Raw genomic sequence first — 50770 nt, forward strand, 5'->3', positions numbered from 1 at the left:
AACTGGCTGCGGCGAACGCCGACCGCGAGCGGCTGCGCGGTGAACGCGACCAGTTCGCCAAGGACGCGAAGGCCAGCCAGGTCGCGGCGGCAACGGCAGCACGGCAGTTCGCCGAGGCCGACGCCGCGAACATCCGGCTCAACAACCGCAACAAGGCTCTCCAGGAGCAGGCCGACGTGCGCGCGGGAATCGCTCGCCAGCGCGGTGGTTCTCTCGCGAAGCTCGGCCAGCGCTTGGACGTCGTTTCGAGCGAGTACGCCCACATCGACGGCTACGCGGCCCGCATGGAGAACCGCCTCGACCGGGCCCTCCGCGCCTGCGCCCGCTACCGCAAGGCACTCGCCGCCGAAACCCGCCGCGCCGACGGACTCCAGACCCGCCTCGACGACGCCTGCGGCCTCAACACCCCTGGCATCGAGAGCGGCCGGCACTGGCAGCAGACCCGACAGGACAAGCCCCGCGAGGTGAAGCCGTCATGAGCCCGCTCCGCACCCTCCGCCAGATCATCCGCCCCACCGGCCAGCACCGCGCCGAACCCACCCCGGCCGCCCCCGTGCTGCTCCGCCCCATCGAGGCCGCCGCGAACGAGATCGCGCCGTGCCCCGCCGAGCAACGCAACACCCTCCACGCCATGCACACCGACGGGTCCCGCACGTGCTGGACCTGCCGCACTACCTCACCCGGGGAGTCCCAGTGAGCGCACCGACCCTGTTCACCCCCGAGGCGCCGGCCGCCACCCTCGCGGCCGGACCCCGGCCCCTCACCATCGCCCTCGACGTCGCCATCGGCACCACCGGCGTCGCAGGCGACGGCTGGACCGACCACGTCCGCGCCAAGGCCAAGACCCTCCACGGCCGCTTCGCCGAACAACTCGACGGCTGCGCCACCTTCTACCGCCACGCCGACTTCGCCGTCATCGAGGGCGCCGCGTTCGCGAAGGCCCGGTTCGCAGGCATGGACCAGCTTTCCGCGATGCGGTGGATGATCCGGCACGACCTGTGGAAGCGCGACATCCCGTACGCCGTCGTCCCACCGGACCAGCGGATCAAGTACGTCACCGGCACGACGCAGCCGAAGGACCCGGCCACCGGGAAGCGCGCGAGCGGCGACGTCTTGAAGGGCATCGTCCGTGACGCCGCGGCCGAACTGTTCGGCGTCCGCACGGAGGGCCGGGCCCGGTACGACGAGGCTGACGCCCTGGTCCTGTACGCCATGGCCCGGGACTGGCTCGGTGACCCGCTCGCCGCGGTGCCCGCGCTCAACCGCCAGGCCCTCACGGCGTGCGCGTGGCCGGAGCGCGAGGCGGTGACCCGCCGATGATCCTCCCCGCCCGCGTACCCAACGGCTACACCCTCCTTGACGTCTGCTGCAAAGCCGGCGGCGCCTCATACGGCTACTACCTCGCCGGGTTCGACGTCGTCGGCGTCGACCGCGAGCCGCAGCCCCACTACCCCTTCCCGTTCATTCGCTCCGACCTCCGTGATCTCGACGCCGAATGGATCGGCCAGAACTTCAACGCGACCGCGTGGAGCCCGCCGTGCTGGAAGTGGAGCGACCTCTCCCACCGCACCGGCCGGGACTACGAGGACTTCATCCCCGAGGCCCGCGCCCTGGCTGTCGCGTCCGGCCTGCCGTACGTGATGGAGAACGTCGAGGGCGCGCCACTCGACAACCCGCTCGTGCTGTGCGGCACCCAGTTCCCGGGCCTGCGCGTCACGCGACACCGGCTCTTCGAGTCGAACGTCCCCCTGTACGCGCCGGGCCCGCACGGTCGGCACCCGCTGCACTTCACGCACGACAAGCGGAAGGCGCACTACGGGCGGCTCGATCAGTGGACGGCGTTCGTCACCGTCACCGGCGGCGGCAACTCGTCGAAGGCAGCGGCCGAGGACGCCATGGGCGTGCCCCCGGGGTGGATGACCAAGGACGAGCTGAACCAGGCGATCCCGCCGGCGTACACCCGCTTCCTTGGCGAGCAGGTCGCCGCGCACCTCAGCGTGTTGGAGGTGGCCGCATGATCCGCCGCACCACGTTTCGTATCGCCGCACCTGCCACCCCCGCCGCCGACAACTGGAGCAAGCAGGCAGCCTGCGCCGAGATCGACCCCGAGGTGATGTTCCCGCACAGCGACAAGAAGGACATCGCCACCGCCAAGGCCATCTGCGCCGGATGCCCGTGGTCCGCGAGTGCCTCGAAGCCGCACTGGCCGAGGAAGGGGCCTGGGTCAAGGAGCGTCGTCACGGGATCCGCGGCGGCCTCACTGGCAGCCAACGCCGCCGCCTCTACGACCGCCGCCGGGCCGCGGCCGAGGAACCCACGCCGGTCAACACCTCCCGGCAGGCCGCATGAGGACCGTCGAGAGCGTCCTCACCGTCGACTGCGGCCAGGGCTACGAGGACAAGGACACCGGCCGCATCCGATACAGCCGGCCGCCCCGCGCCAAGTACGAGTGCGGCCGCTGCATGACCGTCGAAGGCCCCGTGTTCGGCGCCGTCCCCGTCCGCGAGTTCGTCCGCGACATCCGCACAGACCACCGGGCGCACTGCCGCCCGGCCACCACCACCGCAACCCAGCAAGGAGCACACGCCGCATGACCGACCACGTCGACACCAACACCGGCGAGATCACCGAGAAGGCGCCCGTCGCCGCGTTCATCGCCAGCCACCTCAACGGCCGCACCGAGGAGGAGCTGTCCGGCGAGTTCCACACCCTCCTCGACGCCGTCCGCGCCCACGGCAAGAAGGGCTCCATGACGATCACCATCGTCGTCGAGCCGCCCGCCAACGGTGTCGAGTCCGCGCCCCTCCCCATCGGCGTCGAGTCCGCCGTCAAGGCCCCGAAGCCGACCCCGGTCAAGTCCCTGTACTTCCTCGACGACGAGGGCCTGCCCGTCCGCGAGGACCCCCGCCAGATGGCCATCGAGTTCCGCCCCGCCCCGACCAACCCGACCTTCAAGGACGCCTGACCATGCCGTACACCGAACTCTCCTCCACCACCAACGAAGCGCAGACGATCGCCGAGATCGCCCTCCGCTCCGCCGAGCCCGCCACGCTGGAGCCCGGCAAGTTCTACGCCTTCCTCACCCCGGGCGGCGTGCAGAAGGTCGACCTCACCGGCCCCGAGCACACCGGCACCCCGGCCCGGAAGGCGGGCACCACCACCGTCCGCGACGCCGCCGCCTTCCACGCCTACTTCGGCAAGCACGCCGACCCCGACACCGAGGTCTACGCCGACGCCGAACGCCTCACCATCACCGCCGTCCTCGACGCCCACACCGCCGACACCGCCCGCTGGTCCGGCCACCGCCTCCACCTCGCCCTCCGCGAGACCGAGACGTGGAAGCAGTGGACGGCCCGCGACGGCAAGCTGATGGACCAGGAGACCTTCGCCGAGTTCCTGGAGGACCACCTCCCCGAACTCCTGGAGCCCTCGGCCGCCGAGATGCTGGAGATCGCGCAGTCCTTCCAGGCCACCACGAAGGTCGACTTCCAGTCCGCGCAGCGGCTCACCAGCGGGCAGCGCCAGTTCCAGTACGTCGAGACCGGCACCACGAAGGCCGGGCAGAAGGGCCAGCTCGCCGTCCCGGAGACGTTCACGATCGGCCTGGTCCCCTTCGAGGGCAGCGAGGGCTACAAGCTCGGCGCCCGCCTCCGCTACCGGATCAAGCCTGAGGGCCTTCAGCTCGGCTTCAAGCTGGAGCGGCCCGACGAGATCCGCCGCACTGCCTTCGCTGACGTGGTCGCCGCGATCAGCGAGCAGATCGAGCAGCCCATCATGAACGGGACGCCGGCCTGATGACCGCCCGGCCGCGGGGCGGCGCCACTTCCCCCACGAAGCGCTGCCCCGCGTGCCGGGCCCCCATCCACCGCCAGCTCGTCGGACAGCGGGCCGCACTGAACGTCACTGCGGACCTCACCCCGCTCACCCCCGAGCAGCAGGCCAAGGCCCGCGAACCCAACCGGCTCATCTGGTGCGCCCACACCGGACACACCGGCGCCATCGACCTCCGCTGGATCGACCCCTGGCACCCGCCCGACTGCCCCCACCCGCACGTCACAGAACACCGCTGCACGGCCCCACCCGTCCGGCCAGCACCAACAGCGCCCGACACCCTGTTCTGAGGAGATCGCCCGTGAGCAACGTCCGCCACATGCAGCGCGACGAGGCGGACCCGCTCGGCCCAGAGAAGTACGACGCCGAGCGGTACGTCCTCGGCGACTGCATGCACAACCCCAAGAAGATCCCGGCAGTCCGCGAACTCATCCGAGGCGCCGACTTCGCACTCCCCGCCCACGAACTGATCTGGGACACCATCGGCCAGCTCTACGACCAGGGCGCACCGATCACCCCGCTCAGCCTCCGCGTGGAGCTGGACAAACGCCAGGAACTCACCCGCGCGGGCGGACTCACCTACCTCGTACAGATCAGCGACTGGCGCCTCGACGCCGAGTACCACGCCACCCTCGTCCGCCGCGACGCCGACCTCCGCGCCGAGGCCGACCTAGGCCGCCGCATCGTCCAGGAAGCCACCGCCCCGGACGCCGAGCCCGGCCGCGCGGTCACCTTCATCGACGACTACCTCACCCGGCAGAAGGAGCGCGCCGCCGGCCGCTCGGGCGACCCCGCCGACGCGCTCCTCGCCGAGCTCCTCGACACCAGCGCCCTCGACCACATGCCCGCCTTGGAGCCGATCGTCGGCGACCTCCTCCACCTCGACACGCTGGCCCGCATCATCGGCCCGTCCGGGCACATGAAGTCCTTCGTCACCATCGACATCGCCGGGCACGTCGGCACCGGCAAGCCGTGGCACGGCCAGTACGTGCGGCAGGGCACCGTCGTCTACCTCGTCGCCGAGGGCTCCCGCGGTATCCGGCAGCGCGTCCGCGCCTGGGAGAAGCACTACGGGCTGAAGATGGACAACGTCCTCTTCCTGCCCCGCCCGGTCCAGGCCCGCGGCCCCGAGTGGGACGTCCTCATCGAGGCGATGCGCCGCCTGCGCCCCCAGTTGATCGTCATCGACACGCAGGCCCGCGTGTCCGTCGGCGTCGAGGAGAACTCCAACACCGAACTCGGCATCGTCATCGAGCGGATGGACGACCTGCGCCGCGCCACCGAGGCGTGCGTCCTCCTCATCCACCACACCGGGCACGTGGGCGAGCACGGCCGTGGCGCGTCCGCCGCGAAGGGCGCCCTCCAGTCCGAGATGCACGTCTCGAAGAAGGGCGATGACGCCCGCAACATCGTCGTGACGATGAAGGTCGGCAAGCAGAAGGACAACGAGGAGGGCAAGGATCTCCAGTTCGGCCTGAGGATCGTCAACCTCGACGGGGAGTTCAAGCCCGACGGCCGGCCGGTCACCTCCGTTGTCCTGGAGTCCCTCGACGCGCGGCCTCCGGTCGTCGAGAAGGGCTCGCCGGAGTGGCTGGTCGGTGTCCTCGACAAGGCGAAGGTCCCGCTGAAGTGGGGCAGCCCGCGCGTGCACAAGTGGTGCGCGGAGTACGGCATCCAGATGCGGAAGGACAAGATCGAGGAGGCTGTCCGTCTGCGGAAGCGCCGGGACTCCTTCGACGAGGTGCAAAACGGGACGGGGGATGACATCCCCGGCGCCCATACCGTCACAGGGGGTGACGACTCGGACAACACACCCTCAGGGGTGTCCGATTCGCCCCCAAATACCTCCCCCAAACCTCCCCCGCGATCTTGAACACCGAACTCCCCCACGATCTTGGGGGGAGGTCGGGGGAGTTCCAGCAAAACCCCACGTCAAACCTCCCCCCAACTTTGGGGGGAGGTCGGGGGATGCCCCATCAAAACCTCCCTCCCCCCGCTCCCCCTCTAGGGAGGGGGGAGGTGTGGGGGAGGCAGGGGAAAACACCACCCCCGCAGGACCCCCGTGCACCATCTGCCACCGCCCCATCAACCCCACATGGGCCGAACGCGGATACGACACCCACCTCGGCTGCGACCCCGCCACCGGCAGCCACCCACCCGAGCAGAGCGACGCACCCCACGACGCCGCCTGACACCCACGCGCATCCGGTTAGCCCGAACCTCGCGCGCACAGCCCACACCACCAAAACGCCCTGCCAACCCACGGAGGCCCCAGATGCCCAACCACCCATCAGTGATCGCCCGCCCCACCGACAGCGGATTCGCCGGACGGTACGTCCACAACGACGGCCACCCCGACACCCGCATCCCGCTGCTCCACCAGCTGTACGCCGCGTTCGGCCGCGACCTCGACGCCATGAGCCGCTACCTGATCGACGAGCACCCGGCCGGTTGGTCGCAGCTCGGGCCCGACCCGGCCGTCGACACCGGGTGGGTCAACGGGCGCAGCAGCGTCGGCTACAAGGGCGCCGTCTGCTACTGCCACGGCGACCGCAACGAGACGGCGCAGCTGTGCACGCAGACCGACACCGACGCCGGCATGGCCGACTGGGTGTACGTCCTCACGGCCGACGGCATCGAAGTGCGTTCCGACGACGGCGAGGAGGACCCCGCCGTCTGGCGTGTGGCGATGTCGGTTCCGTGGCCGGCCGCCGAGCAGCCCACGGCCCTCACCGAGCAACAGCTCGCCGACATCGACACCCGACAAGCCGCCGCCACCGCAGGCCCGTGGTGCACCGACGGTGCGGAGATCTACCAGGGCAGCCCGGAGGACGTGCCTCATCTCGCTTCGTGGGTGGGCGAGACCTGCCGCGCGGACGAGGGGGACGGCGGGCGCGCCGATGCCGAGTTCATCGCCCACGCCCGGACGGACGTGCCCGCGCTGCTCGCGGAGGTGCGCCGCCTGAAGGGGCAGCGGAAGTACCTCCTCACGCAGCTCGCGAAGCGGGACGTCGAGACCGGCCGGGGCAACGAGGCGCTGCGGCAGTACCTCTCGGAGCGCACCCAGTGACCAGCAAACCCGCCTGACACCACGAAGGAGCACCATGCCCGACCGCCCGTACACCGACGACGACCTCCGCACCGAAGCCGCCCGCCAGCACGGCGTCCTCGCCGACGACCCCGACTTCATGGGCGTCGGCGAGCAGATGGAGGACGCCTTCATCGACTCGACCGACGACAACGACCCCGACGGCATCGAGGACTCCGGCTCCACGTGGGGTGAAGCCCTCGACCGGGAGCAGTTCGGCGAAGCACAGAGGAAGATCCACGACCTGATCCAGGGTGCCGCCGACGTGTCCGAGTGGGCCATCAACCTCGGCGCCGACGGCCTCGTCCCCTCCGACGCGCACCAGCTCACCCTCGACGGCAACCACACGCCGATCGCCCGCATCCACTTCGCGTTCGAGCCGGACATGCCCGACGAGATGAAGAACGCCCTCGTCACCGGCCTCGCGCAGGCCATCGCCGAGGCCCTCTGACGCAGCACCGGCCGCCCCCGCAGTCGAAGTGCGGGGGCGGCCGGCCCGACCAGTCCACCACAACCAGCCCGGAGACGACCATGACCGGCCGACAGATCGCCCTCGACACCCGCCCCCGCCGCATCCAACGCCGCCGCACCAAGGGATGGCGCGCCCCCGACGGCGCCGTCTACGTCGGCCGCGGCAGCCGATGGGGCAACCCCTGCACCCAGATCCGCACGCCCGCCCTGGACGGCTCCGAGTGGGAGCGTGAGGGCCGCCTCGGCAAGACGTCCGGCCAGTGGCACGGCTTCCGCCACCCCGACGGCACGACCACCTCACACCTCGTCCAGGACGCCACCCGCGAACAGGCCGTCGAGATGTACCGGCAGTGGGTCGCCGACCGGCCGTCGCTCGTCGAGGCCGCGCGCACCGAGCTGGCCGGCCGCGACCTCATGTGCTGGTGCCCGCCCGACGAGCCGTGCCACGCCGATCTGCTCCTCGCCATCGCCAACCCCGAGACCGTGGAGGCCGACCGTGGCTGACACCCCGCGCACCGACACCGACCTCCTCGCCGAGCTCGGCCAACTCCGCGCCCTCATCGCCGACAAGATCGCCACCACGCCCGTACGGCTCGGCGTCCCCGGCGGCACCGACCAGCTCGCCGACGAGTTGGCCCTCGCCGTCGCCGTGTACGTCGGCCGCCACGTCCTCCCCGCCGACGCCCTCGCACTCGCCAACCCGCCCCACCCCGCCGAGATCCAGTGGGTCGTCGAGACCCGCTGGAACGACGGCCCATGGAGGCCGTACGGCGCCCCGTGGCCGGACCGCGAGGAAGCGCGCAGCGACTTCGACGAGACCGTCCATGCCGCTGGGGGGCGAATGCGGCAGCGCAGCCGGGAGTACCGGCTCGTCCGCCAGTCGACCACGTACGCCGTCGAGGCCGAGCACACCCCGGAGCAGCAGGACAGGAGCGCGCAGTGAGCACCGACGGATTCACCGGGATCAGCCTCGCTGGCCGCTGGGAGTGCGGGGTCTGCGGCGCCACCGGCGACGGCTGGTACGACGAGGAGAACGGGCTCGTCCTGCACGACGAGGACGAGCAGCCGTTCGCCCCCGCCGACCACGTCTGCGGGGAGCAGCAGTGATCGTCCACGACCTGGCCACCGCCCTCCCCGCAGCCATCGGCCGCGCCATCCTCACCGTCGCCGCCACCACCGGCGCCACCGCGCTCCTCCTCGTCGGCATCGCCGCCATCACCACCAGCCTCATCACCGGCACATGGCCCCGCCGCCGCACCGACCAGCCCACCACCGAATACGAGGAAGCCGCATGAACACCTACCGCGTACTGGTCACCGGCTCCCGCGACTGGACCGATGTCGACACCGTCCGCCGCGAACTCGGCGACGCCGTCCGAGCGACTCGCCACGGTCAAGAGATCGTCATCGTGCACGGACACTGCCCGACCGGAGCCGACGCCATCGCCGACGAGTGGGCGGGCAAGTACGGCGCCACGATCGAACGCCACCCAGCTCAAGGCCACCCGACGCAGGACTTCGGCCCCTGGCCCGGGGCCGGGCCCCGCCGCAACGCCTACATGGTCCAGCTCGGAGCGGACGCCTGCCTCGCGTTCATCGGCCCGTGCACCAGCCCCCGGTGCCGCAAGCCCGGCCCGCACCCCTCGCACGGCGCGACCGGCTGCGCGCTGCTCGCCGAGCAGGCCGGCATCCCCGTCCGCCGGATCACCGTCTGACGTGGCCTCCACCCTCGGCGTCGCGCTGCTCGTCTGGCCGGTCGCCTCCGCGCTCCTGCTCACCATCCGGTGGGCAGGGCGCACCCTCCACCACCACACCCACCCCCGGGAGCAGCACATGCCCCTCTTCCTCCTCGGCCTCGCCCTCGGCGGCATCTCCGGAGGCGTCACCTTCGGCCTCACCGCAGACGGCCAAGTGGCCGCCATCGTCGGCGGGATCGCCGCCGTCCTCACCTGGCTCGGCATCGCAACCCTGATCTTCGTCGACGACTGACGCGCCTGCACCGCCGCCGCCCCTGCCTCCCCGGGGCGGCGGCCCGACCGGAAGGCCCACGATGACACCGCACCTCCGCCCCGCCCTCCTCCTCACCGCGGCCGCCGCCCTCACCAGCGCCGCCGCCGCGTACCTCGCCACCACCAGCGCGCCGCTGTGGGCCGCCCTCGTCGCCCCCTTCGCCGTCGCCCTCGCCCACTGCGCGGCCTGTGAGTGGACCCGACACCGGGCGGTCCTCGCCGAGCACGAGGCCGCGCGCCGCGCCGCCGAGGTCCACCTCCAGCGCGGCCCGCTCGCCGACCTGTACACCGCGTGCTGCTCCGCCGGGTTCGTCTCCCGGGGCCGCGCGCACGACACCACCTGCCCGACCCGCACGAGGAGCCACACCTCATGACCGACCGCATCAAGATCGACGACCTGACCAGCGACCAACTCGACGACCTGTACGCGCGAGCCGAGCAGGCCGAGACCGAACGCGACGCCGTGTACCGCGAGCGCGCACACCTCGTCGCGCTCCTCGGCGCCCTCACCCCCGGCGCCGTCATCACCCCGGCCCTCGACCTCGACGAGGCGGGATGGTGGATCGTCTACCTCAACATCGGCGGCCGTCAGGCGTCGTGGCACATCAGCCCGCGCGACGCTGGCCTGCTCAAGGACGTCGAGCACGTCGAGTACGGCGACCCGCGCGCACGGTGGGACGGTCACACCACCGAGCAGAAGTACGCCGGGATCGCCGCGCACACGGCCGAGCTGGCGGCGCGCGGCGTCGAGCAGGGCCCGGCAGCGACCCAAGCGACCGAGTCCGCCACACCCGCCGACCCGGACAACCCCCTCGTCGTCGACCGCTACCGCACCGACCGCGGCGAGTACGCCTGGTGCTTCCGATGCTGGGGCACCGACACCTGCGACGGCTGGCTGTCCCTCGACCACTCCTCCCGACAGTCCGCCGAGCGCGCCCGCGACCGGCACACCGCAGAGGAACACACGCAGACCAACACCCCGATCAAGGAGCAGCCGTGATCCGTCTCATCTCGAACGCCACCCTGTGGAACCTGCACATCGCCCAAGGCCGCGTCCCCGCCGTGCAGGATTGGGCGCGCGCCAACGGGATCAACCCCGACGACGTGCCCATCGACGCCGACCTGACGATCGAGGACACCACCGACGGCCGCGTCATCCACTACGTGGCCAACCTCCGCGACGACAAGGGCCGCGTCCGGGCTGACCCCTTCCACGACGGCGAGACCCTGCGGGAGCAGCGGACCGTGCCGCTCGCCGTCGAGCCGCCGGCCGAATGGCCTGTATACGCCGCGCCGCTACAAGGCGGGGTACCCGATGCCTGACCTGCACGACTGGTGGGCGTGCGTGTGCGGCCGGCGTCACGCCCCCTGGTGGCGCACCGTCCCGCCGCCGTCCTGCCCCAACGGCTGGCCGCGCCCGCCCCGCAGACCGGAGCCGTACGACATCTCGCGGCTGGCCGGCGACCTCTTCGACCTCTACGCCCGACCGCTACCGGGGCCCGCCGGGAAGGAGCACCGTGCCTGATCTCCATGGCTGGATCACACAGCAGGTCGACCGTACCGAGCGGCTCGCCCGTCAGGCGCGGGACGACATCCCCGCGCTGCTCGCGAGCGGAGACATCGGCAACCGGATGGCCGAGCAGCACATCCGTGCGCACGACCCGGCCGCCGTGCTGCGCCGCTGCGAAGCCGACCGCCGCGTCCTCGCCCGGCATCGCGTCGACCCGGCACAGGCCGGAAGCCCCTGGTCCGCGACGGTGTGCGAGGGCTGCGGAACCTTCGGCGACTGCGACGACCCTGTGACCGACAACCTGAACGACTGCCCCGAGCTGCTCGACCTCGGCCACGCGCACGGCCTGACACCGGAGATCCTCGCCGGGCTCGACCGGCCGGTGCCGCCCGAGCTGCCGGACCGCAAGCGCGCGGCAGGAACGTCGCTCGCGGACGCGGCGCTCCGGTACTTCTTGACGGGTGCGCTGCCCGCATCCACGCCGATGTCGGAGGTGCCGGCCGCGCTGCGCGGGCCCAACTGGCGGCCGTAGACATCAGCTTGCGGGCGCCCGGCGTGGGGCGCAGCTTGTGCTACTCCGGACACGACGAAGCCGGGCATCACGGACCGTGACTGACGAGGGGCAAGCACGACAGAGTTTGTTACGCCTAGGCGTAACGAACTCTGCGCTACCAAGCCCAGGCGATTGCGGAGCGTTACAACTGGCGGGCACGAAGAAGCCCCCGGCCCTGACGGGTCGGGGGCTCGTTCGCGTGCGGCTACTCGGCAGCGCTCAGCTGCTCCCACAGCCACGGCGTGTGCGTCGTGTGCCGGTGATGCCTGCCGCACGCCTTGCAGTGCGACGGACGGATCCGCATCGGGACGACCGCATGCAGCGGCTTCCGCCAGTCGCCCTCGGCTTGCAGGTGGTCGCCTCGGTGCTGGCCGCAAAGGTCACAGATCCAGTAGCCGTCGGAGCCGTCCTGGCGCACCGGCCCTTCGCGAAACCAATGGTCGGCGATCAGCGGGCGGGCTGTCATGGCCGCTACGCCTCCGCATCCTTGGCTGGCTTGTCCGGGTCATCGGCGATGATCTGCCGGATCCGGCTGAAGTTCACGCCCGTCGCGTCGGCGATCTGCCGGTACGACATACCGTTCGCCTGCATCTCCAGCACAGCGTCGCGGCGCTCGCGGCGCACCTTCTCCCCGACGGACTTCAGCAGGTCCGTCAATCTCTTCGCCCTGGCCTCGGGGGGCTCGCCCTCCGTCAGCGCATCGATGGCGTCCAGCACGCGCTGTACCTCCTCTGCCCGGTCGTCCATGTCCGTTCCTTCCCGGGGCTCGGGAGGCGGATCGTCCCAACCGTCTTGTGTAGGACCCTACACGGCGTGTAGCTTCCTACACAACGGTTCGGAGGGCCCCCTCCACCGTGATCAACAAGTACGGCCCCGGCCGGAGTTCGCACCTCCATATGGCCGGGGCCAGACCCACCCCGACGCGAGAAGGAGCAGGTCCGTGGACCACGGTATCGGCCTCAAGACCAACAGCGAAGCCTCCGGCAGGAGCGCCCTCGTCGCCCGCGCCCTCGGCTTCCGCCCCGGCTGGACGCCCGACGAGCACCTCGGCGAGACCCTCCACTTCATCACCGCGTACACCCAGCACGAGCTCAACCGCATCTACGTCCGCGCCGGCGGGACCGTCACCACCCAGCTCGTCACCCGCACCACCAGCAACGGGCAGACCACGTGGCCCGCCACCGAGATCACCCTCACCATCCCCGTGCCCGGCATCGGCAACGTGCAGGTCGTCACCGACTGGCACGCCGACAACGGCGGCCTCGACCTCCCGATCATGCAGGCCGTCCCGAACGCCGAGCTGATCGCATGAGCGCCGAACACGAGCGCACCAAGCCGCCGCTCCCCGTCCGTCCGCCGCGCCCCCACCCCCAAGGCGTCGCCGCCGCCCTGCACCGCCTGGCCGACCGCCTCGACACCCAGCCCAACCGGCCGGCCGCCATCTACGTCATCCGCGGCTACGGCCGGGCGTACGGCCTCACGAGCGACTGGCTCGACCTCCTGCCCACCCCGGACGGCGCCCCGCACTCCGAGTACGCCACCCGCCTGCGGGAGATCGCCGGAGGGGAGCAGCCCCGATGACCTGCTGCGGACAGCCCATGAGCTGGCAGGGCGACAAGTGGGTGTGCAGCAAGTGCCACGCCTACTTCATCCCCGGCTTCGACCTTGCCGTCCTCACCTGGACGGGCGGTGCCTGATGGACGCCTTCGACCCCTGGCAGCACCCCCTCGTCACCGGCATCGACGAGGACGCGCAGTACACCGCCGTCCTCAGCGACGACGGCGGCACCACCTGGCGCGAGGACCCCCACCCCCACCCCGTCTGCGGCGGACACGTCCAGATCGAGGCGGGACAGGCCCTCCGCGCCCTGGCCAGCGGAGCGTCCGGCTACCACGTCCGCTCCGAGGACGACGCGGCGACCGTGACCATTCAGCGCGGCGACGCCGTCGTCAAGTGGACGAGGAGGGACGCCTGATGCGCCTCTTCCCTCGCCGCGAGCAGACGACGCGCGACTACCCCGCCGCCGGAGTCAGCGTCACCGGCGACGCCGGCCGCTTCCGCCGGGCCAAGACCAGCGGCGCCCGCCGCGCCGACCGCAAAGCCGAGAAGTGGGAGCAGCAGCACCGCCGCCGCTTCGGCTAGCTCACGCCCCACCACCGACCGGCCGGGCCCCGCGCCCTGCCCCCGCTGCCGGGGCCCGGCCCTCTCCGCTCCCGGAGGAGCACCGTGAACGCAGACCAGCTCACCCAGTGGGCGGTCGCCAACCCCTGGCCGGCCGCCACGACCGCGAGCACCGCCGCGGTCATCGTCGGCGTGGCCACCTGGCGCGCGACGAAGGCGCTCCGGGCCATCCGCCCGCCCGCCGCCGTCCTCGCCGCAGCCACCGGCGCGCTCGTGTGCACCGGCTACAGCGGCGACACCTCGTGGCGGTTCGCCGAGCACTGGCTCGACATGGCCGACCCATCCGAACGCCTCCTGCTCTTCGCCGCCGCCGAGGTCGCCCTCATGGCCTGCGGCATCATGGCCCGCGCCAACAAGCGCGCGACCACCACCGACGACGAGGCCGGTACGCCCGGCGTGCCCGGCGCCCTCATGTGGGTCATCACCGCCGTCCTCGTCATCCCCTGCTACGCCGAGGCCGGGCTCGTCGGCGGCACCGTCCGCGCCGTCATCGGCCCCGTCATGGCCGGGCTGCTCTGGCACCTCGCCATGGGTCTGGAGATCCGCGTCGCCCGCCCGACGGCCCTGTCGTCCGGGCTGCTCCCCATGATCGGCCGAGAGCTGCGCGAGCGGCTCCTGTCCTACCTGGGGCTCGCGACGCGGGACCGTACCGCGGAGCAGATCACCCGGGACCGGGCCACCGCCCGCGCCGTACGCCTCGGCGCCCGCCGCTGGCTCAGCCCGTGGGGCAAGGCCCGGCTCGCCGCCGCACTCGCCCGCTCCGGCGCGGCGACCAACGGCGAGCAGCGCCACACCCTCATGCAGCAGCTCGCCGGGCGGCGCAGCGCCGACGCGCTGCGGACCGTACCCGTCGTCTCCCCGTGGGTACAGCAGCCCGTACCCGAGGCGTACCCGCGTACCCCGCTCGGCGTGACCGGCGAGCAGCTCCGCCGCATGGAGCCGATCGAGGCGATCCTCTCCGTGCACCGCGCGCACCCCACCGCGGCGCCCGCCAGACTCGCGTCCCTGTGCACCGAGTACGGCGTACCCGTCTCCGAAGCGCTGGCCGGACTCGCCCTGCGCTCGGAGAAGTGGGGCCTGCCCGAGACGCTCACGCCGATTGCGCCCGAGCACCCCGAACTCGCATCCGTACCTGAGCCCGTACTCGACGACGTACCCGAGCCGCCGCCTGCGGAGACGCTCGAACTCGACCTCGCCGACATGCCCGAACTGCACCCCGAGGTACGCCAACGCGAACCCGTACTCGCGGCCGAGCAGCCCCGTACCCAGGTACACGCCCGCGTGCCCGACGAGCCGCCCGCCGAGGACGCCGTACGGGACCGCGACGAAGAGCCTGTACCCGCCCCGAGTACACCGCCGGGTACGGACCCGCTCCTCGGCCGTGCCCGCGTACTCGACGCCGAGTACGGGCGTACCCACAACGGCCAGACCGTTTCGATCCGCGTACTCAAGGCCGAACTCCGCATCGGCCAGGCGCGCGCCGCGCGGGTGCGCGCCGCACTCGCAGAGAGGCCCACCCCATGACCGACACCCGCCACGGGCCCGACGCCGAGGAGCGCCGCCTTCAGGCGTGGCTCCGCCAGCGCGTGGACGGCCCGGCCGTCGTCGAGGAGAAGCCGCTCCCGCCCAAGCCGACGTACCTGCCCGACGGCTACCGGCCCGCCCCGGCACCCGACGACTGGTGGAACCGGGTCTACGGCCCGGGCGGCGCCTCGCCCATCGAGGACGCGCCCGCCCCGGCCGCGAAGCAGGAGCAGCCGGACGACGAGCCTGGCCCGGCCCCCCGCAAGCGCACCAAGGGCAGGGGCACGGCCAAGGCTGAGGACAAGGAGAAGGCCAGGTCGCAGGGCAAGGGCAAGAAGACCAAGGGCAAGAAGAAGGCCAAGCAGCATCCCGCGACCGTCGACCCCCGCAAGGCACTCGTCGACGCCATCGACGGCGTGCCGCCCCGCCTGCGCCGCCTCGCCGCCAACCTCGCCGCGGCCGGACTCGGCTGGAGCCTCGGCTGGGTGGGCTTCGCCCAGGACGTATGGGCCTGGATCGCACTGCACGGCCCCGCCGACGCGCAGTCGATCTTCTGGTTCGTCATCGGCCTCGCCTGCCTGCTCCTCTACCGCCGCTCGCGTGCCTGGTGGTGGCCCGTCGCCTGGATGGCCTCCGTCCCCGCAGCCTCCGCCATCGCGGGCGTGCTCCTGTACGCCCCCAACGCCTGAAGGGCACCCCGTGTTTGGAGACCTCGGACCCGCCGGCATCGCCCTGGCGCTGACGGCCCTGCTCATCTTCGGTATCCCGGGCGACGGCAAGCTGAAGCCGCTCGGCTGGTGGACGACGTTGCTCGTCGCCATGCTCGCGGCCAGCTCCTACAAGGCGGCTGGGGGCCTGTTCAACGTCGTGCCCGACGCGGCCGGGACCGCCATCGACTTCATGCGCGGCCTGATCAAGGGCGTCACTATGCCCGCGCTCACGCTCACCGTGGCGATCTTCATCCTCTACAAGAAGCTCAGCACCAAGCAGCTCGGCATCGTCGCACTGCTCTTCTTCTACCTCGCCCAAGGGGCGGGCGGGAACTGGACCTACCTGGCCGACGCCATCGAGAGCGCCCGGAACGGACTCCAGTGATGCACATCAACCTGCGCAAGAAGGCGGCCGAGCCGGAGCCCGCCGAGGAGACCGGGCCCGAGGACGTCGAAGAGCAGGAAGCGGAGGAGACCGACCCCGAGACCGTCGGTCAAGGACTGGTCCGAGCGGTCCGGGACTGGGCACGCTGGTGCATCGCCCGCGTCGGCCTCCGCTGGACCTACGGCATCCACGTCGCCGCACTGTGGGCCAGCGCCTTCTACGGCGGCTGGATCGCGGCCGGCCTCATCACCGGCCTCGTGTCCGGCGTCGCCTCCTTCGTCCCCAGGCCCACCCTGGACCGCGTCCTCAGCCGGATCGAGGCCCGCCAGCGGCCCCCGAAGAAGGCCAAGGCCGAGGCCCCCGCGGAGCCTCCCGTCGACCCCCTGATCGGTCTCCTGTGGCACCTCGTCGGAGACGCCTCCGGGGTGCACTTCAAGACCCTCATGGAGCACCTCGAAAAGGGGGCCGCAGAGGCGGGGCAGAAGCCCCCGTCGAAGGCCGATGTGGTGGCCAAGTTGGGGGCCCGCGGCATCACCGTTCGCCCCTCTGTACGGAACCACGAGGAGCGCGTGAACAAGGGGATCCACAGAGACGACCTCAAGGCCGCTCGCGCCCCCTCTCCCGACCCCTCGCCCAGCACCACCCCTGACGTGTAGCTACCGCCGTAGCTACGCCTCTGACCAGCCACGTAGCAACCGCCGCTACAGCCGTAGCGGCCCGTAGTAGCGACCCCTGGAGCACCTGTGCCGTACCTCTACCGCTGCGTCCAGTGCCGTACCGAGGCGCCCGCCAGACGCGACACCCGAGCGGAAGCGGAGGACGACCAACAGGCGCACCGCGACGCCGCGCACGGCGGGCACCGGCCCATCGACGGCGACGGCATCGAGCGCGTCCACGCGGACGCCCGCGGCGACGGCTGGCTCCCCGACGGCAGCTGCCTCGCGGCGCTCGTCCTGCTCGCGCTGATCCTCTACGGCTGCATCAAGCAGTAGCCCACAGGCCCCGGGGCGGCCGCCCGCCTGGCAGCTGACCGACCGCCCCGGTCCACCCATCCCGAACACGAGACAGGAGCGCCATCATGGCATTTTGGAACCGCGGCCAGACCACGTCCGAGACGGAGACCCGCCCCCGCACCCCTTCGGAGCAGGCCCTGTCCGCCACGGTGGACAAGCTGCCGAAGAACGTGAGCGACTGGACCCCCGAGCAGCGCGCCGAGTACGCCGAGAAGTCGAACACCGTCATGCGCGAGCAGCACGGGACGCCCCGCGCCCTTGGGCGCCGCCAGTAGCATTCGGTACCCGGCCCCGTCGCACACCCCCCGGTGCGGCGGGGCCTCCGCATGTCACAACACGGACACGCCCCCACACGCCCGGCACCGCGCGCCGCATCATGCTCTCCAACATCAACGCGAGGGGCGGGGCATGCCGAACTACAACGAAGTCCACACGGCCGTACGGACGGAGAAGCGCAACCTCTGGCTCGCGTGGGCCGCAGGCAACGTGATCATGTTCCTCATCGCGCGCGCCACACGGAACATAGCCGTCGTCTCCGTGGTCACTCAGGTGCTGGTCGTCGTCGTGTTCCTCGCGCTCACCGTGACCCTGTTCCGGATGACGAGCGCCCTGAACCGGAAGGCCGACAGGGCGCGGCGCGAGGTGCTCGGCGAGTAGCGCCGCCCTTACCCGGGCTGCCTCGTGCAGCCCGCCACGGGACAGCGCCAGGGGATGTAGTACGACGGTTCATCGTCGTACGCGTGAGGGTCGGGCTTCACGAGACGGGGCCGACCCTTGAAGGGAACATCGTGCTCAGGGCAGCGCTCAGGTACGACGCTGTCGAGTTCGGACTTCCGATAGATCTTCGCCATACCAGCACGGTAAGGCGGATTGCGGAGAACGTTCCCCCTGCTCCAACTCGAAGGCCCCGCCCGGGAGTGTTCCGGGCGGGGCCGTCGTCATGCGGTGGGCTGCTCACTGTCGGCCGGCTGTTCTCGCCGCTTCCTGTTGACGCGTTCGTGCATCAACTCGATGAGCACGTCAGAGCGTGAGCGCCCCGCTTCCACTGTGGCGTCGAAGTCCTTGAGTAGCTGCGGTGGTGGGCGGAACGAGATGGGCGGTGTCTGGCCGGTGGCGGGCCGCGCCATGAGTCCTCCTCAGGAGTCGTATTACAGAAACCAGCATCCACCTGCGTAACCCTATTGACAAGCCTCCAGCTCCGGGTGCATTCTCGTAATACAGAAACCGCACGGGGCCAGGGGGACCAGATGAACAGCACCACTCACCAGCACACCAACTGCCTCGGCTGCGGCCGCACCCTCCGCGCCCCCAAGTCCATCGCCGCCGGCTACGGCCCCCGCTGCGCCGCCAAGATCCGCGCCGCCGCGAAGACCCTCGACACCAGCGACTACAAGCCCCACCAGATCGCCAGCGCCCGCGAGCTGATCGCCGACGCCGCGATCATCCCCCTCCGCAGCGTCGTTTTCCTCGCCGTCTCCACCGACGGCACCGAGACCTACCGCAGCGCCCCCACCGCCTGCACCTGCCCGGCCGGGCTGAAGGGCTCCCGCTGCTACCACCAGCTCGCCGCCCGTCTCCTCCTCGCCGCCTGACGCTCATCATGCTGCGCGATGGACAGCGTCCGTATCATCACGAACTATGAACACCGACGACCCGGCCCCGGCCGACCCCGACGAGGGCCCGGCGCCGGACACCAACCCGCACCAGCGTCAGCGCAACAGCCGCGGCAGCTTCGAGCGCAGCATGGACACCGTGCGCCGCGACGCCCGCGCCGCCGAACTCCGCGCCGAGGGCATGACCTACCCGCAGATCGGCGAGCAGCTCGGCATGAACAAGGGCGACGCATGGCGCGCCGTGCAGCGCGCGAAGGCGGACGTCGCCCGCCCGGCCGTCACCAAGCTGATCCAGGCGGAGAGCGGTGAGCTCGACGACCTGTACGTGATGGCCCTGGAGGTCATCGAGGCGAACCACGTCGTCGTCTCGCACGGCAAGGTCGTGACGATGCTCGATCCGGGGAGCGGCGCGGAGAAGCCGCTCACGGACAACGGGCCCAAGCTGCAAGCGATCCAGACCGCGCTCCGGATCCGCGAGTCGTACCGCAAGTTGCACGGGTTGGACGCCGAGCAGAAGGTCAACGTGTCCGGCGCGGTGCGGTACGAGGTCGTCGGCGTCGACCCGGCGGACCTCACGTGACGACCGCGCTCGACCGTGACGCGGTCGTCCGCTACGAACCCCGCGGCGCAGCACGGCAGCTCTTCAAGAACCGAGAGTCCGAGGTAGTCATCGCGGGCCCGGCCGGCACCGGCAAGAGCCTCGCCGCCCTCTTCCGCGTCCACCTCGCCGCGCTCAACAACCCGGGCATCCGCTGCCTGATCGTCCGCAAGACCGCCGTGTCCCTGGGCTCGACGACGCTGGTCACGTACGAGAAGAAGGTCGCCGCCGACACGCTCGCGCGCGGCGTCGTCCGCTGGTTCGGCGGGTCGCCGCGCGAGGCCCCGTGCTACCGGTACTCGAACGGGTCCGTGATCGTGGTCGGCGGCATGGACAAGCCGGAGAAGATCATGAGCGCGGAGTACGACCTCGTGTTCGCGGACGAGGCGACCGAACTCACCGAGACCGACTGGGAGTCGATCGCCACCCGCCTCCGCAACGGCGCGCTCTCGTGGCAGCAGCAGATCGCCGCGTGCAACCCGGCACAGCCCACCCACTGGATCAAGCGGCGCTGCGACCAGGGCCGCGCGCGGATGCTTGTCTCCCGGCACTCGGACAACCCGGCGTACGTGAACGCGGACGGCAGTCTCACCGAGCAGGGCGTCGACTACTTCAACAAGTTGGACAACCTCACCGGCGTCCGGCGCCTCCGGCTGCGGGACGGCGTATGGGCGGCGGCCGAGGGGCTGATCTACGAGGAGTTCGACGACAGCGTGCACCTCGTCGACCAGTTCAAGATCCCGCCGCAGTGGTCGCGGTGGATCAGCGTGGACTTCGGGTTCACGAACCCGATGGTGATGCAGTGGTGGGCCGAGGACGGCGACGGCCGCCTCTACCTGTACCGCGAGCTGTACCACTCCCGGCGCCTCGTCGAGGAGATGGCGAAGCAGGCCCGCGAGCTGATGGTGTACCCGTCCGGGCAGTGGCGCGAGCCGCAGCCCCGCGCGGTCATCTGCGACCACGACGCCGAGGACCGGGCCACCCTGGAGAAGTACCTCCAGATGGGCACGCAACCTGCGGAGAAGGCCGTGAGCACTGGCATCCAGGCGGTGAAGTCCCGCCTGAAGGTGGCGGGCGACGGCCGCCCGCGCCTGCACATCATGCGCGGCGCGCTCGTCGAGCGGGACCCGGTGATGGACGAGGCAAAAAAGCCGGCCAGCACGGAGGAGGAGATCAGCGGCTACGTGTGGGCGGTGAAGCCGGGCGGTACGTCGCCGGAGGCGCCGCTGAAGGAGAACGACCACGGGGCCGATGCGCTCCGGTACATGGTCGCCGAGCGGGATCTCGGTGGGCGGCCCCGGATGAGGTGGGTGGGATGAGGAAGCTGAACCCCTCGAAGCTGAAAGATTTGCGGTCAGGAGCCATGTTGACAGGAGGATTTACACTCATCACAGCGGGAACATGGAATATCTTTGGCGTCGGGGTCGGGCTGATCTCCGCTGGGATCTCGATGTTCGTCATGCAGTGGTGGGTTGACGGCGGCGACTGACGCGAGGGAGGTGACCGGTGGGCAGAACGCTCCTCGGCTCCCTCGCCCGGTCCGCCGCCACCATCGCCAACAAGACGCCCGTTCCCTTCACCTCCACCACCAGCCGCGCTGGACTCGGCTCCGGCCTCCTCCGCCCCGCAGGCCAGGAAGCGCAGATGCGCGCCATGGGTGGCAGCAGCACCCTGTACGCGATCGTCGACCGCATCTGCACCACATACGCCGGCGTCGAGTGGAAGCTCTACCGGAGCGCCAAGAGTGGCCGTGACGAGGACCGCGTCGAGGTCACCTCACACGCCGCGCTCGACCTGTGGAACAAGCCCAACGCCCACATGACGGGGCCCGCGTTCCGCGAAGCCGGGCAGCAGCACGAGGAGCTGACCGGCGAGCAGTGGTGGGTGATCGCCCACCACGAGCGTTCGTCGCTGCCGCTGGAGCTGTGGCCGGTCCGCCCCGACCGCATGGAGCCGGTCCCCGACCCGACCGAGTTCCTCCTCGGCTACGTGTACCGCGGCCCGTCCGGGGAGCGTGTACCGCTCGGTGTGGACGACGTCATCAGCCTGCGCCGCCCGAACCCGCTCGACCCGTACCGGGGCTTGGGCGTGGTGCAGACGATCCTCATGGACATCGACGCCACCCGCGCGAGCGCGGAGTGGAACGCCAACTTCTTCCGGAACAGCGCCGAGCCGGGCGGCGTCGTCGAGGTCGACCGGCGCCTCACCGACGACGAGTTCCGCGAGTTCACCACCCGGTGGGGCGAGCAGCACCGTGGGGTGTCCAACGCCCACCGGGTCGGCGTCCTAGAGAACGGGCTGAAGTGGGTCGACCGCAAGTACTCGATGCGGGAGATGCAGTTCGCTGAATTGCGCTCCGTCAACCGCGAGATCATCCGCGAGGCGTTTGGGTTCCCGAAGCCGATGCTCGGCGCGACCGACGACGTGAACAGGGCCAACGCGGAAGCGGCGGCCTACGTGTTCGCGCGCTGGCTGATCCAGCCGCGCCTAGAGCGCGTGCGGGAGATGCTCAACACGCGGCTGCTCCCCATGTACGGGGCGACCGCCCGCGGCCTGGAGTTCGACTTCGTCAGCCCCGTCCCTGAGGACGCCGAGGCTGAGGCGAACATCCTGCAAAAGCGGGCCCTTGCCACGGCCACCCTTCAGGGCGCCGGGTACGCGGCCGTCGATGTTCTCAAGGTGACGGACCTGCCGGACATGGGTGCGCGGACGCCGGAGGAGCAGCTCCTCGTGGACATCGTCCGCGGCGCGCCCTCGACCGCCCCCGTCATCTTGCCGCTCCTCGGATTCGATCTGCCGCAGGGGTTCGGCACGGAGCAGGGCGCGCAGCCCTCGAACCGCTGGACGCCGCCCACGTGGGCCACCGACGAGATCGAGGCGGCGCAGCGGTGGGTGGCCAAGTGCGAGGACGACGACAACACCTGCAAGCCGTGCCGCGACAACAACGGCAAGACCTACCGCAACCGGGCCGAGGCGTACGCGGACTACCCGGGCGGGCGCGGCTACGTGAAGTGCGTGGGCGCTGAGCACGGCAACGACTGCCGGTGCCGCGTGGTGAAGCGCGGTCGGAAGGGTGAGGGCGAATGACGGGAATCCCTGGGCTCGTGCTGCCCGCGGCGGCGGCCAAGTTCGTCGCGCGGCAGCGGGAGCAGGCCGAGAAGCTTCGTGCGCAGCACGGCATCGCCGCGCAGTCCTGGTACCGCATCACCAATAGCAGTGACCCGGACGAGGCCGAGCTGCTCTTGTACGACGAGATCGGCGGCTGGTTCGGCGCCACCGCCGACCAGTTCGTCGCGGACCTGCGCGGGGTCTCCTCCCCGACCCTGCGCGTCCGCATCAACAGCCCCGGCGGCTCCGTGTACGAGGGCATCGCCATCGCCAACGCGCTGCGCTCGCACCCGGCGATGGTCGTGGTCCAGGTCGACAGCATCGCCGCCTCGATCGCCTCCGTCATCGCCATGGCCGGGGACCGGGTCGAGATGGCCCCCAACAGCATGCTGATGATCCACGACGCGTGGGGGGCGTGCATCGGCAACTCGGCCGAGATGGAGGAGATGGGTGAACTCCTCGACCTGCTCAGCGACAACATCGCCGACGCCTACGCCGCCCGCGCTGGCGGCACCCGCGCGCAGTGGCGCGACGCCATGCGGCAGGAGACGTGGTACCTCCCCGAGGACGCGGTCGCGGCCGGCCTCGCGGATGAGGCCCTGTCCACGCCCAAGACTGGTGAGCCCGTCGAGCCGGACGAGGATGAGGACGAGCCAGACATGGCGCGCGGCTGGGACCTCGCCGCGTACGGGTACGCCGGACCCGCCGCGCCGGAGCGGCCGAAGCCTGGCCCGCCGCCCGCCCGCGAGGACGAGCCGCAACCCGTGACGCTGACGGCCGCGCTTGGCGACACCCTCGGCGAGGAGATCGTCGCCATGGTCCGCCGCGCAGTCGCCAAGGACCAGGCGCCGGCCGAGGAACCCGCTGCGGAAACGGAGCAGCCTGCCGAGCCTGAGGCGCAGGACGAGCCGGAGCCCGCAGCCGAGGCCGAACCCGACGCGTGGGCCGCAATGACCGCCCACCTGACCGACGACGCAGACGACTGGTCGGCGCTCGTCTCCACCCTGATCGAGCCCGAGGCGTCGTCCAGCGCGGCGACGGACTGAAGGAGGCACCAGTGGCACCCACGATGACCATCCCGCGCAACGCCGAGGAACTGGCGGAGATGCTGGCCGACGGCGCGAAGCTGAAGGAGGTCATGGCGTCCCGCGACTCCCTGACCGAGTTCATCACCGCGTACGGCGAGGCGCTCCAGGGCGAGGGCACCGACCTCAACCGCCTTGTCGCCGAGGAGACCCAGCGGGTCTTCGCGAAGATGATGCGCGAGAACGGCATGGACAACGTCGGCAAGGACGCTATCCAGCGCCTCGACCTGGACCCGCAGGCCAAGAAGCGCGGCATGCTCACCTCGCACCGCAAGGGCACCGCGCACAACCCGACCGCTCCGGGTGCCGCTCTCGACGCCGTATTCGAGAACAGCACCGAGTACGTGCGCACCATCTGGCACGGCGCACCGCAGGCCGAGGTGGCGGAGAAGCTGTCCGTCGTCCGGAACGCCGCGAGCAGCGTGTCCCCGGCGGACGGTGGGTTTCTCGTCCCGGAGACGCTCCGCGCGCAGCTGCTCCAGATCGCGCTGGAGCAGTCGGTCGTCCGCCCGCTCGCGACGGTCGTGCCGATGGACTCGGCCCGGGTCCCGATGCCGATCATCGACTCGACGACGAACAAGGGCTCCGTGTTCGGCGGCATGATCGCCTACTGGTCCGAAGAGTCCGCGATGCTCCAGGACGCGTCGCCGAAGTTCGGCAGGGTGACCCTCGACGCGAAGAAGCTCACGGGTCTCAGCGCCGTCCCCAACGAGCTGATGCAGGACAGCATCGTTTCGTTCGCGTCGCTGATCGAGACGCTGTGGCCGCAGGCCCTCGCGTTCTCCGAGGACCAGGCGTTCATGACCGGCACCGGCGCGGGCATGCCGCTCGGCTTCTTCGGTGCGAAGAACAAGGCCGCGGTGACCGTCGCCCGGAACGCTTCCAACCAGATCAAGTACGTCGACATCATCGCGATGTACGCGCAGATGCTGCCGTCGTCCCTGTCCAACGCGGTGTGGATCGTCGCCCCGGACGCACTGCCGCAGCTGCTCCAGATGAGCCTCACGGTCGGCGACGGCGGCAACAGCGTGTTCGTCGTCAACGCCTCGGGCCCGTTCCCCATGACGATCTTCGGCCGTCCGCTGATCATCAGCGAGAAGGCTGCGGCCCTCGGCGCCCGCGGCGACATCGCGTTCGTCGACCTCTCCTACTACCTCATCGGCGACCGGCAGACCATGACCGCCGACTCCTCGACGGACTACCGCTTCGGCTCCGACCAGACCACGTTCCGGATCATCCAGCGCGTGGACGGCCGCCCGTGGCTCCAGTCCGCCATCACCCCCGCCAACGGCAGCACGAAGAAGCTCAGCCCGTTCGTCGAACTCGCGGCGTAGCGGACCGGCCGGCGGCGGCATTCGCTCCCCGCCGCCGGTCTTCACCCGACCGGCAGTGTCGCCCCGGCGGCCACCCCAGACAGGAGACACCCCATGTCGCAGAAGGCTCTCGGCCGACTGTTCAACACCACCCCCGCAGCCGACGGCGTCTGGATCAACGTCGGTGACCAGGCGGGCGGCGTCACCTTCGTCGGCTACCTCGGCGCCGCGGCCGGGGACACCTACACGCTCCAGCAGGCCAAGGACAGCTCGGGCACGGGCGCGGTGAACCTCGCCGCGATCACCGAGTACTACACGAACACGGGCAACGGCTCGGACGCGTGGACCCGCCGCACGCAGGCGGCGGCCGCGACCGTCGTCGCCGCAGCGACCGCCGTGCAGCAGGCCGTCGTCATCGAGATCGAGGGCACGCAGCTCGCCGACGACATGTGCTTCGTGAAGCTCACGTCGACCGGCAACGGCACGGTCAACGCGCTCCAGCGCGACCTCATGGTGCAGCGCGCACCGGAGAACCTCCCCGCCACGGGAGCGTGAGCCCGTGCTGTGGATCTGCAAGGACTGCACCGCGGCGTACGCCGTGGACGCGCCCCACTGCCCGCAATGCGGCAGCACCGAGCACACCGAGGAAGGAGCCGAGAACATGCCGAAGATCACCGTGGACAACGGTCCGTCCGACGCGGCAACGGACATCGTCATCGAGGGCGAGCACGGGCCGGAGCTCGTGCCTGGCCCGGACGCGGCCCCGGGACGGATCGTCCCAAGCGCTCCGGCCGAGAGCGGCCAAGCGGCGCAGCCCGAGGACGCCCCCGCTGAGTCCGAGACGGCTGAGCGGCCGGCGCCGGACGCGGACGCGCAGAGCGCGGAGCAGCGGCTCCCGCGCCGCTCGCGCAAGTCCCCCACGGAGTAGGTCATGGCCGAAGGATTCTCCACCGCCGCAGCGAACACGCACCTGGACAACCAGGTCAGCGCGTACCCCTGGTTCAAGCTGCACGTCGGCGCCCCGGGCCCGAACGGCACAGCCAACGCCGCCGTCGAGACGACCCGGAAGAACCCCGCCTTCGCGGCGGCGTCCGGCGCCTCGAAGGCCACGTCGACAGACGCCGCGTGGACTGGCGTCGCGGGGACCGAGGACTACACCCACTGGTCCCAGTGGTCCGCGGCGTCGGGGGGATCCTTCGGCGGCTCCGGTGCCATCACCGCGAACGCGGTCACGACCGGTGACGCCTTCACCATCCCGGCCGGGAGCCTCGTGCTCACCGTGCCGACCGCATCCTGACCAGCCACCCGCTACGCCCTGAGGAGGTGATCGACCATGACGACGTTCAGCGACAACTTTGACCGGCCCGACGGTACCGACCTCGGCCCCGACTGGATCGAGGTGTCGGGCGACTGGTCGATCATCTCCGGGCAGCTCTCCCCGGGCGCAGGGGGCGGCACGATCATCAACCGTGCAGCGGTCGCTATGGCCAGCAGCAACCACTACGCGCAGGCCACCATCGCCATGGCCACCTCCGCCTCACAGGGCGTGTGGTGCCGGGGCAACTCGATCGGCGGCCTCACCTCGGGTTACCTGTGGCGCAACGACGGCACGGAGTGGACGCTGTTCTCGGTCGACGGCGGTAGCTTCACCAGCATCGGCTCGTACGTGGCGGCGGCTGCGCCCGGCGACGTCGCCCGCGTGCAGGCTGTCGGCTCCACCATCACCGGTTTCGTCAACGGGACCGCCCGCGTCAGCGTGGTCAACACCGCCGTGGAGACCGGGCTGACCGTCGGCATCCGCTCCGAGTCCGTTGGCGCCGTCCGCTACGACAACTTCAGTGCCGCAGACATCACCCCGGTCGTGACGGGCAGCGCGAGCGGCACGTTCGGCGGGCTGACCGGCACCGCGTCCGGAGTCCGCAAGGTCACGGGCGCGGGAGCCGGTGCGCTCGGTGGGCTGGCCGGGACGGCGTCCGGCGTCCGGCGTGTGCTCGGTGCGGCCGTCGGCGCCCTCGGCGGACTGAGCGGCTCGGCGACCGGCCGGCGCACGGTCGTCGGTACGGCCACGCTTACGGGCGGCGCCCTGCACGGCAGCGCCACCGGCACGCGCGCAGTCACCGGCAGCGCGAGCGGGACGTTCGGCGGCCTCGACACCGTGACGACCACCCCCGACGCTGAGCCCGTCCCCGCGCAGGGCTCTTGGTACGGGCTCCTCGACATCCTCCAGGAGGGCGCGCAGCTGTACCGCGAGGACCGCGAGCGCACCCCGGTGGCGTGCCTGGACTGCGGGGAGCCGCTCCGCACCGGGCCGCGCGGCCTGTACTGCCCGTTCGACGGGTCGATCTGGGGGCCGGGCCCGCAGCGGCTCGGCCAGGTCGGCGCCACCTCGGGGCGGTGGTGACCGTGATCTGGTACGCGACCCGCGAGCAGGTGAAGGACGCGCTGGACCAGAAGGAGACGGCCCGCGCCAATTCGAAGATCGACCGTGCGATCGGTGCCGCCTCGACTTCGATTGAGGGACTGTGCCACCGCACGTTCTACCCGGAGCAGGCGTCCCGGTCGTGGGACTGGCCGTCTGGGCAGTCCGCTCCGTCTTGGCGGCTGTGGCTCGACAGCAACGAGCTGATCTCCCTGTCCGGCGTCACCACCGGTGGGCGGGACATCAGCCTCGACGACGTGCTGCTCCGGCGCAGTGACGGCCGCGACGAGCCCCCGTTCACATACATCGAGCTGAGTCTCGCCTCGTCGGCAGCGTTCGGCGGTGGCCCGACCACCCAGCGGGACATCACCGTCACCGGCCTGTTCGGCTACCGCAACGACGAGACGATCCTCGGCGCGCACACGGGCATCACCGGCGGGGCTACGACGCTCACCGTAGACGCGGCCACGTCGGCGGAGCTCGGCATCGGCTCGCTGCTCCGCCTCGACGACGAGCGCGCCACGGTCACCGCCCGCTCGATGGCGAGCACCGGGCAGACGCTCACCGCGCCCGTGGACGCGCAGATGAAGACAACCACGCTGCCGGTGTCGGACGGGTCCGCCTTCGCTGAGGGCGAGCTGATCCTCGTGGACGGCGAGCGCTGCCGGGTCGACGAGATCGCTGGCGACAACCTCATCGTCCGGCGGGCAACCGACGGCTCGGCGGTCGCCGCGCACGACGCGGCCACGCCGGTCTACGCCCCGCGGTCACTGCGCCTGCGACGGGGTGTCCTCGGTACGACGGCGGCCGCGCACACCGCGGGCGGCACCGTCGTGCGCTGGGACCCGCCCGCCCTCGTCAACGAGCTGTGCATCGCGCAGGCGATGACCAACCTGCTTCAGGGCGCTGCCGGGTACGCGCGCACGGTCGGCTCCGGCGAGGGCACCCGCGAGGCGGCCGGCCGGGGGCTGTCCGCGATCCGTGAGGACACGTACACCGCTCATGGCCGCAAGGCCCGAGCGAGGGCGGTGTGACATGGCAGTGACCATCGACGTCTCCAGCCGTGGCCCGATTTTCGACGGCCGGGCCCGCGCTGCGGCGAACGCGTACGTGGACCGGCTGGAGCGGGACCTCGCGGAGACCGGTGTCGAACTCGTCCGCGAGGAGCTGCACAAGGTCCTGAAGCACCCGACGGGCTACTACGAGTCTCGGATCACGGTGGAGCGCGGGCACATCGTCACCGACCAGGGCGTCGTCTACGGGCCGTGGCTGGCCGGGCTGGGAAGCAGGAACTTCCCGGTCACCCGGTTCAAGGGCTACGAGCACTGGCGGCGCGCGGTCGAACGGCTCCGTGCCCGGAAGCGCAGCGTCGCCGAGCGGCTGCTCCGCCGGTACGTGGGGAGGATGTGATGGACGTCCTCGGTCTCCTCGACGGCGTCGAGTCCCACGCTGCCGCGTCCGGCTGGTTCGAGCGGGTCAACGGGCACGAGCCCAAGTCGGCGCCGACGACGGGCGGGCTGACGGCTGCCGCGTGGGTGGACTCCGTCACCCCCGTCAACTCGTCGGGTCTGGATTCGACCACTGCCCGGGTGCTGGTCATGGTCCGTCTGTACTCGCCGCTGTCCGAGCCCGAGGACGCGATCGACCGCAACCTCATGGCCGCGATGTCGGACCTGTACGCGGCGTACTGCGGCCACTTCACCCTCGGCGGCCTGGTCCGCCAGATCGACATTCGCGGCGCGCACGGCGTCGCCCTGTCCGCGCGGGCGGGCTACCTGGAGCAGGACAGCGCCGTCTTCCGCGTCTTCACGATCTCCGTGCCCTTGATCTGCAACGACCTGTGGGAGGAGGCCCCGTAATGGGAAAGCAGTCCGGTCTCGGCGACGCGTTGTACATCGCGGGCTATGACCTATCCGGCGACATCCAGTCCCTCGGCAACATCGGCGGCGGCCCCGCCGCGCTGGAGGTCACCGGCATCGACAAGAGCGCGCCCGAGCGCATCGGCGGCCTGCGCGACGGCCGCCTCCAGATGACCAGCTTCTTCAACCCGGGCACGCTGCCGGATCGCTCGCACGCCCGGTTCAAGACGCTGCCCACCAGTGATGTCATCGCCGCGTACTTCCGTGGCACGGCGCTCGGCGGCGCCTCGGCGAACATCGTCGCCAAGCAGATCGGCTACGACGGCAACCGCGGGGACAGCGGAGAGTTCACATTCGCTGTCGAGGCGCAGGCCAACGCGTACGGCCTGGAGTGGGGCCGGTCCATGACGGCCGGGAAGCGGACCGACACCACCGGCACGAACGGAGCGAGCGTCGACTTCGGGCCCGGCTCACCGCCTCTCTTCAACGGCGCTGCGAACTTCGGGCTCCAGGCGTACCTCCACGTCTTCGCCATCACCGGCACCAGCGTCACGGTGAAGCTCCAGGAGAGCTCGGACAACGGCGGCGCCGACACCTGGACCGACGTCGTAGGCGGCTCGTTCACCGCAGCCACGGGCGTGGGAGCACAGCGCATCGAGACCGCCCGGAACCAGACCGTCGAGCGGTACCTCCGGGTCGTCACGACGGGGACCTTCACCTCGGCCACCTTCGCAGTGTCGGTGGCCCGCAACGACGTGGCGGTGAACTTCTAGATGCAGATGAACCGAGTCGACCGGCTGCTTCTCGCCCCCGAGGCGTACCAGACGTACAGCATCACGCAGCCCAAGGACACCAGCGTTCGCGCCGCCTGCGAGCAGGTCGGTTGCGCGGCATGGCGGCAGGGCTGGGAGTCGGCGATCGACGAGACAACGCAGCTCGGCCAGAGGCAGGCCGCGTACATCCGGCAGTCGTCGGGCCGCACGTTCCACGAGATGAAGCGCGCCGACGGGCTGACCGTCTTCCGCTTCGACAGCGGTCAGCGGTGCTTCACCGAGCACAAGACCCGACCGGAGATCTACGCGGTCCGCGACGGCGACTGGCGCGCGAACCCGACCGGCAGGACCCGCACACATACCCGGGCGATCGACTGGGTTGAGGACTTCGGCGAGCACCAACTCCGCCTCGTCGACCAGCAGAAGGAGGGCTGATCATGGCCAAGGAGAACGGGCTCGGCTGGACCACGTGCAGCGTCGATGACGCGGCGGGCACACCCCGGGCGATCAAGAACGACGTGACCAACTTGCAGTTCGCGACGCCGCGTGCGGTGCAGGACGTCACTGGTATCGACAAGTCGGCCATGGAGCGGATCCTGCTGCTTGCCGACTTCAGCGTCACCCTGAACGGTGTCTTCAACGACGCCGCGAACCAGGCCCACGACGTCTTCAAGACGATCCCCTCGACGAGCGTCGCCCGCACCCTGAGCCTCACCGTCTCCGGCCAGACCCTCAACAACGAGGTGCTGCTCACGGACTACCCGCTGTCCCGCTCGGACTCGGGCGAACTCACCTGGGCTGTGCCGGGCGTACTCGCCGACGGTGTAGTACCTACCTGGACTTAGTAAAACCTCTGGGCAGTGCCCAATAGGATTGGGTCATGCGAATGGCCCAATGCCACCCCGACAGGCCGCACCACGCAAAGGGGCTGTGCAGCCTCTGCTACCAGCGGCAATACGACAAGTCGCGCTCTAGCGAACGCAGGAGGAAGGACCCGAGTGAGTACGCAACGAACTACCGCGTCCCGCCGGTCAAACCGGCTCGGGTTCCTGACTGCCACCCTGACCGCAAGCACCGCGCCATGGGGATGTGTAACGCCTGCTATCAGCAGGCTCGCCGACAGGCAGGAAGCGGCAACGCCACCTGCCACCCCGACCGCCCGGCCCTGGCGCGAGGGCTGTGCCACCAGTGCTACTCCCGCGAGCGGTATTGGGATGACCCCGAGAAGTTCCGCGACGAAGCACGCAGGCATGGCGCTCAGAAGCGCCGACAGGTCCGGGACGAACTGGTGGCGGCGTACGGAGGCCGCTGCGCCTGCACGAACTGCCCGGAAACCAACCCGGCATTCCTCACCCTTGACCACGTCAACGGGGACGGGAAGGCCCATCGCCTGGAAATGGGGAGCCACACCTACGCCGACCTGCGACGGCGAGGCTGGCCCAAGGACGGCTACCGCCTCCTTTGCTGGAACTGCAACGCGATGACACGCGGCGGGCGTAGCTGCCCTCACGAGAACAGGAACTGACCATGGGCTACCGACCGAAGAAGAAGGTCTTCGACCTGAAGTTCACCGACCCGGAGATGGAGGGCCTGGAGGTCAAGCTCCGCGGCCTGAACACGGGTGAACTCCTCAAGGCCGACACCGCGCGCGCGGAGGGCACGGACGAGCTGATCAACGAATTGCTGGAGATGTACGTCCGGCAGCTCGTCTCCTGGAACATCGAGGACGAGCAGGGCCAGATCCTGCCGATGACGATGGAGTCCGTGCTCAGCCTCGACTTCGAGTTCAACATGAAGGTCATCGACGCCTGGAAGGACGCCGTCGCCGGGGTCCCCACCCCTTTGGACAGCGACTCGCCCAGTGGCGTGCCGTCCCTGGAGGCGTCGATTCCGATGGACGTCCCCTCCGAGAGCCTGGCGAGCTGACCCACGCTCGCACAGTCCTGGCGCTGTGCGAGCGGTTCCACTGCCTTCCCTCACAGCTGTACGCCGAGGACCCCGAACTCTTGCGGCTGCTCCGCATCGTCGACCTCGGCACCCCTGACGCGCCGGACCCGGAGGTGAGCCATGTCTGATGACGTAACGATCACAGTCACCGTCAACAACCAGACGGCCGCCGGGTTCCGGGACATCAACGGGACGCTGCGCGACGCGCGCGGTCGGTTCGCCGCGGATGCCGGCGCGATGTCGACGGCGTCCAATCGGTTGCAGGGCGCGGCCGTGGACCTGAAGGCGTCGCTGCTCTCGCTGGCTCCGGCGCTGATCCCGGTGGCGGCGCAGGCGGCGCCGATCGTGACGGGTCTGGGTGCGGCGGGCGCGGCGGCGGTCGCGTTCACGGCTGCGGTGGTGCCGCAGATCAGCACGATCAGCGAGGCGGTCAAGGCCCACACCGAGTATGAGGCCGAGGTCAAGAAGAGCGGCGCCACCTCGGAGGCCGCGGTCAAGAAGCAGGCCGAGTACGCCCGCCAGATGGCGGAGATGCCGAGGTCGACGCAGCGTGCGACCGCCTCGTACATGGTGCTCAGCGACGCGTTCAAGGCGTGGTCGGACCGCATGGCCTCCTTCACGATGCGGCCGGTCGAGCAGGGCCTCCAGATCACCACAGCGCTACTGCCGAAGATGTCGTCACTGACGATCTCCGCTTCGCGGGAGCTGACCCGGCTGACGACGCTCGCGGGCGGCGCCGTCGCCTCGCCCGGCTTCGACCGGCTGGCGCAGACCTTCTCCGACTTCACGGACCGCACCCTCGACCGTGCCACCGACGGCGTCGTCCACTTCATGCGCGTCCTGTCCGGCGGCAACGCGTCCGGCCCGTTCACGCAGATCATGCAGTACGCGCGGGAGAACGGGCCCGCCGTCCGCGAGACCATGCAGAACCTGAGCGAGGCCCTGCTCCACGTCCTCGACGCGGCGTCGCAGGTCGGCCCCGGCATGCTCACGATCGTCAACGCCTTCGCACAGCTCGTGTCCGCCGTCCCGGCCGGTTTGCTGGCGAACTTGATGCAGGTGTACGCGGCCTTCAAGCTGATCAGGCTGGCCGGTGTCGGCATTGCTGCCGTCAGTACCTCCGTCGCGGGAATCACCACCAGCCTCACGGCGCTACGCGCTGCCTCTGTCGCGGCGGGCGGTGGGCTCGTAGGGCTTCGAGCAGCGTTCCTGACTCTGGGTACTGCGGCAAAGGCAACCGTCGTCGTGGCGGGCGTTGCCGCTGCCATCGCGGTCGTGGCGAAGTTGGCAACGATGGGCCAGCAGGCGGCGCCGAGCGTCGACAAGCTGACGTCGTCGCTGGGAAATCTGGGCCGTACGGGCAAGGTCACTGGGGAGGCGGCGAAGGCGTTCGGGTCAGACCTCGGTGGTCTGGCTGACAGTCTGCGGATGCTGGCCCGTCCCGACCTCGATCAGCAGATCCGAGGCACGATCCTCGGGATCGCGAACATCGACACGTCGCAGATGTCGGCCGCGAAGAAGGATCTTGACGCGGTCGACAAGTCCCTCGCGAGTCTGGTGAAGGGCGGCAACGCCGACGTCGCGCAGAAGGCGTTCGACCGTCTCGCGTCGGGAATGAAGAAGGGCGGCCTGTCGACGGGCGAGCTGCGGGACCAGCTCGACGATTACAAGAGCGCCCTCGCCGACCAAGCCTTTGAGCAGGAGTTGGCGGCGCAGAGCATGGGCCTCTTCGGTGCTCAGGCGCAGGCGACGGGCGAGAAGCTTGCCGCACAGAAGGCCAGCGCGGATGGGCTGCGGCAGAGCATCGAGGCCCTGAACGACGTGAACCGCAGCGCGTTGGGCGGGATGATCGGGTTCGAGGCGAGCATCGACGCCGCGGCGAAGGCGGCGAAGGAGAACGCTGGCTCGTTGAACATGGTCGGCGGGCAGCTCGACCTCAACTCCCCGAAGGCACAGGCGGCGGCCACCGCCTTGAACGATCTCGCTGCGAAGACGAAGGACGCGGCGACGTCGGCCAGGGAGTCCGGCGCGTCGTGGGAGCGCGTCAACGGGATCTACGCAAGGGGCCGCGAGCAGTTCATCGCGAGCGCCCGCGCGATGGGCCTGTCCAAGAGCCAGGCGGCACAGCTCGCCGCGCAGATCATGAAGATCCCCGCGTCGAAGAGCACCTCAATCAAGATGCGGACAGAGGACGCGGTCGCCGGGCTGAACTCGGTGATCGGCGCGATCAAGCGGGCACCGAACGCGAAGTCGGTGACGGTCCGGGCGTTGACGAAGGACGCCGTGCAGATGCTGCGCGACCTGGGCTACAAGGTCACGCACATGAAGGACGGTCGGTTCAAGGTCACGGCCACGACCGGCGCGGCGCTGGGCAACATTCGCGCGCTCCAAGCGGCGCGCGACCGGCTCCAGAGCAAGAGCATCACCTTCACCACCACGAAGTTGACGATCTTCCGAACGGTGCAGGCGAGCGGCGGCAGCAACCAGGCCGCGAAGAACTACGCCGAGACGTTCCGCGCATTCGGCGGCCCGCTGCCCAGATACGCCGACGGCGGCAACGTGCAGGCGTTCCCGGCCGGCGGCTACGTGCAGGGGCCCGGGTCGGGTACGAGCGACAGCATCGTCGGCCTGTTCGGCTCCGGCGCGGCCGCCCGGGTGTCGAACACGGAGTACGTCGTCCAGTCGTCCGCGGTCAGGAAGTACGGGCTGCCGCTCCTCGAAGCCCTGAACGCGGGAAGGCTGAAGCTCGCCGGGTTCGCGAAGGGCGGTCCCACGCGGGCGCAGCGGATCGCGGCGGCGAAGAAGCGCGCGGCCGACCAGGCAAAGGCGGAGCGGGAGGCGCGCAACGCCGCGCGCGGTGACGTGACCATCTCGCACTTCGGGCGGATGGCGGGCTACAAGAACACCGAGATCCGTGCCGCGCTCGGCAGTCCGACATCGATTGGCCCACTGGTGTCTGCCCTGAACCAGTGGCGTTCCACGATCACGAAGTCGACGCATGGCGGGCAGGAGCGCTCACTTCTGCGGATGCTCGACTCCTACGGCAAGCGGCTCATCTCGCAGGAGCGGGCGCTGACGAAGGTCAACGATCAGCTGGACAAGGCCAAGTCCAAGCTGTCCGACCTGAAGAACGCCGCGTCGCAGCTCGCCGACTCGGTGAAGAGCAGCGTGCTCAGCTCGGCGAACATCACGAAGGGCCCGGGCGACGGCGGCCGCACGACGGTGCAGACGGTCATGGCGGGGCTCACCGCGTCCCGCGACAAGGCGTCGGCGTTCTCCACCGCGCTGGCCGGGCTGAAGAAGAAGGGTCTCTCGTCCGCGCTGATCCAGCAGATCGCCGAGGCCGGAATCGACGGCGGCGGACTGGAGACCGCGGGCGCGCTCATGGGCGCCTCGAAGTCCGAGATCACCAGCATGAACAAGCTCCAGTCGCAGATCGCGAGCAGCGCGAAGTCCGCTGGCGCGACGACCGCCGACTCCGTGTACGGGGCGCAGATCAAGGCGTCGCAGGCCATCGTGACGACGCTGACGAAGCAGCAGACCAAGTTGGAGAAGTCGATGGACAAGCTGGCCGCGTCCATCGAGCGGTCGATGAAGCGGATGATCGGCAGCAAGTGGACGGGCGGCATCACCGGCGCGGCGTCCGGCGGCGCCCGCGGCGGCCTCACCTGGGTCGGCGAGCACGGGCCCGAGCTGGCCCGGCTGCCGTACGGCTCTCGCGTCTACCCGGCGCACACCTCCCGCCGCATGGCGGGCGAGGCGGCCGGGCCCGGCTCGCCGATCATGGCCGTGATCCAGCTCGACGGGCAGACCCTCGCCCGGGTCCTCATCGACCCGCTGCGCGGCGAGGTCCGAAGGGTGGCCGGCGGCAACGTGCAGCGCGCACTGGGATGGGGTGCCTGAGATGGTCTTCCCCCAGACCCCGCTCCCGTTCACCGTCGAACTCTGGTACGACGGCGCGTGGCAGAACATCACCTCGCACGTGCGGCACGGCGACCGCATCCAGATCACGCGCGGGCGGCGCGCCGAGTCCGGCCGGCCAGAGCCTGGCTCGTGCCGCCTCACGCTGTCCAACCGCGATGCCCGGTACTCGCCGGACAATCCGATGTCGCCGCTGTACGGGAAGATCGGCCGCAACACCGCGATCAGGGTGCAGGTCGACGGAGACAGCCGGTTCATCGGCGAGATCAGCACGTGGCCCCCGCAGTGGACCGAGGGCGGCAAGGACGCCTGGGTCACTGTCGAAGCGTCGGGGGTCCTGCGCCGGATCGACGCACGGCGTTCCCCGCTCCAGTCGACGCTCCGCCGCAGGGTGTCCTCTGCCTCGTCGCTGGTGGCGTACTGGCCGATGGAGGACGCAGCGGGCGCGACGTCCGCGTACTCGCCGGTGCAGGGCGTGGCGCCGCTGCGCGTCTCGGGATTCACGTTCGCCGCCGATGACGTGCTGGCCGGGTCCGACCCGCTGCCGTCGATCGCGTCGACCGCGTCCATGGTCGGAGTGGTTCCGGCCCGCACCTCGACGGGGCAGTGGACATGCACATTCCTCGCGAACATGGCCGCTGCGCCCGCCTCGCTGACCCGCCTGTTGGTGATCAACACGACCGGGACGGCGGCGCCACAGGTCGTCCTCGCGGTCAACTCCGGATCGATCCGCCTCAGCGCCCTCGACGCCGACAGCACCGAAACGGTCATGCTGTCCCTGTCGACGCCCGAACTGTACGGCGGCTGGGTCCGCATCGAGATCACCGCGTTCCAGACCGGGGCGAACACGACGTTCCACCTCGGCTGGGTCAACATCGCCAGCGACCGGGCGTACGCCGACAACTACGTGGCAGCGGGCACTTCAGGTGCAGTGACGCAGGTGTCGTCACCGTTCGGCGCAGGTCTGGCTGGTATGCGGCTCGGGCACCTCAGCGTGTTCTCCACGGCCACGACCTTCGTCTACTACGGCGCCGAGCGGGCGTTCGACGGCGAGGCCGCGCACACGCGGTTCCAGCGCCTGTGCCAGGAGGAGGGCATCGGCGTCGCGACCGTCGGCACTGCGTCGGCGGCGATGGGACCGCAGCGCCCCGGCCGTCTCCTCGACCTCCTGTACGAGGTGGCCGACGCGGACGGCGGGATCATCTACGAGTCCCGGGACTCGGCGACGCTCGTCTACCGGACACGGCAGTCGCTGTACAACCAGACCCCACTCGTCGCCCTCGACTACACGCAGCACCTCGTGCCGGGACTCCAGCCCACGTCGGACGACCAGACCACCGTCAACGACATGACGGTGCAGCGGGTGAACGGCAGCTCGGCCCGGTACGTGCAGTCGACCGGCACCCTGTCCGTGCTGGACGCCCCGGCAGGCGTCGGCCGCTACGACCAGTCGACGACCGTCAACGTGTTCTCCGACGACGTCCTGCCCGACATGGCGGCCTGGGCCGTCCACCTCGGCACAGTCGACGAGCCCCGGTACCCGGCGATCCCGCTGAACCTCGCCCGGAACTATGCGCTCGGCTCGTCGCTGGCGCCGATGCTCATGGGCGACAGGATCACCGTCTCCAACACGCCGGCCTGGCTGCCGCCGGGCGGGATCGACGTCCTCGTGCAGGGCATCTCGGAGACGATCGCCTCAACCGAGTGGACACAGACACTCATCGGGTCGCCCGCCTCACCATGGACGGTGGCCGTCGCCGACACGGCCACCTCGTGCGCCGACACCGACGGCGCGCTCCTCGCCGCAGCGATGACCTCCGGCCAGACGACGGCGCTGGTGCACACCACCAGCGGCCTGCCCTGGACGAGTACTCCGGCGGACATGCCGTTCGACGTCCGTGTCAGCGGCGAGGTGCTGCGGGTGACCGCCGTCGGCGCGTCCGCGGCAGACACCTTCACCCGAAGCGTGGCCAGCGGCTGGGGTACCGCCAACACGGGGCAGGCATGGACGCTGTTCACGGGCGCCACGTCGGAGCGGTCCGTGGACGGGTCCCGGGGTGTCGTCACCGTCCCGAACGCGTCGATCTCTACCCCCCGGTTCCAGACGGTGGCGGGCCTGACGCTCGGCGACTGCGAGGTCCGGGTGCGGATCTCGGCGGCGCAGGTGTCGACCGGCGCGGCGATGGTCCCGAGCATCCTGCTCCGGTTCGTAGATGTCGCGAACTTCTACCGGTGCCGCCTGCACTTCTCGCCGGGCGGCGTGACGTCGGTGTCGATCACCCGCGATGTGACTCAGTTGGGCGACGCGTTCCTCCCCTACACCTACACCGCAGGCGACAGCTTCGAGATGCGGGCTCGCCTCGACGGACAGCGGATCCGGATGAAGGTGTGGCCCACCAACTCCACCGAGTCGTCCGCCTGGTCGTACGAGACGACCGTCACCACCAACCCCATCAGCTCCGGCCTCGTCGGCGTCACGGCCTCGGGGTTCGCCGGGAACACCAACGTCAACACGGCGATCTCCTTCGACAACTTCGAGGTCATCACCCCGCAGACCTTCACCGTCACCCGGTCAATGAACCGCGTCGTCAAGGCGCTCCCCGCCGGGGCCGACGTGCGCCTCGCCACCCCCGCCATCGTCGCCCTGTAGGAGGTTCACCCATGGCCCAATGGCCACCCATCCCGGCCGGGAGCCGGATCACGTCCGGGCTCCTCACGTCGATGCTGCCGCAGGTCATGTGGAAGGGCGCCAACACCGACCGGTCGACCGTCACCAGCTTCGTGGACGACCCCGATCTGTTCGCCTCCCTGGAGGCGAACGCGACCTACCACGCGACTTTCTACCTGCACTTCGCCGCCGTCGACCTCGCCCGCTTCAAAACCATGTGGACTGTGCCCGCCGGGGCGACCGGCCTGCGGTCCGCGATGGGCCCCGACCAGGGCGTCGTCCTGTCCGGCACCTCCGCGGGCGGCACCGGCAGATGGGGTGTCCATGCGTTCACGACGTCCGTCACCTACGGCACCCGCGACTCGCCCACCAACCAATGCGCGGCGGTCGAGGACGGCGTCATCACGACCACCTCCGCGGGGACGCTCGCCCTTCAGTGGGCGCAGGTCACCAGCAACGCCACCGCTACCCGCCTCGGCCAGGGCTCCTCTCTGCACCTGCGCCGACTCGCCTAGGAGGCACCCCATGGCAGACATGCCGTACCCGTACTACCGGCTCAGCGCGTCCGGCCGCGACGAGACCGGGTTCACGCTGACCCTCCGCGTCGAGGAGGGCGCGGGCGGGCCTCTGCCCGGGATGACAACACAGTCGGTCCTCGACGGGATCCGTCAGCTCCTCGCGGGCGAGGACGTGAGGACGTCGCTGTCCCGCTCCGAGATCACGACCACCAGCAACCTGTAGAAGGGGGGCCGTCATGGCACCAGCACCAGGAGCAGCGACGTTCGCGAGGATCCTCCGCGAGGAGGGCCTGACCGTCGTCGAGGTCGGCGAGTGGGAGAACCACAACCGAAACAGCAAGGGGCCGTGGGGTCCGATGCACGGGGTGATGATCCACCACACCGTGACCAAGGGCAGCGCGTCTACGGTCGCGATCTGCCGCGACGGGCATTCCAGCCTGCCGGGCCCGCTGTGCCACGGCGTCATCACGAAGGACGGCCGCGTCCACCTCGTCGGGTACGGGCGGGCCAACCATGCGGGCCTCGGCGACGACGACGTTCTGCGGGCCGTCATCGGCGAGACCGCGCTGCCCGCCGACAACGAGGCGAACACCGACGGCAACGCGCACTTCTTCGGCTTCGAGTGCGAGAACATGGGCGACGGCGAGGACCCGTGGCCGGCCGTGCAGTTGGAGGCGATCGAGAAGGCTGCGGCTGCGATCTGCCGCCACTACGGGTGGAGCGAGCGCTCGGTCATCGGGCACCTGGAGTGGCAGCCCGGCAAGGTGGATCCGAAGGGCTTCACGATGGCGTCGATGCGCAAGCGCATCGGGGAGCGGCTGGGCAGCAAGAAGCCGACACCGACCCTGCCGAAGCCGACGCGGCCGAAGGTCAGCCTGAAGGCGCTGAAGAAGGCGGCTGAGCACGACCCGCAGGCCAAGGGCACCCCGGTCACGTACTCCGGGACCCGGACCGTGGAGGCCGCGCTCGTCGATGCAGGGCTGCTCGCGAAGCCGTACTCCGACGGGCACTTCGGGTCGGTCACCGTGACCGCGTACGCGAAGTGGCAGCGCTCGAAGGCTGGCGGCCGCTACACCGGCAAGGCCGCCGACGGCATCCCCGGCCACGACTCACTCGTCCGCCTCGGCAACAAGTACGGCTTCACCGTCACCTCCTGAAAGGACCGATCCGCCATGCGCATCTTCGGAAGAGAACCCGCCCTCATCATCGCGGCCATCTCCGCCGGCCTGTCCCTCGTCGTGAGCTTCGGCTTCGGCCTGAACGCCGAGCAGGCAGGCGCAATCGTCGCCGTCGTCAGCGCCGTTTTCGCCGCCGCGACCGCAGCCATCACCCGCCCCGTCGCCCCGTCCGCGTTCACCGGGCTCGTGGCCGCGGCCGTCGCCCTGCTCGCCGCGTACGGGCTGGAGGTGTCCGCCGAGACCGTCGGCGCCCTGAACGCGGTCGTGCTCGCCGTCCTCGGCCTCATCACCCGCGGGCAGGTCACACCGGCCAAGGCGCCGTCCGCTCCCGCCGCCTGATCGGAGAACCACATGCCCGAGGATCTGTCCGTCGGTGAGCTCGGGCGCAACGTTGATGCTCTGCGCCAGGAGATCCAGGTCATGGCGCAGGGCATCAACCTCCGCCTGGACAAGGTGGTGTCGACCGAGGTCTACAGCCTCCAGTCCGCGTACACCGACCAGCGGATTACCGCGCTGTCGCAGGAGGTTCAGAAGGTGTCCGACGCGCGGGACGTACTGGAGAACGCCTTCGAGGCGTACCAGCTCACCGAGCGGGACCGGCGCGAGCGTGAGCGACAGGCCCGCCTCTACCAGCTCGTCGTCCCCGTGCTCCTGGCGCTGCTGTCGGCGGGCGTTGCGATCTGGGCGGTGGTGGCGCAGTGACCGCGATTCACGGACGGCCGCGCCGTCCGCGGCTTCCGCGTGTGGAGTGGCTGATCGGGCTGACGCTCGTGGTGGTCACCGGATTCCTTGCGGTGCTGACTGTGCTGGTGGTGCGGCAGGCCCAAGACCTTCGCACCGCGAACGCTGCGCGGGACGCGCTTGCCCGGCAGGTGCAGGGGCTCGGGGGCAAACCGGTCGCCGGGCCGCCCGGGAGCCGCGGGACGCCGGGCCGGTCGGTGCAGGGCCCGCCCGGCGCGGACGGAGAGCCAGGTATGCCGGGTGAGGCCGGGAGTCCGGGGCCCTCTGGCCCGCCGGGTAAAGCTGGACCAACAGTCACGCCCTCACCCGGCCCGCCGGGGGCGCGGGGCGAGCGGGGTGCAGACTCGACGGTGCCGGGGCCAGCGGGTGCGGACTCGACTATCCCGGGTCCGGTTGGCCCGTCTGGGCCGCCTGGTCCTGCGGGGCGGGACGGGACGAACGGGACTGACGGCCGGGACGGTAAGGACGGGACGGACGGCACGACGCAGTGCCCGGACGGGTACGCGTGGCAGGCGCCGGCCGACGATCCGGACGCTCTCGTGTGCCGCAGGTCGGGGGCGCCGTCGCCGGAGCAGCCGGGCCCGTCGGACAGTGCGCCGCCTCTGGCGGCTGCGCTTGATCCTCAGCGGCGGCAGTACGCGCTTCGGCGTGGACGGCGTGCGCCCATGCGGTGATGAGCTGCTCGTATTCGGTGCGCTGCTCGGCGGACAGGAATCCACCGGAGCGCAGCATCAGGCGCCGGATCTGCTCGTTCAGCTCGTCTGCGGTGACGGACACGGCAGGACCGTAGCGCCCACTGCTTGATCATGGCCAGAGCATTCCAGGACACCGGCCCCCATCGTCCCCTCGCGGGGCGGTGGGGGCCGCTCTGCCGTGTTTGTGTGCAGCGACAGGAACGGTCGCTATGCTCTGACCATCGCCCCGGGGCCCGAACCCCCGGGGCGCCCTGCTGTCGGGAGTGGAAGCCATGCAGTACTACGTGCGATACGCGATCTTGCCGGACAGCTTCGGACCGGACGACTACGAGTCGGACCAACTGGAGCACCGCGAGCACATGGTCGATCTACCCGCCCCGGAGGACGGCTACGGTCCGGCGATCCCCATCGTGCAACAGGCCCTGGCCGAGACCGTCGGCGCGGGCAACACGGCGCTGGTGCTCGACGTCGAAGCGGTCAGCTAGCGCGCTGCTCGGCGTCTTCCATGCGGGCCCGGTAGTGGGCGTGGTCGCGGGGATACCCGTCGAGCAGAGGCAGCGCCTCCCGAAAGCCCGCCGCAGCCTGGGACCAATCCCCGCACGCGTAGCGGGCATCCGCAGTCTGTAGCTGCGCGCGCACAGGGTCCAGCCAGTACAACCATTCCGGCCGATCTTCAGCATCCGGGCTGCGTAGCGCCAAGTCCCGGGCCTCGTCTGCAAGCCGCCGCGCCCGGTCCCGCTCGCCATAAGCAGCCGCCGCCATCGCAGCCTGGTGTGTCGCTACCGCTTCCGCAGCCGGTGACAGATCGCCGTTTCTGGCCGCTTCCGCAGTACGCCATGCGCGCCTCGGGTCACCGTGCCGCAGCGAGTAGTACGAGCGGACCCGCTGCGCCCATGACGACATGTCTGGGTGTCCGCCGTCGATTGCCCACCCGTGCGCGCAGTCGATCCACGCCAGCGCTGGCCCCCGCCTTCCCTCCTGCCAGGCCACCCAGGACAGCCAGTGCGCGTGCTCGGCGGCGAGCAGCAGAAGCCGGTCCGCGGTCTCGCCGGACGTGTCAGGGATCAGCCGGGTCACAGTGTTGAGCTGCTCGCCCACGATGCGCCACAGGTCCCGGCCGCCGGTCTCGTCCTCGGCCCGCCGGTGGCTGGCCAGTACCTCCGCGATGTACTCGGCGGTGCGTAGGTCTGTTCCTCGCCCTGTCTGGTGGGCGTGCGCGATCCGCTCGTGGAGCTCGGCCGGCGGATCCCACTGGGTGGGAGCCGAGAGGGCGCGTGCATCGGTGAGTTCGTCTGGCACTTGAAGTCCTTCGGTGATGCGGGCCATCACTTCGGGCGTCGTGACGCGGCGTCGGCCGGATTCGATGGCGGAGATGTGAGGCTGTGGCATTCCTACGAAGGGTTCGAGGTCGCGCTGGGTGATTCCGCCTGCGGCTCGCCGGTACTCGCGGAGGATCGCACCCCAGTCCTGGCGCGCCCATGCCGCGCGCAGGCGTGCGTCCGTCCAGAGTCCCCGACTACTCATGGTGGTGACGATACGCCGCTTGATACACAGGCTGTATCAGGTTGGGCGCGGTTCCACCTCATGATGGTCGCTCAGTACAGCCGAGTCGGGTCGGAGAGAGCGATGCAGAGCGTACCCACAGAGCAGACGCAGATGACGATAAGCCAGTTGCTCGATGCCGCCGGTTCCGCTACCCGGACCCGGCCTGAGCCTGAGCGTCGGACGAAGCTGGATCACCAACTCCGTGCTGAACTGCGCCGTCTTATCCCGCTCGTCGAGACCCAGGCGGCGCGGATCGACCACGGGACTCGCGACTGGTACGCCCGCGACAAGGTCATCGACGAAGCCAAGGACGCGCTCAGGGGCGGCTTAAGCCCGAGCAGCCTATCCGCTTGCACGAAACTCGCCGCGCTCGGTCGCGTGGTGCGCGCCCTCGACGAATTCGTGAGCGGTGAAGCGACGTGATCCGGCAGTCCCCGGCCGAGTTCGTGCAGATGCCGCACGTCTGCTTCGTCCGCAAGCCGGGCGAGGCCATGCGCTGCACGCTGCCGCCGGAACACGACGGCGACCATCTGAACGTCTACGCCGGGTCGACGAACTCCGCCGGGATCCGTCCAGGAGCGACGTGGCCGCGGCGCTCGGGTGAGTCGCAGGCCGACTGAAGACTCCCGCAGCATGTGCGGTGCTGCGGGCCGGGCGGCGGCGCGACGCGCAAAGGGGCGCTGCCGCCCACCTCAGGCCCCGCCGTTAGCTCATCGGCGGGTAGGGCGGCCGTCCGGACCCCTGTAAGCCGGACGGCCGCTGAGGATTCCCGCCGCAGCTTGGACGCCCCGCGGCGGGAGGCCCGGCTCGGTACCTCGGCGGCTCCGGGCCGGATGAGGGGTGGCCCCGTCCTGCCGACGGCGGGGCCGCCTCGCTGACTCCCGTGCCCGCCAGCACTGGGCACGGGCGGGCGGCGGCGTGACGGGCAATGGGGCGCCGCCGCCCGACTCAGACGATGTCGCGCAGGTCTGTGCCGAGCGCGCGGGCAATCCTGATCAGCGTGTCCACGGAAGGGGCCTGTTTGCCCGCCTCAATGTTCACCACGGAAGGCCGGTCGATCTCGACGCTCAGTGCGAGGGCTTCCTGGGTCATCTGTGCCTCTGTCCGTACAGCGCGGATGCGGGCGCCCACGGCTCGCCGACGGGCGAGGACCCAGTCAGGCGGAGGGTAGGCAGATGGCACTCTGCCAACCGTTGTATCTCCATGATCGAATGTCTGTAGGGGTACGCCTACATCGGCCCCATATTTCGGTCGGTAACGCAAGGGCAAAGCGAATACAACGCACGTTCGAGTGAATGCCTGCCCGGAAGTGGGCGCCCGGGGCAACCGTCATACACCGTGCATATGACACACGCCCCCACCCATAGCGGCTCTCGCAGTGATGCGGGAGCCCGCGCTCCCCACGATGTACGCGCATCCGTCGGGGGAGTCGCAACCGCTCTGATTCGGTCAGAGCCAGACGCCCCACCCCGTGACCCCGGGTGGGGCGTCTACCGTTTACATCGCAACGGCCCCCGTCGAATCGCTCGACGGGGGCCGTGGCCTGAGGGTGAGACCTCCCCGTCCCGACGCCTCAGGAAGCCGACGAGCGCGCATCTGGCGCGCGTGGGGAGACGCACCAGCCCTCGTCAGGTCTGACTCTAAGCATGATCGGGGCCGGTGCTCACTACCTCGAACGAGTGATGTCGGAAACAAGATCGGCGGGGGGTGTGGATTCCATGTGGATTCTGAGCATGAGCAAGGCCCCCCGTTCGAACAGAACGAGGGGCCTTGAACCTCCCTGACCAGTCATTTAGGTCAGTGCCCCCGGCAGGATTCGAACCTGCGACACCCGCTTTAGGAGAGCGGTGCTCTATCCCCTGAGCTACGAAGGCGGGGTGGCGGAGCAGACCGTAGGGCTGGGCCACCGCCGACAGTGTAGCGGGTGGGTCGGCGCGGGAGATCGGGTTACCGGGGCCTTGCCGTCGTCCTGAGCCGTTCCCGCGCACAGGGCGGCTTCATCACGTACCGCCCCCGCGCGCAGCTCGCCGCCGCCCCAGTCCGCCCCGCACGCACCTTGACGCCCCCCGGCCCCCCGGACATACCGTCCCCGCATGACTTCCCTGGAAGCGTTGCTTACCGCGCCGGGTGCTCCCTTCGCTGTGGGGCGGGGGGAGGACGGGCGGCTCGGGTATGTGGGCGGGCCTCGGACCCTGCGGGAGTTCGTCGAGACCACTTGGGCCTTCGGGGAGGCCCCTTTTCTGATCTCCGAGGACGGGCGGATGTCCTACGGGGAGTTCTTCGCCGCCGCCTGTGCGCTCGCCCGGCGGTTCGTGAGGGATGAGAGTGACGGGGGGTATGGGCTGGCCCCGGGGGACCGGGTCGCCGTCGCCATGGTGAATCGGCCCGAATGGCAAGTCGCCTTCTGGGCCGCCCAGTTGGCCGGGCTCATCGCCGTACCGCTCAATTCCTGGTGGACTCCGGACGAGTTCGCGTACGCCCTTGAGGACTGTCAGCCGGGGATCGTCGTTGTCGACAGCGAGCGGTATGAGCGGATTCAGGGGTGGTGGCAGCGGCAGGAAGGGCGGGACCGGCCCTGGGTCGTTGTCGTGTTCGACCAGGGCGTCGACAGTCGCGTGCGGCCCGCCCGCGTGCAGCTCTATCGCGATCTTCCCGCCCCCGATCCCGCCCTCGGGCCCCCCGACATCCACGTGGCCCCCGAGCACGACGCCACCATCCTCTACACCTCCGGAACCACAGGGCGGCCCAAGGGGGCCGTCGCCACGCATCACGCGCATGTCGGGGCCATCGCCAACCCCCGTTACTTCGCCGCCCTCTCGGCGCTCGCGCGCGGTGTGATGCCGGGGCAGGGGCCCGCGCCCGTCGGGCTGCTGACCTTTCCGTTCTTCCACGTTGCCGCCTTCACCGGGTTCTACGGGGCCATGGCGGCCGGCGGCACGATCGTCACGTTGCGGAAGTGGGATGCAGATCGGGCGTTGAGCCTCGTCCAGGAGCACGAAGTGTCGGCTTTCGGTGGGGTGCCCACCACCGCCCTTCAGCTGCTGGAGCGGGCCGAGGAGGTGGGGGACGAGATGCCGACGCTCACCATGTTCAGTACGGGAGGTGCCGCCGCCCCGCCCCGGTTGGTGGAGCGGCTGGCCGCGCGGTTCGGGGAGCGCGTCGAACCCCGTAACGGGTACGGGCTGACCGAGACGCTCGGCGGCGTCGCCGCCAACTTCGGGGAGCAGTACCGGCGGTGTCCCGAGAGCGTGGGGAAGGTCGCGCCCGCTGTGGAAGCTCGCGTTGATGCGCCCGGGGGTGGCGTCGGTGAGCTGCTGCTGCGCGGGCAGTCCGTCATTCGCGGGTACTGGGGCGACCCCGGCGCCACCGCCGACGCCTTCACCGATGACGGCTGGTTCCGTACGGGGGACCTGGCCGTCATCGACGGTGACGGGCTGATCCGTGTCGTGGACCGCATCAAGGACATGGTCGTGCGGGGCGGCGAGAACGTGTACTGCGTCGAGGTCGAGGCCTGTCTGCACGGGCATCCTGATGTGCTTGAGGCCGCCGTCGTCGGGGTGGAGCACCCTGTTCTCGGGGAGGAGGTCGCCGCCGTCGTACGGGTGCGGGGCGGGTCCGCGACGGACGTGTCCGAGCTGCGGGAGCACGTCGGGAAGACCCTCGCCGCGTTCAAGGTGCCCGCGCACGTCCGGCTCCAGGAGGAGCCCCTGCCGCGCAACGCCACCGGCAAGGTCCTCAAGAGGGAGCTACGGGTGCGGTTCACCGCCAGGACCTAGCTGGGCAGCCCTAGCGGCGCGTCACGTACACCCGGTAGCTCCCCGACCCGTCCGTCCCCGTCACCGAGATGCGGATGCCCTGCTTGCGGTCCTTGAAGACCTCCCCGGGGCGGAACGTCGCGTCGGAGAGTTCCGCGTGGACGTTCGGGCGGCGCGTGCAGCCGCCGCTGTCGGGGGTGGCGTCCTTGACGATGATGGGGCCGCGGCCGGTGTCCACGTCCGCGTCGACCTTGTAGATGAGGACGCCGGGGCGGCAGACCGCCTCGTCGTTGCCGTCCTGGGTGCGGACCTCGATCGCGTAGCCCTTCTTCTCGGTCAGTGGGATGAAGGCCATCTTCGTGCCGCCGCCGTCCTTGGAGAGCGGGGCCAGGAGGTACTCCGAGGTGCCGGAGCGGGACGCGCAGCCGATCTGGGCGTCGTCGAGCCAGCCGAGCTTCCACTTGTGCCAGCCGAGCAGGTCGTTCCCGGCGCCCCAGTCCTCGCTCATGATGTCCCAGTGGCCGACGGCGCCGCCGCCGTCCTGGGTGTAGAGGTCGGGCAGGCCGAAGACGTGGCCGTTCTCGTGGGGCAGGACGCGGTAGCCGGTCTCGGCGTACGAGCCGGAGCCGTCGTCCTGGCGGGAGTAGACGAAGGAGGCGTTCGAGAGGGGGACGCCGTCGGCGACCGGGGCCTCGCGGTTCCCCGCGAAGGTCACGGAGAGGACGGTGTCCAGGGCGGAGGGGCCCGCGTTCGGGGTGACCAGGATGTTCGCCAGGTCGTACGTGCGGAAGTCCACCTCGGGGTCGGCGGCCGCCACGATGTCGTCGACCAGCTCGCGGTAGCCGGGTTCGAAGGGGGCGCCGCGCTCTATCCCGTACTCGGAGAACGGTTTCGGCATCCGCAGCCAGTGTTTGACCGGGGCCTCGGGGACGTAGGTGAGACGGCCGTACGACGCCGTGCGGAACCAGTTCTGGGTCTTCGGGAAGAACTCGGCGAGGCGGTCCGTCGCACTGCCCTCGCCGTGCGCGTCGGGGAAGTCGATCATCAGGTTCAGGGCGTGGACGGTGCCGGTGGAGCGGGCGTAGCCGGAGGAGGTCGGCACGCCCTCCGACATCTGGACGCCGAGCGTGCCGCGGATCATGCAGGGGGCGAGCGAGGCCTCCCGGGCGGGTGCCACCGGGCCCGCCGCCGTCGGTGACGCGTCGAGCAGCCGGCCGGTGCTCGCGGTCATCGTCAGCGCGAGCGCCACCGCCGTGGCCCCGGTGAGCGTCGCTCCGTGCAGGCCCCCGCGTATCCGCCGCCGCTTCCCCTGCCGCATCCGAACCGCCTCACCCTCGGGTCCCTTTCGATCACCCTGTGTCGGGGTGGGGCGGGTCGCGCGCTGGGTGCGCCGTTCGGGGGTTACCGGACGGTAGAGGGTGTGAGGCGGAGTGTGAGGCGGGTCACAGGAATTCGGTGCGGGCCGGGGAAATAAGTGGGGACGGTCTCCCCGTTTAGAAGGGTGTTCGCGTGAAGCGGGGAATCACTCCCCGATTCCGCCCCCACGATCGAGACATACGAGGAGTACGCCGTGGTCACCGCCGCCCCCGCCCAGCCGCAGCGCCGCACCCCGCGCCCGCGGGCCGACGCGTTGCGCAACCGGGAGCGGATCCTCGCCGCCGCGCGCGAACTCCTTGTCGAGCACGGGACCGACCTCCCGCTCGACGAGGTCGCCCGCCGCGCCGGTGTCGGCAATGCCACGCTGTACCGGAACTTCAAGGACCGCGGCGAACTCCTGCACCACGTCGTCCTCTCGGTCACCGACCGCGTCACCGAGCACGCCGACAAGGCGCTCGCCGCGCAGGAGACCGGGGAGAGCAGCGCCTTCGCCGCGCTGCGGACCTTCGTGCACGCCGCCGCCGACGAACGCATCGGCGCGCTGTGCCCGACCCTCCAGAACACCTTCGACAAGGACCACCCGGACCTGCTCGCCTCCCTCGAACGCCTCACCAGCGGCGTCGAGGACCTGCTCGGGCGCGCCCACGCGGCCGGCGAGCTGCGCCCCGACATCGGCGTCGGGGACCTGATGGTGGCGCTCTCCCAGCTCACCCGGCCGCTGCCCGGCAAGGCCTGCCTGGACTTCGACCGCTTCGTCCACCGTCATCTGCAGCTGTTCCTCGACGGCCTGATGGCACCCGCCCGCTCGGAGCTCCCGGGCGAGGCCGCGACCTTGGAGGCACTCCGCAAGGGCTGACCCGCGCGAGGAGTGCGCACCGTCAGGCCGCGCCGCCCCTCACCCGTACCAGACCGATATCTCAGCTTTATTCACGACTTACCTGACGACTTCGCACGCCTCGCCCGGCGACTTACCCGATGACTTCGCACGCCTCGCCCGGCGACCTACCTGACGACTGCTCCCGCCTCGCCTGGCGACTTACCTGACTTCTTGGAGTCCCGCTGTGGGTACCCCCTTGCCGAAAACGGCCCCTCTCATAAGTGACCCGCGCCGCTGGAAGGCGCTCGTCTTCATCGCGCTCGCGCAGCTGATGGTCGTCCTCGACGCCACCATCGTGAACATCGCCCTGCCGTCCGCCCAGACGGACCTCGGCATCTCCGACGGCAACCGCCAGTGGGTCATCACGGCCTACGCGCTCGCCTTCGGCGGCCTGCTCCTGTTCGGCGGACGCATCGCCGACCTGTGGGGCCGCAAGCAGACCTTCATCACCGGCCTGATCGGCTTCGCCCTCGCCTCGGCGGTCGGCGGCGCCGCGCAGAACGAGGCCATGATGCTCGGCGCCCGCGCCCTGCAGGGCCTGTTCGGCGCGCTGCTCGCGCCCGCCGCCCTCTCCCTCCTCGCCGTCATGTTCACGGACGCCAAGGAGCGCGCGAAGGCGTTCGGCATCTACGGGGCGATCGCCGGTGGCGGTGGCGCCGTCGGCCTGATCCTCGGCGGGTTCCTCACCGAGTACCTGAACTGGCGCTGGACCTTCTTCGTCAACATCCCGTTCGCCGCTGTCGCCGCGCTCGGCGCCGTCTTCGTCATCACCGAGCCCGCCGGTGGCCGCAACCGTTCGCCGCTGGACATCCCCGGCGTCCTCCTGTCGACGCTCGGTCTGGTCTCCCTCGTCTACGGCTTCACGCGCGCCGAGTCCGAGGGCTGGTCCGACGCCACCACCGTCGGCCTGTTCGTCGCCGCCGCCGTGCTGCTCGTCGCGTTCGTCGCCGTCGAGGCCAAGGTGAAGCACCCGTTGCTGCCGCTGCGCGTCGTCGCCGACCGCAACCGCGGCGGTGTCTACGCCTCGCTCGGCCTCGCCGTCATCGCGATGTTCGGCCTGTTCCTCTTCCTGACCTACTACCTGCAGATCCAGAAGGGCTTCTCGCCGGTCAAGACCGGCTTCGCGTTCCTGCCGATGATCGCGGGCATGATCACGGGCTCCACGCAGATCGGCGCCCGCCTGATGACCCGCGTCAGCCCCCGCCTGCTCATGGGCCCGGGCTTCCTGGTCGCCGCCCTCGGCATGGGCCTGCTGACCCAGTTGTCGGTCGACTCCTCCTACCCGGCGCTGATCCTCCCGGCCCAGCTGCTGCTCGGCCTCGGCATGGGTACGGCGTTCATGCCCGCCATGTCGCTCGCCACGATCGGCGTCGAGGCGCGGGACGCGGGTGTCGCCTCCGCGATGGTCAACACCTCGCAGCAGGTCGGCGGCGCCATCGGCACCGCCCTCCTCAACACGATCGCGGCCTCGGCCACGACCGCGTACATCGCCGACCACGCGGCCGG

72 protein-coding genes and 1 tRNA gene (1 of these 73 running past the window's edge) are annotated in these 50770 nt (G+C 70.5%); 66 read left to right on the forward strand and 7 right to left on the reverse strand.

Annotation, left to right across the window (positions count from 1 at the left end; translation table 11 throughout):
* From N5I75_RS16635 to N5I75_RS16750, 24 genes are all read left to right on the forward strand, one after another.
* Positions 1-479, forward strand: partial view of a hypothetical protein gene (locus N5I75_RS16635; protein WP_476678299.1) — the 3' portion only. 40 nt of this gene lie to the left of the window's left edge; the window shows 479 of its 519 coding nt (coding positions 41-519); its start codon lies beyond the left edge, outside the window; the stop codon is at positions 477-479.
* Positions 476-697, forward strand: a complete 222-nt coding sequence (locus N5I75_RS16640) for a hypothetical protein (protein ID WP_476678300.1) — start codon at positions 476-478, stop codon at positions 695-697. Before N5I75_RS16635 ends, N5I75_RS16640 begins: the two co-directional genes overlap by 4 nt.
* Positions 694-1320, forward strand: coding sequence for a hypothetical protein (locus tag N5I75_RS16645; RefSeq protein ID WP_476678302.1), 627 nt, complete (start codon positions 694-696; stop codon positions 1318-1320). Before N5I75_RS16640 ends, N5I75_RS16645 begins: the two co-directional genes overlap by 4 nt.
* A complete protein-coding gene (locus N5I75_RS16650; RefSeq protein WP_476678304.1) occupies positions 1317-2018 on the forward strand; it encodes a DNA cytosine methyltransferase in 702 nt (233 codons plus the stop codon). Before N5I75_RS16645 ends, N5I75_RS16650 begins: the two co-directional genes overlap by 4 nt.
* 151 nt (positions 2019-2169) lie before the next feature.
* The gene (locus tag N5I75_RS16655; RefSeq protein ID WP_476679577.1) at positions 2170-2349 is read left to right on the forward strand and encodes a hypothetical protein; all 180 of its coding nucleotides are present in this window, start codon (positions 2170-2172) and stop codon (positions 2347-2349) included.
* Positions 2346-2594, forward strand: a complete 249-nt coding sequence (locus N5I75_RS16660; RefSeq protein ID WP_476679578.1) for a hypothetical protein — start codon at positions 2346-2348, stop codon at positions 2592-2594. The genes N5I75_RS16655 and N5I75_RS16660 overlap by 4 nt, the downstream gene beginning before the upstream one ends.
* The gene (locus N5I75_RS16665; RefSeq protein WP_476679579.1) at positions 2591-2965 is read left to right on the forward strand and encodes a hypothetical protein; all 375 of its coding nucleotides are present in this window, start codon (positions 2591-2593) and stop codon (positions 2963-2965) included. The genes N5I75_RS16660 and N5I75_RS16665 overlap by 4 nt, the downstream gene beginning before the upstream one ends.
* A 2-nt stretch (positions 2966-2967) precedes the next feature.
* Positions 2968-3795, forward strand: a complete 828-nt coding sequence (locus N5I75_RS16670; protein WP_476678306.1) for a DUF2303 family protein — start codon at positions 2968-2970, stop codon at positions 3793-3795.
* On the forward strand, positions 3795-4121 hold the full coding sequence (locus N5I75_RS16675) for a hypothetical protein (protein WP_476678307.1): 327 nt from the start codon (positions 3795-3797) through the stop codon (positions 4119-4121). The genes N5I75_RS16670 and N5I75_RS16675 overlap by 1 nt, the downstream gene beginning before the upstream one ends.
* 11 nt (positions 4122-4132) lie before the next feature.
* Positions 4133-5704, forward strand: coding sequence for an AAA family ATPase (locus tag N5I75_RS16680; protein ID WP_476678309.1), 1572 nt, complete (start codon positions 4133-4135; stop codon positions 5702-5704).
* A 148-nt stretch (positions 5705-5852) separates the two neighbouring features.
* A complete protein-coding gene (locus tag N5I75_RS16685) occupies positions 5853-6023 on the forward strand; it encodes a hypothetical protein (RefSeq protein ID WP_476678311.1) in 171 nt (56 codons plus the stop codon).
* Positions 6024-6106: 83 nt separating this feature from the next.
* A complete protein-coding gene (locus N5I75_RS16690; RefSeq protein ID WP_476678312.1) occupies positions 6107-6901 on the forward strand; it encodes a hypothetical protein in 795 nt (264 codons plus the stop codon).
* A gap of 34 nt (positions 6902-6935) precedes the next feature.
* Entirely contained in the window at positions 6936-7370 is a 435-nt protein-coding gene (locus N5I75_RS16695) for a hypothetical protein (RefSeq protein WP_476678314.1), read from the forward strand.
* 80 nt (positions 7371-7450) lie between these two features.
* Complete coding sequence (locus N5I75_RS16700) at positions 7451-7894, forward strand: DUF4326 domain-containing protein (RefSeq protein WP_476678316.1); 444 nt, start codon at positions 7451-7453, stop codon at positions 7892-7894.
* Positions 7887-8333 carry a hypothetical protein gene (locus N5I75_RS16705; RefSeq protein WP_476678318.1) on the forward strand — a complete coding sequence of 149 codons (447 nt, stop codon included), beginning with the start codon at positions 7887-7889 and terminating at the stop codon, positions 8331-8333. The genes N5I75_RS16700 and N5I75_RS16705 overlap by 8 nt, the downstream gene beginning before the upstream one ends.
* On the forward strand, positions 8330-8497 hold the full coding sequence (locus N5I75_RS16710; RefSeq protein WP_476678319.1) for a hypothetical protein: 168 nt from the start codon (positions 8330-8332) through the stop codon (positions 8495-8497). The genes N5I75_RS16705 and N5I75_RS16710 overlap by 4 nt, the downstream gene beginning before the upstream one ends.
* Positions 8494-8685 (forward strand): hypothetical protein, encoded by a 192-nt coding sequence (locus N5I75_RS16715; RefSeq protein WP_476678321.1) that lies wholly within the window; start codon positions 8494-8496, stop codon positions 8683-8685. Before N5I75_RS16710 ends, N5I75_RS16715 begins: the two co-directional genes overlap by 4 nt.
* The gene (locus tag N5I75_RS16720; protein WP_476678323.1) at positions 8682-9104 is read left to right on the forward strand and encodes a DUF2493 domain-containing protein; all 423 of its coding nucleotides are present in this window, start codon (positions 8682-8684) and stop codon (positions 9102-9104) included. The genes N5I75_RS16715 and N5I75_RS16720 overlap by 4 nt, the downstream gene beginning before the upstream one ends.
* Before the next feature lies 1 nt (position 9105).
* Entirely contained in the window at positions 9106-9378 is a 273-nt protein-coding gene (locus N5I75_RS16725; RefSeq protein WP_476678325.1) for a hypothetical protein, read from the forward strand.
* A gap of 61 nt (positions 9379-9439) precedes the next feature.
* Entirely contained in the window at positions 9440-9772 is a 333-nt protein-coding gene (locus N5I75_RS16730; RefSeq protein ID WP_476678326.1) for a hypothetical protein, read from the forward strand.
* On the forward strand, positions 9769-10398 hold the full coding sequence (locus N5I75_RS16735; RefSeq protein WP_476678328.1) for a hypothetical protein: 630 nt from the start codon (positions 9769-9771) through the stop codon (positions 10396-10398). Before N5I75_RS16730 ends, N5I75_RS16735 begins: the two co-directional genes overlap by 4 nt.
* Positions 10395-10721, forward strand: a complete 327-nt coding sequence (locus N5I75_RS16740; protein WP_476678330.1) for a hypothetical protein — start codon at positions 10395-10397, stop codon at positions 10719-10721. Before N5I75_RS16735 ends, N5I75_RS16740 begins: the two co-directional genes overlap by 4 nt.
* Positions 10714-10923 (forward strand): hypothetical protein, encoded by a 210-nt coding sequence (locus N5I75_RS16745; protein WP_476678332.1) that lies wholly within the window; start codon positions 10714-10716, stop codon positions 10921-10923. Before N5I75_RS16740 ends, N5I75_RS16745 begins: the two co-directional genes overlap by 8 nt.
* Positions 10916-11440: a DUF6221 family protein gene (locus N5I75_RS16750; RefSeq protein WP_476678334.1), complete on the forward strand. Its 525-nt coding sequence runs from the start codon at positions 10916-10918 to the stop codon at positions 11438-11440. Before N5I75_RS16745 ends, N5I75_RS16750 begins: the two co-directional genes overlap by 8 nt.
* A gap of 226 nt (positions 11441-11666) precedes the next feature.
* Here N5I75_RS16750 and N5I75_RS16755 read toward each other — a convergent pair whose 3' ends face one another.
* Together N5I75_RS16755 and N5I75_RS16760 are read right to left on the reverse strand one after the other, a co-directional pair.
* Positions 11667-11927, reverse strand: coding sequence for a hypothetical protein (locus N5I75_RS16755; protein ID WP_476678336.1), 261 nt, complete (start codon positions 11925-11927; stop codon positions 11667-11669).
* 5 nt (positions 11928-11932) lie between these two features.
* Entirely contained in the window at positions 11933-12208 is a 276-nt protein-coding gene (locus tag N5I75_RS16760) for a hypothetical protein (protein WP_476678338.1), read from the reverse strand.
* Between the two features lie 193 nt (positions 12209-12401).
* On the opposite strand from N5I75_RS16760, the gene N5I75_RS16765 reads away from it, so the two are divergent.
* The 11 genes from N5I75_RS16765 to N5I75_RS16815 all read left to right on the forward strand — a co-directional run bounded on the left by N5I75_RS16765 (position 12402) and on the right by N5I75_RS16815 (position 17931).
* Positions 12402-12773, forward strand: coding sequence for a hypothetical protein (locus N5I75_RS16765; protein WP_476678340.1), 372 nt, complete (start codon positions 12402-12404; stop codon positions 12771-12773).
* The gene (locus tag N5I75_RS16770; RefSeq protein ID WP_394434534.1) at positions 12770-13042 is read left to right on the forward strand and encodes a hypothetical protein; all 273 of its coding nucleotides are present in this window, start codon (positions 12770-12772) and stop codon (positions 13040-13042) included. Before N5I75_RS16765 ends, N5I75_RS16770 begins: the two co-directional genes overlap by 4 nt.
* Before the next feature lie 115 nt (positions 13043-13157).
* Entirely contained in the window at positions 13158-13436 is a 279-nt protein-coding gene (locus N5I75_RS16775; RefSeq protein ID WP_476678342.1) for a hypothetical protein, read from the forward strand.
* The gene (locus N5I75_RS16780) at positions 13436-13603 is read left to right on the forward strand and encodes a hypothetical protein (protein WP_476678344.1); all 168 of its coding nucleotides are present in this window, start codon (positions 13436-13438) and stop codon (positions 13601-13603) included. The genes N5I75_RS16775 and N5I75_RS16780 overlap by 1 nt, the downstream gene beginning before the upstream one ends.
* Positions 13604-13687: 84 nt before the next feature.
* A complete protein-coding gene (locus N5I75_RS16785) occupies positions 13688-15166 on the forward strand; it encodes a hypothetical protein (protein WP_476678346.1) in 1479 nt (492 codons plus the stop codon).
* Positions 15163-15855: a hypothetical protein gene (locus tag N5I75_RS16790; protein WP_476678348.1), complete on the forward strand. Its 693-nt coding sequence runs from the start codon at positions 15163-15165 to the stop codon at positions 15853-15855. The genes N5I75_RS16785 and N5I75_RS16790 overlap by 4 nt, the downstream gene beginning before the upstream one ends.
* 10 nt (positions 15856-15865) lie before the next feature.
* Entirely contained in the window at positions 15866-16261 is a 396-nt protein-coding gene (locus N5I75_RS16795; RefSeq protein WP_476678350.1) for a hypothetical protein, read from the forward strand.
* On the forward strand, positions 16261-16917 hold the full coding sequence (locus N5I75_RS16800) for a hypothetical protein (protein ID WP_476678352.1): 657 nt from the start codon (positions 16261-16263) through the stop codon (positions 16915-16917). Before N5I75_RS16795 ends, N5I75_RS16800 begins: the two co-directional genes overlap by 1 nt.
* Before the next feature lie 87 nt (positions 16918-17004).
* Positions 17005-17253, forward strand: coding sequence for a hypothetical protein (locus N5I75_RS16805; protein ID WP_476678353.1), 249 nt, complete (start codon positions 17005-17007; stop codon positions 17251-17253).
* Positions 17254-17339: 86 nt separating this feature from the next.
* Positions 17340-17549 carry a hypothetical protein gene (locus N5I75_RS16810; protein WP_394434525.1) on the forward strand — a complete coding sequence of 70 codons (210 nt, stop codon included), beginning with the start codon at positions 17340-17342 and terminating at the stop codon, positions 17547-17549.
* A gap of 133 nt (positions 17550-17682) precedes the next feature.
* Positions 17683-17931: a hypothetical protein gene (locus N5I75_RS16815; RefSeq protein WP_476678355.1), complete on the forward strand. Its 249-nt coding sequence runs from the start codon at positions 17683-17685 to the stop codon at positions 17929-17931.
* 281 nt (positions 17932-18212) lie between these two features.
* Here the strand turns inward: N5I75_RS16815 and N5I75_RS16820 are convergent, their stop codons facing one another.
* Positions 18213-18401, reverse strand: coding sequence for a ribbon-helix-helix domain-containing protein (locus tag N5I75_RS16820; RefSeq protein WP_476678357.1), 189 nt, complete (start codon positions 18399-18401; stop codon positions 18213-18215).
* A 120-nt stretch (positions 18402-18521) separates the two neighbouring features.
* On the opposite strand from N5I75_RS16820, the gene N5I75_RS16825 reads away from it, so the two are divergent.
* The 26 genes from N5I75_RS16825 (at position 18522) to N5I75_RS16950 (ending at position 42195) form a co-directional block, all read left to right on the forward strand.
* A complete protein-coding gene (locus N5I75_RS16825; protein WP_476678359.1) occupies positions 18522-18866 on the forward strand; it encodes a DUF6011 domain-containing protein in 345 nt (114 codons plus the stop codon).
* Positions 18867-18912: 46 nt separating this feature from the next.
* Positions 18913-19467, forward strand: a complete 555-nt coding sequence (locus tag N5I75_RS16830) for an RNA polymerase sigma factor (RefSeq protein WP_476678361.1) — start codon at positions 18913-18915, stop codon at positions 19465-19467.
* Complete coding sequence (locus N5I75_RS16835) at positions 19464-20804, forward strand: phage terminase large subunit (RefSeq protein WP_476678363.1); 1341 nt, start codon at positions 19464-19466, stop codon at positions 20802-20804. The genes N5I75_RS16830 and N5I75_RS16835 overlap by 4 nt, the downstream gene beginning before the upstream one ends.
* On the forward strand, positions 20801-20974 hold the full coding sequence (locus N5I75_RS16840; protein ID WP_476678364.1) for a hypothetical protein: 174 nt from the start codon (positions 20801-20803) through the stop codon (positions 20972-20974). Before N5I75_RS16835 ends, N5I75_RS16840 begins: the two co-directional genes overlap by 4 nt.
* Positions 20975-20991: 17 nt before the next feature.
* A complete protein-coding gene (locus tag N5I75_RS16845; RefSeq protein ID WP_476678366.1) occupies positions 20992-22572 on the forward strand; it encodes a phage portal protein in 1581 nt (526 codons plus the stop codon).
* Entirely contained in the window at positions 22569-23639 is a 1071-nt protein-coding gene (locus N5I75_RS16850) for a head maturation protease, ClpP-related (protein WP_476678368.1), read from the forward strand. Before N5I75_RS16845 ends, N5I75_RS16850 begins: the two co-directional genes overlap by 4 nt.
* Before the next feature lie 11 nt (positions 23640-23650).
* Positions 23651-25012, forward strand: coding sequence for a phage major capsid protein (locus tag N5I75_RS16855; protein WP_476678370.1), 1362 nt, complete (start codon positions 23651-23653; stop codon positions 25010-25012).
* Positions 25013-25105: 93 nt separating this feature from the next.
* Entirely contained in the window at positions 25106-25546 is a 441-nt protein-coding gene (locus N5I75_RS16860) for a hypothetical protein (RefSeq protein ID WP_476678371.1), read from the forward strand.
* Between the two features lie 4 nt (positions 25547-25550).
* Positions 25551-25919 carry a hypothetical protein gene (locus N5I75_RS16865; protein ID WP_476678373.1) on the forward strand — a complete coding sequence of 123 codons (369 nt, stop codon included), beginning with the start codon at positions 25551-25553 and terminating at the stop codon, positions 25917-25919.
* A 3-nt stretch (positions 25920-25922) separates the two neighbouring features.
* On the forward strand, positions 25923-26288 hold the full coding sequence (locus N5I75_RS16870; RefSeq protein WP_476678375.1) for a phage tail fiber protein: 366 nt from the start codon (positions 25923-25925) through the stop codon (positions 26286-26288).
* Positions 26289-26324: 36 nt separating this feature from the next.
* Positions 26325-27392: a hypothetical protein gene (locus N5I75_RS16875; protein WP_476678376.1), complete on the forward strand. Its 1068-nt coding sequence runs from the start codon at positions 26325-26327 to the stop codon at positions 27390-27392.
* Positions 27393-27394: 2 nt separating this feature from the next.
* Entirely contained in the window at positions 27395-28444 is a 1050-nt protein-coding gene (locus N5I75_RS16880; protein WP_476678378.1) for a hypothetical protein, read from the forward strand.
* 1 nt (position 28445) lies between these two features.
* Complete coding sequence (locus tag N5I75_RS16885) at positions 28446-28820, forward strand: hypothetical protein (protein ID WP_476678380.1); 375 nt, start codon at positions 28446-28448, stop codon at positions 28818-28820.
* On the forward strand, positions 28820-29269 hold the full coding sequence (locus N5I75_RS16890) for a hypothetical protein (protein ID WP_476678382.1): 450 nt from the start codon (positions 28820-28822) through the stop codon (positions 29267-29269). Before N5I75_RS16885 ends, N5I75_RS16890 begins: the two co-directional genes overlap by 1 nt.
* On the forward strand, positions 29269-30042 hold the full coding sequence (locus N5I75_RS16895; protein WP_476678384.1) for a hypothetical protein: 774 nt from the start codon (positions 29269-29271) through the stop codon (positions 30040-30042). The genes N5I75_RS16890 and N5I75_RS16895 overlap by 1 nt, the downstream gene beginning before the upstream one ends.
* The gene (locus N5I75_RS16900; RefSeq protein WP_476678386.1) at positions 30043-30477 is read left to right on the forward strand and encodes a hypothetical protein; all 435 of its coding nucleotides are present in this window, start codon (positions 30043-30045) and stop codon (positions 30475-30477) included.
* A gap of 2 nt (positions 30478-30479) precedes the next feature.
* On the forward strand, positions 30480-30887 hold the full coding sequence (locus N5I75_RS16905; protein WP_476678388.1) for a hypothetical protein: 408 nt from the start codon (positions 30480-30482) through the stop codon (positions 30885-30887).
* Positions 30888-31569: 682 nt separating this feature from the next.
* A complete protein-coding gene (locus N5I75_RS16910; protein WP_476678390.1) occupies positions 31570-31968 on the forward strand; it encodes a hypothetical protein in 399 nt (132 codons plus the stop codon).
* Between the two features lie 141 nt (positions 31969-32109).
* On the forward strand, positions 32110-35892 hold the full coding sequence (locus N5I75_RS16915) for a phage tail protein (RefSeq protein WP_476678391.1): 3783 nt from the start codon (positions 32110-32112) through the stop codon (positions 35890-35892).
* A 1-nt stretch (position 35893) separates the two neighbouring features.
* Positions 35894-38560 carry a hypothetical protein gene (locus N5I75_RS16920; protein WP_476678393.1) on the forward strand — a complete coding sequence of 889 codons (2667 nt, stop codon included), beginning with the start codon at positions 35894-35896 and terminating at the stop codon, positions 38558-38560.
* Positions 38561-38571: 11 nt separating this feature from the next.
* The gene (locus N5I75_RS16925) at positions 38572-39093 is read left to right on the forward strand and encodes a hypothetical protein (protein WP_476678395.1); all 522 of its coding nucleotides are present in this window, start codon (positions 38572-38574) and stop codon (positions 39091-39093) included.
* 10 nt (positions 39094-39103) lie between these two features.
* On the forward strand, positions 39104-39319 hold the full coding sequence (locus tag N5I75_RS16930; RefSeq protein WP_476678396.1) for a hypothetical protein: 216 nt from the start codon (positions 39104-39106) through the stop codon (positions 39317-39319).
* Between the two features lie 13 nt (positions 39320-39332).
* Positions 39333-40253 (forward strand): N-acetylmuramoyl-L-alanine amidase, encoded by a 921-nt coding sequence (locus tag N5I75_RS16935; RefSeq protein WP_476678398.1) that lies wholly within the window; start codon positions 39333-39335, stop codon positions 40251-40253.
* 15 nt (positions 40254-40268) lie between these two features.
* Positions 40269-40613: a hypothetical protein gene (locus N5I75_RS16940; protein WP_476678400.1), complete on the forward strand. Its 345-nt coding sequence runs from the start codon at positions 40269-40271 to the stop codon at positions 40611-40613.
* A 12-nt stretch (positions 40614-40625) separates the two neighbouring features.
* Positions 40626-40976: a hypothetical protein gene (locus N5I75_RS16945; protein WP_476678402.1), complete on the forward strand. Its 351-nt coding sequence runs from the start codon at positions 40626-40628 to the stop codon at positions 40974-40976.
* Positions 40977-41982: 1006 nt separating this feature from the next.
* A complete protein-coding gene (locus N5I75_RS16950; protein WP_476678404.1) occupies positions 41983-42195 on the forward strand; it encodes a hypothetical protein in 213 nt (70 codons plus the stop codon).
* Here the strand turns inward: N5I75_RS16950 and N5I75_RS16955 are convergent.
* Entirely contained in the window at positions 42188-43234 is a 1047-nt protein-coding gene (locus N5I75_RS16955; protein WP_476678405.1) for a helix-turn-helix domain-containing protein, read from the reverse strand. The genes N5I75_RS16950 and N5I75_RS16955 overlap by 8 nt on opposite strands.
* A 102-nt stretch (positions 43235-43336) precedes the next feature.
* On the opposite strand from N5I75_RS16955, the gene N5I75_RS16960 reads away from it, so the two are divergent.
* The gene (locus tag N5I75_RS16960; RefSeq protein ID WP_476678407.1) at positions 43337-43678 is read left to right on the forward strand and encodes a DUF6415 family natural product biosynthesis protein; all 342 of its coding nucleotides are present in this window, start codon (positions 43337-43339) and stop codon (positions 43676-43678) included.
* Positions 43675-43875, forward strand: coding sequence for a hypothetical protein (locus tag N5I75_RS16965; protein ID WP_476678409.1), 201 nt, complete (start codon positions 43675-43677; stop codon positions 43873-43875). Before N5I75_RS16960 ends, N5I75_RS16965 begins: the two co-directional genes overlap by 4 nt.
* 328 nt (positions 43876-44203) lie before the next feature.
* Here N5I75_RS16965 and N5I75_RS16970 read toward each other — a convergent pair whose 3' ends face one another.
* The gene (locus N5I75_RS16970; protein ID WP_476678411.1) at positions 44204-44437 is read right to left on the reverse strand and encodes a helix-turn-helix transcriptional regulator; all 234 of its coding nucleotides are present in this window, start codon (positions 44435-44437) and stop codon (positions 44204-44206) included.
* Positions 44438-45056: 619 nt separating this feature from the next.
* Positions 45057-45129 (reverse strand) — tRNA-Arg (locus tag N5I75_RS16975).
* Positions 45130-45348: 219 nt separating this feature from the next.
* On the opposite strand from N5I75_RS16975, the gene N5I75_RS16980 reads away from it, so the two are divergent.
* Complete coding sequence (locus N5I75_RS16980) at positions 45349-47031, forward strand: class I adenylate-forming enzyme family protein (protein WP_476678413.1); 1683 nt, start codon at positions 45349-45351, stop codon at positions 47029-47031.
* 10 nt (positions 47032-47041) lie between these two features.
* Here N5I75_RS16980 and N5I75_RS16985 read toward each other — a convergent pair whose 3' ends face one another.
* Positions 47042-48328, reverse strand: a complete 1287-nt coding sequence (locus tag N5I75_RS16985; RefSeq protein WP_476678415.1) for a M6 family metalloprotease domain-containing protein — start codon at positions 48326-48328, stop codon at positions 47042-47044.
* Positions 48329-48580: 252 nt separating this feature from the next.
* Between N5I75_RS16985 and N5I75_RS16990 the strand changes: the two genes are divergently transcribed.
* Both N5I75_RS16990 and N5I75_RS16995 read left to right on the forward strand, forming a co-directional pair.
* Positions 48581-49243: a TetR/AcrR family transcriptional regulator gene (locus N5I75_RS16990; protein ID WP_476678417.1), complete on the forward strand. Its 663-nt coding sequence runs from the start codon at positions 48581-48583 to the stop codon at positions 49241-49243.
* Positions 49244-49535: 292 nt separating this feature from the next.
* The coding region (locus tag N5I75_RS16995; protein ID WP_476678418.1) for an MFS transporter at positions 49536-50770 on the forward strand (1235 nt) is incomplete at its 3' end.

Source organism: Streptomyces sp. R818, assembly GCF_056172735.1.

Coding starts and splice junctions, on each gene's coding strand:
- N5I75_RS16840 (WP_476678364.1), top strand. CDS start 20,801: ATGAGGAAGCTGAACCCCTCGAAGCTGAAAGATTTGCGGTCAGGAGCC.
- N5I75_RS16985 (WP_476678415.1), bottom strand. CDS start 48,328: ATGCGGCAGGGGAAGCGGCGGCGGATACGCGGGGGCCTGCACGGAGCG.
- N5I75_RS16720 (WP_476678323.1), top strand. CDS start 8,682: ATGAACACCTACCGCGTACTGGTCACCGGCTCCCGCGACTGGACCGAT.
- N5I75_RS16950 (WP_476678404.1), top strand. CDS start 41,983: ATGCAGTACTACGTGCGATACGCGATCTTGCCGGACAGCTTCGGACCG.
- N5I75_RS16910 (WP_476678390.1), top strand. CDS start 31,570: ATGGGCTACCGACCGAAGAAGAAGGTCTTCGACCTGAAGTTCACCGAC.
- N5I75_RS16860 (WP_476678371.1), top strand. CDS start 25,106: ATGTCGCAGAAGGCTCTCGGCCGACTGTTCAACACCACCCCCGCAGCC.
- N5I75_RS16675 (WP_476678307.1), top strand. CDS start 3,795: ATGACCGCCCGGCCGCGGGGCGGCGCCACTTCCCCCACGAAGCGCTGC.
- N5I75_RS16905 (WP_476678388.1), top strand. CDS start 30,480: ATGGCCAAGGAGAACGGGCTCGGCTGGACCACGTGCAGCGTCGATGAC.
- N5I75_RS16700 (WP_476678316.1), top strand. CDS start 7,451: ATGACCGGCCGACAGATCGCCCTCGACACCCGCCCCCGCCGCATCCAA.
- N5I75_RS16980 (WP_476678413.1), top strand. CDS start 45,349: ATGACTTCCCTGGAAGCGTTGCTTACCGCGCCGGGTGCTCCCTTCGCT.
- N5I75_RS16745 (WP_476678332.1), top strand. CDS start 10,714: ATGCCTGACCTGCACGACTGGTGGGCGTGCGTGTGCGGCCGGCGTCAC.
- N5I75_RS16885 (WP_476678380.1), top strand. CDS start 28,446: ATGGCAGTGACCATCGACGTCTCCAGCCGTGGCCCGATTTTCGACGGC.
- N5I75_RS16960 (WP_476678407.1), top strand. CDS start 43,337: ATGCAGAGCGTACCCACAGAGCAGACGCAGATGACGATAAGCCAGTTG.
- N5I75_RS16730 (WP_476678326.1), top strand. CDS start 9,440: ATGACACCGCACCTCCGCCCCGCCCTCCTCCTCACCGCGGCCGCCGCC.
- N5I75_RS16940 (WP_476678400.1), top strand. CDS start 40,269: ATGCGCATCTTCGGAAGAGAACCCGCCCTCATCATCGCGGCCATCTCC.
- N5I75_RS16915 (WP_476678391.1), top strand. CDS start 32,110: ATGTCTGATGACGTAACGATCACAGTCACCGTCAACAACCAGACGGCC.
- N5I75_RS16690 (WP_476678312.1), top strand. CDS start 6,107: ATGCCCAACCACCCATCAGTGATCGCCCGCCCCACCGACAGCGGATTC.
- N5I75_RS16810 (WP_394434525.1), top strand. CDS start 17,340: ATGGCATTTTGGAACCGCGGCCAGACCACGTCCGAGACGGAGACCCGC.
- N5I75_RS16665 (WP_476679579.1), top strand. CDS start 2,591: ATGACCGACCACGTCGACACCAACACCGGCGAGATCACCGAGAAGGCG.
- N5I75_RS16650 (WP_476678304.1), top strand. CDS start 1,317: ATGATCCTCCCCGCCCGCGTACCCAACGGCTACACCCTCCTTGACGTC.
- N5I75_RS16925 (WP_476678395.1), top strand. CDS start 38,572: ATGGCCCAATGGCCACCCATCCCGGCCGGGAGCCGGATCACGTCCGGG.
- N5I75_RS16895 (WP_476678384.1), top strand. CDS start 29,269: ATGGGAAAGCAGTCCGGTCTCGGCGACGCGTTGTACATCGCGGGCTAT.
- N5I75_RS16640 (WP_476678300.1), top strand. CDS start 476: ATGAGCCCGCTCCGCACCCTCCGCCAGATCATCCGCCCCACCGGCCAG.
- N5I75_RS16930 (WP_476678396.1), top strand. CDS start 39,104: ATGGCAGACATGCCGTACCCGTACTACCGGCTCAGCGCGTCCGGCCGC.
- N5I75_RS16820 (WP_476678357.1), bottom strand. CDS start 18,401: ATGGCGCGGCCCGCCACCGGCCAGACACCGCCCATCTCGTTCCGCCCA.
- N5I75_RS16655 (WP_476679577.1), top strand. CDS start 2,170: ATGCCCGTGGTCCGCGAGTGCCTCGAAGCCGCACTGGCCGAGGAAGGG.
- N5I75_RS16735 (WP_476678328.1), top strand. CDS start 9,769: ATGACCGACCGCATCAAGATCGACGACCTGACCAGCGACCAACTCGAC.
- N5I75_RS16830 (WP_476678361.1), top strand. CDS start 18,913: ATGAACACCGACGACCCGGCCCCGGCCGACCCCGACGAGGGCCCGGCG.
- N5I75_RS16920 (WP_476678393.1), top strand. CDS start 35,894: ATGGTCTTCCCCCAGACCCCGCTCCCGTTCACCGTCGAACTCTGGTAC.
- N5I75_RS16870 (WP_476678375.1), top strand. CDS start 25,923: ATGGCCGAAGGATTCTCCACCGCCGCAGCGAACACGCACCTGGACAAC.
- N5I75_RS16770 (WP_394434534.1), top strand. CDS start 12,770: ATGAGCGCCGAACACGAGCGCACCAAGCCGCCGCTCCCCGTCCGTCCG.
- N5I75_RS16755 (WP_476678336.1), bottom strand. CDS start 11,927: ATGACAGCCCGCCCGCTGATCGCCGACCATTGGTTTCGCGAAGGGCCG.
- N5I75_RS16775 (WP_476678342.1), top strand. CDS start 13,158: ATGGACGCCTTCGACCCCTGGCAGCACCCCCTCGTCACCGGCATCGAC.
- N5I75_RS16695 (WP_476678314.1), top strand. CDS start 6,936: ATGCCCGACCGCCCGTACACCGACGACGACCTCCGCACCGAAGCCGCC.
- N5I75_RS16760 (WP_476678338.1), bottom strand. CDS start 12,208: ATGGACGACCGGGCAGAGGAGGTACAGCGCGTGCTGGACGCCATCGAT.
- N5I75_RS16800 (WP_476678352.1), top strand. CDS start 16,261: ATGCACATCAACCTGCGCAAGAAGGCGGCCGAGCCGGAGCCCGCCGAG.
- N5I75_RS16945 (WP_476678402.1), top strand. CDS start 40,626: ATGCCCGAGGATCTGTCCGTCGGTGAGCTCGGGCGCAACGTTGATGCT.
- N5I75_RS16825 (WP_476678359.1), top strand. CDS start 18,522: ATGAACAGCACCACTCACCAGCACACCAACTGCCTCGGCTGCGGCCGC.
- N5I75_RS16670 (WP_476678306.1), top strand. CDS start 2,968: ATGCCGTACACCGAACTCTCCTCCACCACCAACGAAGCGCAGACGATC.
- N5I75_RS16875 (WP_476678376.1), top strand. CDS start 26,325: ATGACGACGTTCAGCGACAACTTTGACCGGCCCGACGGTACCGACCTC.
- N5I75_RS16900 (WP_476678386.1), top strand. CDS start 30,043: ATGCAGATGAACCGAGTCGACCGGCTGCTTCTCGCCCCCGAGGCGTAC.
- N5I75_RS16890 (WP_476678382.1), top strand. CDS start 28,820: ATGGACGTCCTCGGTCTCCTCGACGGCGTCGAGTCCCACGCTGCCGCG.
- N5I75_RS16660 (WP_476679578.1), top strand. CDS start 2,346: ATGAGGACCGTCGAGAGCGTCCTCACCGTCGACTGCGGCCAGGGCTAC.
- N5I75_RS16790 (WP_476678348.1), top strand. CDS start 15,163: ATGACCGACACCCGCCACGGGCCCGACGCCGAGGAGCGCCGCCTTCAG.
- N5I75_RS16780 (WP_476678344.1), top strand. CDS start 13,436: ATGCGCCTCTTCCCTCGCCGCGAGCAGACGACGCGCGACTACCCCGCC.
- N5I75_RS16955 (WP_476678405.1), bottom strand. CDS start 43,234: ATGAGTAGTCGGGGACTCTGGACGGACGCACGCCTGCGCGCGGCATGG.
- N5I75_RS16935 (WP_476678398.1), top strand. CDS start 39,333: ATGGCACCAGCACCAGGAGCAGCGACGTTCGCGAGGATCCTCCGCGAG.
- N5I75_RS16850 (WP_476678368.1), top strand. CDS start 22,569: ATGACGGGAATCCCTGGGCTCGTGCTGCCCGCGGCGGCGGCCAAGTTC.
- N5I75_RS16815 (WP_476678355.1), top strand. CDS start 17,683: ATGCCGAACTACAACGAAGTCCACACGGCCGTACGGACGGAGAAGCGC.